Source organism: Paenibacillus sp. J22P277 (genome assembly GCF_059383675.1).
Map to the genome: position 1 here is coordinate 1 of NZ_JBXENS010000005.1, position 57,671 is coordinate 57,671.

The 57,671-nt window shown below is 50.6% G+C and carries 46 protein-coding genes and 6 pseudogenes (1 of these 52 running past the window's edge); 39 read left to right on the forward strand and 13 right to left on the reverse strand.

The genetic code is table 11. The features are described 5' to 3' along the window. The first annotated feature begins 240 nt into the window (after positions 1-240). Together AC50YL_RS17195 and AC50YL_RS17200 are read left to right on the forward strand one after the other, a co-directional pair. Complete coding sequence (locus AC50YL_RS17195) at positions 241-2,043, forward strand: RCC1 domain-containing protein (RefSeq protein ID WP_494833432.1); 1,803 nt, start codon at positions 241-243, stop codon at positions 2,041-2,043. 434 nt (positions 2,044-2,477) lie between these two features. Continuing rightward, complete coding sequence (locus tag AC50YL_RS17200; RefSeq protein ID WP_494834435.1) at positions 2,478-2,639, forward strand: SDR family oxidoreductase; 162 nt, start codon at positions 2,478-2,480, stop codon at positions 2,637-2,639. Positions 2,640-2,770: 131 nt separating this feature from the next. Here the strand turns inward: AC50YL_RS17200 and AC50YL_RS17205 are convergent, their stop codons facing one another. Together AC50YL_RS17205 and AC50YL_RS17210 are read right to left on the reverse strand one after the other, a co-directional pair. Further along, the gene (locus tag AC50YL_RS17205) at positions 2,771-3,802 is read right to left on the reverse strand and encodes a sensor histidine kinase (RefSeq protein WP_494833433.1); all 1,032 of its coding nucleotides are present in this window, start codon (positions 3,800-3,802) and stop codon (positions 2,771-2,773) included. Continuing rightward, entirely contained in the window at positions 3,799-4,470 is a 672-nt protein-coding gene (locus tag AC50YL_RS17210) for a response regulator transcription factor (RefSeq protein WP_494833434.1), read from the reverse strand. The genes AC50YL_RS17205 and AC50YL_RS17210 overlap by 4 nt, the downstream gene beginning before the upstream one ends. A 189-nt stretch (positions 4,471-4,659) precedes the next feature. Between AC50YL_RS17210 and AC50YL_RS17215 the strand changes: the two genes are divergently transcribed. The 3 genes and pseudogenes from AC50YL_RS17215 to AC50YL_RS17225 form a co-directional block, all read left to right on the forward strand. Continuing rightward, the gene (locus AC50YL_RS17215) at positions 4,660-5,433 is read left to right on the forward strand and encodes an ABC transporter ATP-binding protein (protein ID WP_494833435.1); all 774 of its coding nucleotides are present in this window, start codon (positions 4,660-4,662) and stop codon (positions 5,431-5,433) included. Continuing rightward, positions 5,420-7,348, forward strand: a complete 1,929-nt coding sequence (locus tag AC50YL_RS17220; RefSeq protein WP_494833436.1) for an ABC transporter permease — start codon at positions 5,420-5,422, stop codon at positions 7,346-7,348. Before AC50YL_RS17215 ends, AC50YL_RS17220 begins: the two co-directional genes overlap by 14 nt. Before the next feature lie 315 nt (positions 7,349-7,663). After that, positions 7,664-7,831 (forward strand): annotated as a pseudogene (locus tag AC50YL_RS17225) (MGMT family protein); the annotation flags it as partial. A gap of 238 nt (positions 7,832-8,069) precedes the next feature. Here the strand turns inward: AC50YL_RS17225 and AC50YL_RS17230 are convergent. Both AC50YL_RS17230 and AC50YL_RS17235 read right to left on the reverse strand, forming a co-directional pair. Then, positions 8,070-8,339 carry a hypothetical protein gene (locus AC50YL_RS17230; protein WP_494833437.1) on the reverse strand — a complete coding sequence of 90 codons (270 nt, stop codon included), beginning with the start codon at positions 8,337-8,339 and terminating at the stop codon, positions 8,070-8,072. Next, positions 8,333-11,035 carry an MGH1-like glycoside hydrolase domain-containing protein gene (locus AC50YL_RS17235; RefSeq protein ID WP_494833438.1) on the reverse strand — a complete coding sequence of 901 codons (2,703 nt, stop codon included), beginning with the start codon at positions 11,033-11,035 and terminating at the stop codon, positions 8,333-8,335. The genes AC50YL_RS17230 and AC50YL_RS17235 overlap by 7 nt, the downstream gene beginning before the upstream one ends. 145 nt (positions 11,036-11,180) lie before the next feature. On the opposite strand from AC50YL_RS17235, the gene AC50YL_RS17240 reads away from it, so the two are divergent. The 8 genes from AC50YL_RS17240 to AC50YL_RS17275 all read left to right on the forward strand — a co-directional run bounded on the left by AC50YL_RS17240 (position 11,181) and on the right by AC50YL_RS17275 (position 21,052). After that, positions 11,181-12,074: an AraC family transcriptional regulator gene (locus AC50YL_RS17240; protein WP_494833439.1), complete on the forward strand. Its 894-nt coding sequence runs from the start codon at positions 11,181-11,183 to the stop codon at positions 12,072-12,074. Positions 12,075-12,428: 354 nt separating this feature from the next. Beyond that, positions 12,429-14,735 (forward strand): helix-turn-helix domain-containing protein, encoded by a 2,307-nt coding sequence (locus tag AC50YL_RS17245; RefSeq protein ID WP_494833440.1) that lies wholly within the window; start codon positions 12,429-12,431, stop codon positions 14,733-14,735. Between the two features lie 360 nt (positions 14,736-15,095). Beyond that, complete coding sequence (locus tag AC50YL_RS17250; protein ID WP_494833441.1) at positions 15,096-15,974, forward strand: ABC transporter permease; 879 nt, start codon at positions 15,096-15,098, stop codon at positions 15,972-15,974. A 1-nt stretch (position 15,975) separates the two neighbouring features. Beyond that, positions 15,976-16,851: a carbohydrate ABC transporter permease gene (locus tag AC50YL_RS17255; protein WP_494833442.1), complete on the forward strand. Its 876-nt coding sequence runs from the start codon at positions 15,976-15,978 to the stop codon at positions 16,849-16,851. Between the two features lie 51 nt (positions 16,852-16,902). Beyond that, positions 16,903-18,486 (forward strand): extracellular solute-binding protein, encoded by a 1,584-nt coding sequence (locus AC50YL_RS17260; protein ID WP_494833443.1) that lies wholly within the window; start codon positions 16,903-16,905, stop codon positions 18,484-18,486. Between the two features lie 72 nt (positions 18,487-18,558). Beyond that, on the forward strand, positions 18,559-19,437 hold the full coding sequence (locus AC50YL_RS17265) for an MBL fold metallo-hydrolase (RefSeq protein ID WP_494833444.1): 879 nt from the start codon (positions 18,559-18,561) through the stop codon (positions 19,435-19,437). A gap of 41 nt (positions 19,438-19,478) precedes the next feature. Further along, entirely contained in the window at positions 19,479-20,216 is a 738-nt protein-coding gene (locus tag AC50YL_RS17270) for a tyrosine-protein phosphatase (RefSeq protein ID WP_494833445.1), read from the forward strand. Positions 20,217-20,251: 35 nt separating this feature from the next. Further along, positions 20,252-21,052, forward strand: coding sequence for an endonuclease/exonuclease/phosphatase family protein (locus tag AC50YL_RS17275; RefSeq protein WP_494833446.1), 801 nt, complete (start codon positions 20,252-20,254; stop codon positions 21,050-21,052). A gap of 354 nt (positions 21,053-21,406) precedes the next feature. Here the strand turns inward: AC50YL_RS17275 and AC50YL_RS17280 are convergent. The 3 pseudogenes from AC50YL_RS17280 to AC50YL_RS17290 all read right to left on the reverse strand — a co-directional run. Next, positions 21,407-21,573, reverse strand: a pseudogene (locus tag AC50YL_RS17280) (transposase); the annotation flags it as partial. Positions 21,574-21,588: 15 nt separating this feature from the next. Continuing rightward, positions 21,589-21,669, reverse strand: a pseudogene (locus AC50YL_RS17285) (serine hydrolase domain-containing protein); the annotation flags it as partial. 394 nt (positions 21,670-22,063) lie between these two features. After that, positions 22,064-22,207 (reverse strand): annotated as a pseudogene (locus AC50YL_RS17290) (IS110 family transposase); the annotation flags it as partial. Between the two features lie 209 nt (positions 22,208-22,416). Here AC50YL_RS17290 and AC50YL_RS17295 point away from each other — a divergent pair. After that, positions 22,417-23,406 (forward strand): phosphotransferase enzyme family protein, encoded by a 990-nt coding sequence (locus AC50YL_RS17295; RefSeq protein WP_494833447.1) that lies wholly within the window; start codon positions 22,417-22,419, stop codon positions 23,404-23,406. 96 nt (positions 23,407-23,502) lie between these two features. On the opposite strand, the gene AC50YL_RS17300 is transcribed toward AC50YL_RS17295, so the two are convergent. Together AC50YL_RS17300 and AC50YL_RS17305 are read right to left on the reverse strand one after the other, a co-directional pair. Next, positions 23,503-24,138, reverse strand: coding sequence for a DUF2306 domain-containing protein (locus tag AC50YL_RS17300; RefSeq protein ID WP_494833448.1), 636 nt, complete (start codon positions 24,136-24,138; stop codon positions 23,503-23,505). Positions 24,139-24,325: 187 nt separating this feature from the next. Further along, positions 24,326-25,492 carry a DUF2515 family protein gene (locus AC50YL_RS17305; RefSeq protein WP_494833449.1) on the reverse strand — a complete coding sequence of 389 codons (1,167 nt, stop codon included), beginning with the start codon at positions 25,490-25,492 and terminating at the stop codon, positions 24,326-24,328. A 242-nt stretch (positions 25,493-25,734) separates the two neighbouring features. On the opposite strand from AC50YL_RS17305, the pseudogene AC50YL_RS17310 reads away from it, so the two are divergent. Beyond that, a pseudogene (locus AC50YL_RS17310) lies at positions 25,735-26,119 on the forward strand (AAA family ATPase); the annotation flags it as partial. 176 nt (positions 26,120-26,295) lie between these two features. On the opposite strand, the gene AC50YL_RS17315 reads toward AC50YL_RS17310, so the two are convergent. Beyond that, positions 26,296-28,152 (reverse strand): metallophosphoesterase, encoded by a 1,857-nt coding sequence (locus AC50YL_RS17315; protein WP_494833450.1) that lies wholly within the window; start codon positions 28,150-28,152, stop codon positions 26,296-26,298. A 379-nt stretch (positions 28,153-28,531) separates the two neighbouring features. On the opposite strand from AC50YL_RS17315, the gene AC50YL_RS17320 reads away from it, so the two are divergent. The 4 genes from AC50YL_RS17320 to AC50YL_RS17335 all read left to right on the forward strand — a co-directional run bounded on the left by AC50YL_RS17320 (position 28,532) and on the right by AC50YL_RS17335 (position 32,442). Beyond that, positions 28,532-29,161, forward strand: a complete 630-nt coding sequence (locus AC50YL_RS17320) for a GNAT family N-acetyltransferase (protein WP_494833451.1) — start codon at positions 28,532-28,534, stop codon at positions 29,159-29,161. A 177-nt stretch (positions 29,162-29,338) separates the two neighbouring features. Beyond that, the gene (locus tag AC50YL_RS17325) at positions 29,339-29,707 is read left to right on the forward strand and encodes a hypothetical protein (RefSeq protein WP_494833452.1); all 369 of its coding nucleotides are present in this window, start codon (positions 29,339-29,341) and stop codon (positions 29,705-29,707) included. An 848-nt stretch (positions 29,708-30,555) separates the two neighbouring features. Beyond that, positions 30,556-31,788 carry an RCC1 domain-containing protein gene (locus AC50YL_RS17330; protein WP_494833453.1) on the forward strand — a complete coding sequence of 411 codons (1,233 nt, stop codon included), beginning with the start codon at positions 30,556-30,558 and terminating at the stop codon, positions 31,786-31,788. A 12-nt stretch (positions 31,789-31,800) separates the two neighbouring features. After that, positions 31,801-32,442: a fibronectin type III domain-containing protein gene (locus AC50YL_RS17335; protein ID WP_494833454.1), complete on the forward strand. Its 642-nt coding sequence runs from the start codon at positions 31,801-31,803 to the stop codon at positions 32,440-32,442. A 211-nt stretch (positions 32,443-32,653) separates the two neighbouring features. On the opposite strand, the gene AC50YL_RS17340 is transcribed toward AC50YL_RS17335, so the two are convergent. Further along, positions 32,654-33,424: a carboxymuconolactone decarboxylase family protein gene (locus AC50YL_RS17340; RefSeq protein WP_494833455.1), complete on the reverse strand. Its 771-nt coding sequence runs from the start codon at positions 33,422-33,424 to the stop codon at positions 32,654-32,656. A 17-nt stretch (positions 33,425-33,441) separates the two neighbouring features. Then, a complete protein-coding gene (locus tag AC50YL_RS17345) occupies positions 33,442-33,816 on the reverse strand; it encodes a MerR family transcriptional regulator (RefSeq protein WP_494833456.1) in 375 nt (124 codons plus the stop codon). Positions 33,817-34,076: 260 nt separating this feature from the next. On the opposite strand from AC50YL_RS17345, the gene AC50YL_RS17350 reads away from it, so the two are divergent. The 19 genes and pseudogenes from AC50YL_RS17350 (at position 34,077) to AC50YL_RS17440 (ending at position 56,768) form a co-directional block, all read left to right on the forward strand. Continuing rightward, entirely contained in the window at positions 34,077-35,102 is a 1,026-nt protein-coding gene (locus AC50YL_RS17350; RefSeq protein ID WP_494833457.1) for a glycosyltransferase, read from the forward strand. Positions 35,103-35,339: 237 nt separating this feature from the next. Continuing rightward, positions 35,340-35,534: pseudogene (locus AC50YL_RS17355) on the forward strand (contact-dependent growth inhibition system immunity protein); the annotation flags it as partial. Positions 35,535-35,654: 120 nt separating this feature from the next. After that, positions 35,655-36,155 (forward strand): GNAT family N-acetyltransferase, encoded by a 501-nt coding sequence (locus tag AC50YL_RS17360; protein ID WP_494833458.1) that lies wholly within the window; start codon positions 35,655-35,657, stop codon positions 36,153-36,155. 111 nt (positions 36,156-36,266) lie between these two features. Continuing rightward, positions 36,267-36,800 (forward strand): DUF1572 family protein, encoded by a 534-nt coding sequence (locus AC50YL_RS17365; protein ID WP_494833459.1) that lies wholly within the window; start codon positions 36,267-36,269, stop codon positions 36,798-36,800. Positions 36,801-37,264: 464 nt separating this feature from the next. Then, positions 37,265-38,149, forward strand: a complete 885-nt coding sequence (locus AC50YL_RS17370) for an ABC transporter permease (protein WP_494833460.1) — start codon at positions 37,265-37,267, stop codon at positions 38,147-38,149. Positions 38,150-38,251: 102 nt separating this feature from the next. After that, entirely contained in the window at positions 38,252-39,994 is a 1,743-nt protein-coding gene (locus tag AC50YL_RS17375) for an extracellular solute-binding protein (RefSeq protein ID WP_494833461.1), read from the forward strand. 184 nt (positions 39,995-40,178) lie between these two features. Further along, on the forward strand, positions 40,179-41,087 hold the full coding sequence (locus AC50YL_RS17380; RefSeq protein WP_494833462.1) for a carbohydrate ABC transporter permease: 909 nt from the start codon (positions 40,179-40,181) through the stop codon (positions 41,085-41,087). 116 nt (positions 41,088-41,203) lie between these two features. Beyond that, positions 41,204-42,214, forward strand: a complete 1,011-nt coding sequence (locus AC50YL_RS17385; RefSeq protein ID WP_494833463.1) for a LacI family DNA-binding transcriptional regulator — start codon at positions 41,204-41,206, stop codon at positions 42,212-42,214. 53 nt (positions 42,215-42,267) lie between these two features. Beyond that, complete coding sequence (locus AC50YL_RS17390) at positions 42,268-43,236, forward strand: carbohydrate kinase family protein (protein WP_494833464.1); 969 nt, start codon at positions 42,268-42,270, stop codon at positions 43,234-43,236. A gap of 657 nt (positions 43,237-43,893) precedes the next feature. Then, the gene (locus AC50YL_RS17395; protein ID WP_494834436.1) at positions 43,894-50,406 is read left to right on the forward strand and encodes a DNRLRE domain-containing protein; all 6,513 of its coding nucleotides are present in this window, start codon (positions 43,894-43,896) and stop codon (positions 50,404-50,406) included. 371 nt (positions 50,407-50,777) lie between these two features. Next, entirely contained in the window at positions 50,778-51,767 is a 990-nt protein-coding gene (gene budA / locus AC50YL_RS17400; protein WP_494833465.1) for an acetolactate decarboxylase, read from the forward strand. Between the two features lie 40 nt (positions 51,768-51,807). Continuing rightward, a complete protein-coding gene (ilvC, locus tag AC50YL_RS17405; protein ID WP_494833466.1) occupies positions 51,808-52,800 on the forward strand; it encodes a ketol-acid reductoisomerase in 993 nt (330 codons plus the stop codon). 322 nt (positions 52,801-53,122) lie between these two features. Beyond that, positions 53,123-53,692, forward strand: a complete 570-nt coding sequence (locus AC50YL_RS17410; RefSeq protein WP_494833467.1) for a TetR/AcrR family transcriptional regulator — start codon at positions 53,123-53,125, stop codon at positions 53,690-53,692. Between the two features lie 99 nt (positions 53,693-53,791). Next, entirely contained in the window at positions 53,792-54,112 is a 321-nt protein-coding gene (locus AC50YL_RS17415) for an NIPSNAP family protein (RefSeq protein ID WP_494833468.1), read from the forward strand. A gap of 21 nt (positions 54,113-54,133) precedes the next feature. Further along, positions 54,134-54,457 (forward strand): NIPSNAP family protein, encoded by a 324-nt coding sequence (locus AC50YL_RS17420; RefSeq protein ID WP_494833469.1) that lies wholly within the window; start codon positions 54,134-54,136, stop codon positions 54,455-54,457. Positions 54,458-54,483: 26 nt separating this feature from the next. Next, positions 54,484-55,023, forward strand: a complete 540-nt coding sequence (locus AC50YL_RS17425) for an NAD(P)H-dependent oxidoreductase (RefSeq protein WP_494833470.1) — start codon at positions 54,484-54,486, stop codon at positions 55,021-55,023. Beyond that, on the forward strand, positions 55,023-55,655 hold the full coding sequence (locus AC50YL_RS17430) for a DsbA family oxidoreductase (protein WP_494833471.1): 633 nt from the start codon (positions 55,023-55,025) through the stop codon (positions 55,653-55,655). The genes AC50YL_RS17425 and AC50YL_RS17430 overlap by 1 nt, the downstream gene beginning before the upstream one ends. A 67-nt stretch (positions 55,656-55,722) precedes the next feature. Then, a complete protein-coding gene (locus AC50YL_RS17435) occupies positions 55,723-56,460 on the forward strand; it encodes an SDR family NAD(P)-dependent oxidoreductase (RefSeq protein ID WP_494833472.1) in 738 nt (245 codons plus the stop codon). Positions 56,461-56,513: 53 nt separating this feature from the next. Then, positions 56,514-56,768 (forward strand): tautomerase family protein, encoded by a 255-nt coding sequence (locus AC50YL_RS17440; protein ID WP_494833473.1) that lies wholly within the window; start codon positions 56,514-56,516, stop codon positions 56,766-56,768. Between the two features lie 89 nt (positions 56,769-56,857). Here AC50YL_RS17440 and AC50YL_RS17445 read toward each other — a convergent pair whose 3' ends face one another. Further along, entirely contained in the window at positions 56,858-57,070 is a 213-nt protein-coding gene (locus AC50YL_RS17445; protein ID WP_494833474.1) for an alpha/beta-type small acid-soluble spore protein, read from the reverse strand. Between the two features lie 274 nt (positions 57,071-57,344). On the opposite strand from AC50YL_RS17445, the gene AC50YL_RS17450 reads away from it, so the two are divergent. Continuing rightward, on the forward strand, positions 57,345-57,671 hold the 5' portion of the coding sequence (locus tag AC50YL_RS17450) for an ABC transporter substrate-binding protein (protein ID WP_494833475.1). 939 nt of this gene lie beyond the right edge of the window; only the first 327 of its 1,266 coding nucleotides appear in the window; its start codon is at positions 57,345-57,347; its stop codon lies beyond the right edge, outside the window.

The following is a 57,671-nucleotide window of genomic DNA, read 5'->3' on the forward strand; positions in this document are numbered from 1 at the left end:
GAGAATCGTTAATTTCTCATACGCGTTAAATTTTCCTCTCGACATAGAAAAGCTCCCCTCGGCAAAACAGGTTTTATTATTTTACCTGTCCATCGTATGGGGAGCATATCACAGGAATGATTGCCTGCCTTTTATTATTCTTAATAAGCGGGATGTGTAATTAGTGCCATAAGCGGGTTCATAGATTTCCGCAATATGGTAGATTAAGGTGGATAATCTCAAAGATAGGAGTGAAGATGGATGAAACGCCAGTTGACGCTTTTTATTTGCGGGATGCTGTTGGTGACGCTGCTTGTACCCTTTCAGGCATCCGCCGCTGAAGCCGCTTCCGCGGTGGCTGCAGGGAGTTCGAAAACGGGTGTAACGATGCTTGAAGCAGGAGGTGCTCCTCAAGCTCTTACGGAGGACGGATCCGTTTGGGAGTGGTTGCCAAGATTTCAAAGCCCCGTCAAGTTACAAGGTCTCGGTTCAGTAGTCTCCATAGCTGTCGGTACTAAAGATAATTTGGTGCTCCAGAGCGACGGAACCGTATGGGCGTGGGGCGATAATTACGAACGCCAACTCGGATTATGCGATCCAACGGACGGTTCCGATCGATCGACTCCCGTTCAAGTATGCAATCTTAGCTCCATGATCGCCATTGCTTCAGGGGATATTCATAATTTGGCACTCAAAAGCGACGGGACCGTCTGGGGGTGGGGCGACAATCGATACGGCCAACTCGGCGATGGAAGGTATTCGGGGACAGATGGATGGGACCCCTCGGATCATGCGGGGCCTGTTCAGGCGCAAGATCTCCGTTCCGTAATCGCGATTGCAGCGGGACGGGAACATAGCATGGCACTCAAAAGCGACGGAACCGTCTGGGCATGGGGGAGTAATTTGTACGGCCAACTGGGCATTGGAAGCAGGGCAATCACCGATTCGAATATGCCCGTTCAAGTGCAGGGTCTAAGCTCGGTGATCGCCATCTCTGCGGATGGTTACCATAATTTGGCTGTGGAGAGCGATGGTACAGTATGGCAGTGGGGATTTACTACAGGTGGCGAAATGTACCGTTTTACTCCTGAACAAGTGCAGGGTCTCCGTTCAGTGAGCGCCGTTGCCGCGGGTTACGGCCATAATCTGGCGCTTAAAAGCGACGGAACCGTCTGGGCGTGGGGGGATAATTCTTCTGGCCAACTGGGCGATGGAACAACGACGCGCCGTTTTTATCCCGCTCAAGTGAAGGGTCTCGGTTCGGTGGATGCCATAGCCGCGGGAGGTGAAGACAGTTTGGCACTCACAAGCGACGGAACCGTCTGGAGTTGGGGATGGTACGGGATTAACGCCACAATTCCCTATCAAGTTCAAGGAATTGGCGAATCCGCTCCCGAAACGCCGCAGTGGCCTCAGGGTAACGTGCTGACGGTTACCGATGTGACCGATAACAGCGTAAAGCTGAATTGGCAGCCGGCCGCGGATGATACGGGTGTAGACAAGTACTTGGTCTACCGAGACGATACGCTGCTGGCTACCCTGAACGGGGACGTGACCAGCTATGAGGTGAAGGGGCTGTCTCCAAAAACGTACTACCTCTTTAAAGCGGTCGCCGTCGATGCCGATCGCAATCAAAGCGTGAACCAAGCGGTAATCGTCGCTACGATAGCTACACCGGTTCTCGGCTCTTTTCAGCTATCCGATTCTAAAACGTATTCAGATAACCAGCATACGTATAGGGTTTCGTTATATTACGGGTACATTTCATCTCCCGGGCAAGTGTTGAGTGGATCTTGGACCTTCCCTAAAGGCCAACATGGAACAGTCAATGTTTCCATGATTTCTCCGGCAGGAAAAAATTATGACCTGAGCATGGAGACCGCGGGTGACGGTCACCAATTACCGATTACGGCGAAGGAGCTCCCGGATGGTACCGAGTATAGCGCTGCTGAATTACCTGAAGGTTACACCGCATCGTGGAGCGTTAAAGGACATACGGCCCAAGATTACAGTCCGACTAAGAAGGTTTTCGTATATGTAAGCATCCAATATGATAATCACTGAAGATATTGCTAGGTTTACGGATACTTATTGGCCGGCCGCGGGGTACCCTCGCGGTCTTTTTTGTACCTTCGATTTGCTGAAACTGGAGGAGGCGGTTGGAGCGGCTGAGGTGAGAAACGGGAATTCACCCCATTTTAGGTACGTGAGCTTGACGAGTCGACCATCATGGGGAATTGTGAACGAATATCCTAAGAGTTCATTTTTCTAAGGGGAGAAGTTATGGATAACTAGCCCCAAAGCCTTAGTGAATTATATTTTCATAAAAGAAGACGATTGAACTAACGGGTACGATAGTTGAACATCATGGGGCAGTCGCTACGCTAACGAGCAGTTTTTTTAATGATTCACCAATGCCAATTTGTTAATATTGATCTAGGATTCTGTAAGAGGCCCAGCGGTTCGCAAAGCAGCAAGCGGAGGAGAAGGGCATCGACATCAATGCGCAAAAGTCGGACTTGAGCGCGGCTATTCCGCTCGGACGCCTGGTTGATCCGGACGAAATCGCAGCCATGGCGCTGCTGCTTGTCTCTTACCGCGTTACTTCTAATACGGGCACGGAAGAGATCATCGACGGCGGGCAGCAGCCAGGCGTTTAAAAGCGAAGAACGTCCAAAGTGGATGAAACGAATGAGGTTTAAGCGATGCCTCTACGCAAGATATTGTGCGAGGCAACGGTGCTGTATGTATTTTAAACGACGAGAAGCCTGCGTCTGCTGCAGGCTTCTTCTTATTGCATCCGATAATAATTGCGCATCTTGGGGAAATGGATCGTCACCGTTGTCGACAAGCCCTCTTCCGATTGAATGGAGAGCTCATGTCCCAGCTTGATCGCAAGCTGCTTGGCCAGATAAAGTCCCATGCCGGTCGACTTGGCATGGCTTCTTCCGTTTGCTCCCGTGAACCCCTTCTCGAACACGCGATGGATGTCCTCGGTCTTAATGCCGATTCCCGTATCCTTGATCAGCAGCCGTTTTTCCCGATTATCCTCTTCGAAGCTGAAGGTAATGCTTCCGCCCTCCGGCGTATATTTCAAGGCATTTGAAGTGAGCTGGTCCAGGATAAAAAGAAGCCATTTGCTGTCGCTCTGCACAAACTGCTGCCCGTCGTCCATTTGCAGGCGGATAGCCTTGTTGATGAACAGCTTGGCGTACTTTTTCACGCACTCTTTCACCGGCTGAGCGAGCCCAACCTCCGTAATGAAATAATCCTTGGAAAAGGAATCGATCCTGGAGTAATAGAGTGCCTGCTCCACGTAATGATCGATTTCAGCCAGCTCATCCTCCAGCTTGTCAACGAGCTCGTCGACTGATTTACCCTCGCTGTTATTCATGATCAGCCGGCTTGCCGCAATCGGCAGCTTGACTTCATGAATCCAGGACATAATGAAATCCTGATGATCCCGTTGTTCGGCGATTGAGCGCTGCAGCTGCCGGGAGTGGCCCTCATAGAGCGACCTTACAAGTTCAAGGTAAAGCGTCTGCTGATGATTCTGCGGATCGGAGAAGGTTGCAATTGCATGCTCCGAATCGCTGCCAGCCGACGCTTTCAGCTCCAGGAAGAACGCTTTGCGGTAAAAGTAACCGATCACGATGTACAGTGCCATGAAACAGAAGCATCCCGCATTGACATAGACAATATTCGAATTGATCGCCTGTCGATCGCCGACGCTTACGAGCATGATGGAGGATACGAAAACCATGATGAGTACATAGAAGCCCAGAAAAAACCGTTTGTCCTGGATATAGGCGAGGAAGCTCATGAGATGATATACCCCTCTCCTTTCCTGGTGGAGATAAAGGCATCCTTGCCGAGCTCCGCCAGTTTTTTGCGAACCCGGGTGATATTGACCGTAAGCGTGTTATCGTCCACGAAGCTTTCATCTTCCCAAAGACTTCGCATGATTTTTTTACGATGGACGACCGTTCCTTTTTGCTGCATCAACAGCTTTAGGATGGTGAATTCGGTCTTGGTCAGCTCCACCCTCTGTCCACCGGCAACGATCGTTCCGTCACCCAAGTGCAGGACAACGCCGTCATGCTCCAGAACGTTCAGCGCATGTTCGGCGTAGGAGTAGGTTCTGCGCAGCAAGGCATTGATTTTGGCGATCAGCACTTCGGTGTAGAACGGCTTCTGGATAAAATCGTCGCCGCCCATATTCATCGCCATGACCATGTCGATCGGCGTGTGTCGGGAGGAAATAAACAGGATCGGTACTTTAGAGATTTCTCGGATTTGACTGCACCAGTAGAAGCCGTCGAACGCCGGCAGATTGATATCCATCAGAACAAGCTGGGGATTTTCCCGGACGAACAGCTGCAGAATATGTTCGAAATCATCTACCAAAACAACCTCAAAGCCCCATTTGATCAGCGTCTCCGCTACCAGATCGGCAATGACGCGGTCATCCTCCACGATCATGATTTTCACGCTTGCACCTCCCTATCCAAAGCCTGCTTTATAATGAAACATACCATTTTCCCGAAATTGAAAGCAATACAAGCGCTGAACGTGACAGTATTGTAAGGCTGCAAGGAGAGGTTGTAAGTCCGCATCCGGTTTGGATCTTGTAGAATGAATCCATAAGCACGACAAATGAACGCAATGGAGGCGCCGCCGATGAGCAGAACCATCGTGGAAGCGAAGCAAGTCACCAAACTATATGGAGCCAAAGGAAATGTGTTTACGGCCTTGGACGGCATTGATCTTACGGTACGGGAAGGCGAATTCGTCGGGATCATGGGACCTTCGGGCTCTGGAAAGTCGACCTTGCTCAACCTGCTCGCCACCATCGATCAGCCGACTTCAGGGGAGATTGTCATTGACGGAGCCAGCATCCTGAAGATGAACGAGGAGCAGCTGTCTGTGTTTAGAAGAGATAAGCTGGGGTTCATCTTTCAGGATTTTAACCTGCTCGATACGCTTACGGTGAAAGAGAATATTGTGCTTCCGCTCGCGCTGTCCAAAATGAACGTGAAAGAAATAGAGCGGAGAGTGAATGACATTGCAGACAAGTTCGGCATCAGGCAGCTGCTGGACAAGTACCCTTATCATATATCCGGCGGTCAGAAGCAGCGCACGGCGGCCTCGCGGGCGATCGTGGCAGGCCCGAGCCTGGTGCTGGCGGACGAACCGACGGGCTCGCTGGATTCGAAGTCGGCTACCGATTTGCTGGAAAGTCTCAGAGATTTGAACGAGCAGGCGCGGTCGACCATTCTGATGGTCACGCATGACGCTTTTGCGGCAAGCTACTGCAAGCGGGTGCTGTTCATCAAGGACGGTCGTATGTTCACGGAACTGGTGAAGGGGCCGGCGATGACCCGTAAAGATTTTTTCAATAAAGTGCTCGATGTGCTGTCCGTGCTCGGGGGTGGCGCAAGTGACGTTACTTGAGATCGCGAAGAAAAATGTCACCGGCAATTTCAAAAGCTATTTGATCTATTTTGTCTCGATGATTTTCAGCGTCGTCATTTATTACACGTTCGTTTCGCTGCAATACGCCGAAGAAATCCAGACCACCATGCAGTCGTCGCAGATCATGAGCGCTGTATTTATGGGGGCTTCCATCGTATTAATACTGTTCGTGGCCGTATTTATCTGGTATTCGAATTCCTTCTTCACGAAGAACAGGAAGAAGGAGGTCGGGCTGTATTCGCTGCTTGGGATGCGAAAGAGGACCATCAGCAAAATGCTGTTTTACGAGAACCTCATCATGGGTGCGGTCAGCGTGGCAATCGGCGTGTTGTTTGGAACGCTATTGTCCAAACTGTTCACGATGATTTTCCTGAAGCTGCTGGATTCAGCCGTCAATGTAAGCTTCAGCGTCCCCCCGCAGGCGATTTTGAATACGGTCATCGTATTTGCGGTGTTGATTCTGTTCACTTCCGTACAGGCGTATCGCCTGATTTACCGCTTCAAGCTCATAGAATTATTTCAGGCTGAAAAGGAAGGGGATCAAGCGCCGAAAGCCTCGGTGATCACGGCGCTGCTGGCCGCGCTGCTACTCGCCTTCAGTTATTGGCTGGTGTTCCAGCCGATGGCGACCAATGCGCAAATGGGAAGAAATATGCTGTTGATTGTTGTATCGCTCATCGCCGGAACCTATTTGTTGTTCCGCTCGTTCATCATCTGGCTGCTGCGTGCCTCGCAGCGCAACAAGCCGCGTTACTATCGCGGGATGAACCTGATCGCCACCGCCCAGCTGCTGTTCCGCATTAAGGGAAATACGCGCATGCTGACGGTCATTGCCCTGCTCAGCGCGCTTACGTTGAGCGCGATCGGCGTAGGCAGCAGCATGTACTTCAGCAACGAGAGTAATGCGGAGGATGCCGCTCCATTCAGCTACAGTTATATCTCGGATGGGGGAACGCTGGATAAGCAGGCAGCGCAAATTCTGGCAGCCGATACGGAGCATCCGGTCAGGCAGAGTTTCGCGATCCCGGTTATAACGGTAAAGGCGAATACGGCAGCGCTGGCTTATTATCCATCGACTTTCCCGGCGGATGATACGCCTTTGAAATTGATGGCGGCAAGTAAATATAATGAGATTTCCCAGTCGCTCGGCTGGAAGGAAAAGGTTCAGTTGACGGGCAACCAGGCAGCCGCCATTCGTCCAAGGTATGCGCCGGATACGGAGCCTTCCGATTATATTAGCCGATCCGTCACCATGAACGCCCCTGAAGGCGATAAGGAAGTGAACTTTGTACAATTCCTTGAACGTAATGTGCTGCGCTGGACGTATCCGGATGTGACCATTGTCGTGAGCGACTCGCTATTCGATGAAATTGCAGGGCAGGTTCCTCCGGATGTGTATCGCGTGTATCAGGTCGAGGATCAGCAGACAACGAAGGCTTCTTCTGAACAGTTAAACAAGTTGGCAACGGAAGAGAACCAAATGTCCGCCTATTATGCGGTTTATCGGGACGGACTCGAGGATGCCGCCTTGAATATCTTTGTGCTTGGGTTTCTGGGCCTGGTGTTTCTGGCGGCAACCGGCAGTATCATTTATTTCAAGCAGCTGACCGAAGCCCGGTCCGATCGGGAACGTTACGATATGCTGCGGAAAATCGGCGTCAGCCGCAGAGACATCCGCCTGTCGATAGCGAAACAAACCTTATTCGTATTCGCGCTTCCGCTTGTGGTAGGAATCGCGCATAGCGCGATGATTCTGAAAGCCTTGTCCAGCATCAGTCTCATCACGGGCAACGTGACCGCGCCGATTATGGCCTCCATGGCCGCTTATGTTGGTATTTATCTGATCTATTACGTGCTGACGGTGCATTCTTTCAATAAAATCGCGAACAAGTGAAAAAAAGCTGTTAATGTTCCATCATCAAGAGGTTCCCTGTCTGATGAAAAGAAGAAATGACCCGACGTCCCCAGCGGCGCCGGGTTTTCTGATTCTTGCACAATATACGAACGAACATCAAGGGATTCGGCAAAATTTTACGAACATATTTTCGCATAAATTGCGGACAAAGCAGGGAAGTAAGCTATCTTGAAGAAATCTTGAATTGGATTCGCTCAAAGTCAAAGTGCTGCATGCAGCGTCCGCTTCGAAGCCGCGGCGCTTCGTCATGGGAATGCGGCGCAGAAAGGGTGAAAACACGCGTGGCGCCTTTTGATTGCCGTGCAGGCCGGCAGTCCGCGCGCCGCAAGGCAGGTCGTGCGCATTCTCCATTCCATGAGCGATAAGCATGGACTGCCCTGGCACCGCGTCATTAATGTCAGGGGCGAGATTGCCATCGGAAGCGACGAAAGCCGGTTTCTCCAGCGAGCGCTGCTGATCTGACGGTTAATTGACCAACAGTACCTCTAGGACCGGCAGGAAGTGAAAGAAAAAGAGCAGGCTGATTATCACCTACGTTGTATCGTGCTTTGCGAACGTTCATATACGCGAGCACATCCTGAAGAGCAATGTCTTATTTTCAATTCGGCTAGCCTTTTCCTCAATACTAAGTTTCTCTTTCTCAACTGGTAAAACCTTTACCATTACATTGCGCTTAAGATACGGGGAGTTATTTTCGTCCTCAGCGACCTGCGTTAGGTAATCGAATAATGACTTTAGGGATGCGAATTTCGATCGTATCTGGTGAATTACCCTGTTCAATGGCTAGGAAGTCTCCAAAGCGTTCAACATCTGTCGCTCTAAGATTTTCAAGGAGCTGAAGCGAAATCTGGCCGCGCTCACCACTGCACAAGCCTTCAGAGAGCAGCCAGTCAAAAAATGAAATGTAAATCAGGCAATAGTTCAAAAGCGTATAGATAGCGGGCTCTGTTGCGTAAAAATCATTTAACACGCCCGGATCCGCACGGCGGCCTGCGGCATGCAATCGGAAATGCGCAATTCTACACCACCGCATTTGTTAATCGTCCAGCGCACGGTACACCCTTTTCCCTCGACTTTATAGTGCACGCCTTCTGCCATGTTGACCACGATGTTGAAGGTTTGTTCGGCTTCACTGGCATAGCGAAATTCCGCCTGATACGCCGTATAGCATTCGTTAAAGGATTGCTGCAGCATCCAAACATTAAAACCAGCGGAAACTTTGCCAAGTTGGTAATAAGCAGCAAACCAATTGATGACCGGAGCCGACAAACCGCCGAAATGATGCCATCCTGCGCCTCGACCTGTTTGCACGATAAAGTGCTCATAACAGTTGTAGGTGGCCTCGGTCTCACGCTTCCATAAGTCTAAAGCGGTTTCCGCGATGCGGAAAGCAAGATCGGAGTAACCTAAATCGAGCATGGTTTTCCAGAAAAACCACTGATGCGGCATCCAAACCGCACCGTTCCAATAGCCATCCGCCCGATAATAAGGCGCGCTTTGGTCAACGGCGGACAGGCCGATTGGCGTCCATAAACGCTTATCATCAAACAGCGCGGCAACTAGGCGATCCGCACGCGATTTGGTACAGATGCCGGCTACTAGCGGGTAAAGCCCATCCATCCCCATGTTATAATTGGCCCCGGAGCTGTGCCGTAGAAGGCCTTCCGGCTCACCCTGCTCGCTATGCACGACATAGCCGTAATAACCGGCTTCTTCATCCCACGCATGCTTCTCTAAAGCATCACTCCATCGTTCTATATCCTGCTCGTATTCCCTTATGTCTTCCTGCCGATTCTTCGACATTGCGGCAGCCATTTTCAGGATTTTAGCAATACGAATGGCTTGGCTCGTTGTCACAATAGGAGCAACTGTCGCCTCCAGCGTTTGCGCATGCACATATTTTTGCGGCGGATAATCGTCCCACCCCCCGGAATTATAGAAGTAATCCCATGTCTTAAGTAGTCCGGATCGCAGTATGCCAGTAGTAGACCCGCTAATTTTCCCGGCTAGGAACAAATAATATTGACGTAATCGCGGATAAAAATGATTCAAGAAGGAGAGAGACTGCCCTTGGTTCCATAGCTCAAGAAACACATAATGCTGCACGGGCACCGGGCTGCCATGATGAATAAAGGCAGTCTGACGGTCACCAGGTTCTGTCATGTATGCGTTCAAGCAATCTATTGCTCGCCCTGCGTCCAAATCGGAGAGCCCGAGTGCGATAAACCCTGAATCCCATGTATATAGGGAATCCCACCAGCGCCCTGGCGTACTATGGCGAATATACCTGCGTTTGGTGTAGACAGGGAAGACCGTATTGGTTAACAGCGTAGCTCGCATAAGCTGCTGGCTAAACGCATAGTTGCCACCGGTAGCATAAGAGGGAGGTGGAATTAAGTTCGCACGTTCAGCTTCATAAATGGCTTCGCATTTGTCGTAGTCTAGCGAAAAAGCCGTTAGGGAGGCAAGCACTTCTTCGTACGTCCCGGAACAGACCATGCCATGAAGAATCTTCGATGAAGCTGGTACGACATGAATGGGACGTATGAACACATCAGTAAAATGACCCTTTCCATTACCCTGCAAGACGGCATTTACGTGATTATGCACCGTATAACGGGCATACCGATCCAGTTCGTCGTTTTTGTATTGTCGTATCTCTACATTGGGGTAGTCCCACAAAAGGCCGTAATGATACGGGCAATCTTTATAACGGAGGATCAGGCTGCCAGGAACTGGTCCTTCCAGTAATTCAGGCTCGATGTGCCAGGGTCGGTCGACAAAGACAACATCTTCGCAAGCGTTGTGCTCGAGTAGGGTAAAGCCGTCCAACACCAGGGGGCCGGAGCCGCAAGCAGATAAGGAGAGCGTAAAGTCTCCTGCTGCAAGTGTCCCGATCTGTAGACGGACAACCCTCAGGGAGTTCGAAGTCTCTACTTCGAATCGGTATGTCTGATGTCCAATTTGAAGCTCAAGCTCCCCGCTTTTCTCCGTTTGGTAGCGCAGCAAAAACACGCCGTTTTTCAAAGGCTGCGCGAGGTTTATCTCATAACGCAGCAAGTCCCCTTGGTCGGCACCGAAGTTGCAGCCTATTGCGGACCCCCCCGTAAAATGCTGGCCTCGAATTTCACCTCTAAGAAAACCGTCATAGACCAAGCCGTCCGAAGGACGTGGGTGTGCGAAATTCAATTCACTATAATCTAGCGCATCAACCCACACAGCGCCCTCGGGCAGCTGCGCATCTGCACATACCTGTACGTCGCCATGCCCGAGAAGACGAGGCGGCTGAAGCGAAGCCATCCAGTGCAGTACCAAGTTTTGAGGATGCTCGGATTGGTTCACGAAAGATACTCGAATCAGACGGCACTGATCGGCGATACGGCTGAAGGAAATGTCGGTATAGACGCGATCTTTCCATTCCAGCTCATGGCGATGGGAGAAGAAGCTGTAATCCGTTGTTGCCTCCCATGGATGATAGCCGGATTCCCACAACACGCTGGGAATATCCATTTTTCCCCTATAGAAGCCAGGCATTAAACTAAGATCAAAACGCAAGCCTCGCGCTTGATCGCTGATATGGGAGATACCCATGTATTGTTTGGTAAAAGGTCCCCAAGCAGGCAGTCTAAGATCATGGTCATCGGGGAGTGTCTCGATCTCATGCATTGTCTATCGCTCCTTCGAAATGTAGGATATTCTCTTTATTTTAAATGAGTACATACCAAAATGCCTCTTGATATAAGCTTCAATTATCTTGAAAACGGACATTCATGATATGATGAGAATAACAATTAAGCGCAGGAGGATCCCCGTGCCAGTGAATCTGAAAGCTTACGATAAAGAACATGTGGAGTTTGCAGATCCAAATTTCCGGATTAAAATATGGACCATACATCATCCTAGCCAAGCATCCGATCAATTTGGGCCTTGGCACTATCATGAAGAGGTGGAGTTGATCGCCGTGCTGCAAGGTACCCTGACGATGGAAACAACACATCTCAGCTATAATCTGAAAGCTGGTAATGTGATGATGCTGGGCTCCAATGAACTGCACAGATCCCATAAACATGAGCATGACGATCTGCTGTATATCGTCTGCCATGTTGATATGGCAGCTTTTATGGATCCTTCCTTGCTTCCGTATCTCGCCGCATTTACCGGCCGCTCAGCCAATTTAACACAGTTCAATGAAACGCTGCGCAAATATCCGGCAAGCATACAGGTCATTCACCAACTAATCCATGAGATGCTGCTCGATATGACGATACGACAGCGGGGTTACGAGCTCTCTATAAATGCTAGCTTGAAAAAGCTCATGTACACGTTTATTCAGATTGATGATGCCCACATCATAAAACCGATGGATCCACGGATAGCGGAGAAATTGCGTCCTGCACTTGTCTATATCGAACAACAATTAGATAGTTATTTCCAAATTGCGGATATAAGCAACAAGTTGAACTATAATAGCAGCTATTTTGCCAAGTTATTTAAAAAGGGAATGGGTATGACGTTTACGTCCTACGTCCAGATGCGCCGAATGAAACGAGCAGAGCAGTTCTTGCTAACAGAGGCGTGGTCTGTAACTGAAATTAGCTGCAAAGTAGGGTTTACCAGTCCAGCCCAGTTTTATCAATTATTCAAAAGGCATTTCGGCTGCTCGCCGAGGCAATTTGTTGAGAAACGGACCCTCCCTAGACTTTAAAGCGCATCATCTGACAGCGGGAAGCCGGCAGTTGTTGTAGCAGAGGTACTGCGCAGCTCTTTCAATGAATCTGATTTAAAGAGGACTACTTTGGTAGTTGTCGAATCCGAAGTTGATTTGCAGTACCTTCGTAATTGGCTGACACTACGTTAACATTCGACTGCTATCCTACCAACGGGAAGCGTTACGCTTATCCCGTTCTTTGGCTTGCCTGGAATCGCAACAATTGTCGGATCAACCATGCCAGTTCAATCTGGATTAACAGAAATGACGACTAAGCACGAATTGCGCGCCAATGATCGGTAAATGGAGGCGGCAGCTATCAAATCTTGGTTTTCGAGTCGAAGGTTACGCGTGGGGAAACGAACTGAACGCGGACGGCTTTTTCGCAAAAATCTGGCGATCGTGCTGTTCATCTCCAGCGTGCCGATGGCGCTCATTGCCTTCAGCACGTATTTGATCAGCTCGAAGCAAATCGAGCGGGAAGTCGATTATACGCATCAGCTGCGGCTGATTCAGACAGCGGATCAACTGAAGGAGCAATTCGCGCAGGTGGAAATCATCGTAAATCAATATGCGCAGCAGGACTTGTTCCAAAATCAGCTGAATCAAGAATCGTATCACGATAATTTTCGCCTGGCGCAAAATATGTTCGAGCTGCTTACGCGCCTCAACTCCGCCGACCGGATTATCAAGCGGGTGCAGCTGTACGATAAACGGGACGATACGCTCATTTCCCCCGATGAAGGCGCAAGGGCCATTGTGAATCGGCAGGATCGGGATAAGTATGCTGCTCTGCTGGATTCCGGCGAGGGGTTCTACTGGAAGTTCGGCGTCACTTCGAACCGGGATGCCCCGCTGACGTCGATGACGCTTATCCATAAGTTGCCGGTGATTAGCGCGAATCCGTATGGCGCGTTCATCATCGACCTGGATCCGGAAGAAATGAACAGCCTGCTGCGTGTCTTAAATCCCGAGAATTCGGGTGCGGCGTTTATTTTGAACGATCAGATGGATTGGGTTGCAAACGGTGCGGCAATTGCCAGTCCGCTTGCCTCCGCATTGCGGGAGGACATGGCGAAGGGCAAGACCACCGGGGCATCGTCGTTCAGGTTCGACTGGGACGGTCAGACGTACGCGGTCGGGCAGTACGAGATGCCGAAGGCAGGCTTGAAATTCGTGACGGCGACGCCGCTCAGTCTGCTGAGCCGGCCGACCATCCTTCTGTCCCGGCTGCTGCTCGCGGCCAGCTTCGCTGGACTGGTCATCGCCTTCCTGTTATCCTGGGTCGCGACCAACCAGCTGTATCGCCCGATCAGCAGGCTTGTGGGGTTACTTCGCAGTAAGCGGAGCGGTGCGGCACCGCACGACAGCCGGGACGAGCTTGCATTTATCGAGAAGCAGTGGCGGCATTTGACGTACGAGAGTCGGGAGTTCCAGGAGCGGTTCGAGAACAGCTTGCCGGCGCTTCGCAACGCGTTTCTGATTCAGTTCGTGGCGGGTCACTATTATGCCATGTCGGAACAGGAAATTCGGGAACGGATGGAATCGTACGGCTGGGAGGTCGAGAACAAGAGCTTCTCGTTTACGACCATCGAGCTGTTCGACCTGCCCGGGCAGGAAAGCGGCTTCTCGGGCGGGGACAAGCAGTCGATCACCTTTGCCGCGGCCAATATCGTTGAAGAGCTGTTGCGCAGCCGGGGTCAGGATGTGAGCGTGGTCAACTTCCAAGGCATGTCGCTTGGCGTCTTCCTAACCTTTGAGGGGGACGGGAACAAGGAGCAGCTGAAGGTAAAGCTGCTGCAGCTTTCCGAGGAGATCATCCATTACCTGTACACAATGCTGAAGGTGAACGTGACAATCGGCGCGGGAAAGCTTACCGATCAGCTGAAGTTGATTCCGGATCTGTATGCACAGGCGAGGAAGGCACACCGATTCCGCGACTTGGAGGCAGTCAATCAGATTATCGATCTGGACGGCTGGACGGAAATCGATTATGACGGTTTCACGTATCCGGTAACGGCCGAGAAGGAGATTTTGCAGGCGCTGCGCACGAGTGGCACCGAAGAAACGATGCGTTTGATCGAATCGTTCATCGCGGAGCTTCACCAGAATTCCACTAAGGAATTTTACGTGCTGCAAGGGATGCATCAGCTGCTGGGCAGCATCCATTATACGCTGATTCAATCGGGCTGCAATCTTCATGAGATCTATGGCGTCGGCAATCTGTACGAGGAGCTTGCCGGGCTGCGACATGTCGGCGAAGTGCTGTCATGGTGCCGGTCGAGGCTGATCGAGCCGTATATGCGCTGGGTCGAGGAAACGCAGGGCATCAAGCTGAAGCAGTTGGTGGAGCAGGTCATCACGGTCATTCATCGCGAGTATATGACGGACATCACGCTGGAGTCATGCGCTGACCTTCAGGGCACCTATATGAAGAAGCTGAGCCTCGGCTTCAAGCAGATTACGGGCATGAATTTTATCGATTACTTGACCAAAGTCCGCCTGGACAAGGCGAAGGAGCTCCTGCGGGAGACCGACAGCAAGATCCACGACATCGCCGAGCAAGTAGGCTACCAGCCGTCATATTTTACGCGCATCTTCAAAAAATACGAAGGCAAGACACCCGGCCAGTACCGCGGGGCATTAGGGCAATCGTAATCGGAGCACAATAGTAGACTGCGGGCGACAGCCTGCAGTCTTTTTGTTTTTGCTGAGTCCATGCTGCGGCGGGAGCGCGACGGCAGCTAAATGCCGCTCCGATCCCGGCTTTCCGGCGATGGGACAAATATTCTTTCGGGATTGTAAAGGCGAAAAACGGGGCCAATTCCGTATTACGAGAGGCTTTTCGGCCAGCGGACAAGAGAGAAAATATGTCTCCTTGTTGGAAATCGGGCCGCTGCTTACAATCAACCTTGTGAAAGGAGGAGAGGTGCAATCAACGATTCAAAAACAATCCCGAATGCAGCCGGGGAAGTCGAACAAAGCAGGACGAGACGGAAAAAGGCCTTCGGCCGAATCATGCGCGACAAGCAGCTGATCTTGCTCGCGCTACCGGGCGTGGCCTTCATGATTCTATTCAAGTACGTGCCGCTGTGGGGCTTGATCATCGCTTTTATGGATTACTCGCCATATATGGGACTGATGCATAGCGATTGGGTGGGGCTGGAGCATTTCCGGCGGTTTTTCGAGAATTCGGATTTTATCGTGCTGTTCCGGAATACGCTGGGTATCAACCTGCTCAGCCTGATCTTCTTCTTCCCGCTGCCTATCATCTTATCACTGCTGCTTAATGAAGTGCGTAATGTCGCGTTCAAACGGATCGTGCAGTCAATCGTGTACCTGCCTCATTTTCTATCGTGGGTCATTATCGCCGGCTTGTGCTTCCTGCTGCTCGGCTCGGAGGGCGTGGTCAACAAGCTGATCGCAGCTGCGGGCATGCAGCCGGTCGACTTTCTGACCAATCCCAAGCTGTTCTGGATCATGCTGACGGCTCAATCCATCTGGAAGGAAGCGGGCTGGGGCACGATCATCTTCCTCGCGGCGATCGCCGGAGTCGATTCGAGACTGTACGAGGCGGCGAGAATCGACGGCGCGGGCCGGCTGCGGCAGGCATGGCACATTACGCTGCCCGCGATCCGGGGCGTGATCGTCGTGCTGTTCATCCTGCGGATGGGCCATATGATGGACGTCGGCTTCGAGCAGGTGTACCTGATGGCCAACGGTGCCGTCGCCAATGTGGCGGATGTCTTCGACACCTATGTCTACCGGCTGGGCATCCAGCAGAGCCAGTACAGCTTCACGTCGGCTGTCGGGATGTTTAAGTCCGTGATCGGATTCATTCTGGTACTCATCGCCAACAGCTTGTCCAAACGTTTCGGGGAGGAGGGCGTGTATTAAGATGAAAGAACAATGGGGGGGCAGAGTGTTCAATGTCGGCAATCTGATCGTGCTTGCCGTGATGGCTGCGGTTACGCTGTTCCCGATTTACTACGTCTTCGTCATTTCCTTCGTCACCCCGGAGCAGTATTACCGCGGCGGCCTGATTCTGTTCCCGGAGAAATGGACGCTCGAATCTTACCGGTATCTGCTCTCGACCAGCTCGTTTGTCCGGGCGGCGGGTGTCAGCGCGTTTCTCGCGACGGCAGGAACGGCGTGCAGCCTTATCGTGACGGCATCGTTCGCCTATGCGCTGTCTCGCAAGCGGATGCCGGGCAGGAAAGCGCTCCTGCTGCTGGTCTTGCTGACGACGCTGCTGAATCCGGGCATCATTCCGCAATATTTGCTCGTGCGGGATGTGGGAATGATAAACAGCCTATGGTCGCTCATCGTTCCTTCGCTCACGAGCGGCTGGTACATCTTTCTGATGAAAGGATTCTTTGACAGCGTGCCTGCAAGTCTGGAGGAGGCGGCGAAAATCGACGGCAGCTCCGACATCGGCGTATGGGCAAGAATCATTCTTCCGCTGTCGATGCCGTCTATCGCCGCGGTCGGCTTGTTTTACGCGGTGGGCTACTGGAACACGTTTTTTAACGCGGTGCTGTACATTAACGATGCCAGCAAATATCCGCTGCAGGTGCTGCTGCAGAACATGCTGATCGATTCGTCCACGGCACTGGGAGGCGACGGGTCCGATCTAAGCATGGAGAAGCGGATGCCTCCGGAAATGCTGAAGATGGCCGCTGTCATCGTGGCGACCGTGCCGATTCTGTTCGTATATCCTTTCTTGCAGAAGCATTTTACCAAAGGCGTCATGCTGGGCTCCGTGAAGGAGTAGCCTGCCGGCAACCCTTTTATTATAGATGAGACGATAACGAGGAGGATGTTCATGAAATCGATAGGAATGAAATGGCTGCTTCCGCTTCTGGCGTTTGTGCTTCTGGTGGCAGGCTGCGGCAAGGAAGCCGAAAATGACGCGGCTTCAAACGCCAATGCTTCAGGTACCACGGCTTCGGACAATGCTCCTTCGGAAAACACCGCTTCAGGCGCCGCCGAGGACAAGGTCACGGAAATCACGGTCATGTCGCCTTACTATCAACCTGAGCCTTTCGCCGACGACAACGTGATCAAGAAGGAATACGAGAAGCGTACGAACATGAAAATGGACGTGACCCTTATTTCCAGCAACAATTACGAGGAGAAAGCGAACGTTACGCTGGCTTCCGGCGATATTCCGGACCTGATGGTACTGACGGATCCCTTCACTCCAAACGTACTCACGATGATGGAGCAGGGCGCCTTCTGGGATATTACGCCTTACATCAAGGACTACCCGAATCTGGCGGCGTATCCGGAGGACATCTGGAACAATACGAAGGTCAAGGGCAAGAACTACATGATTCCGCGCGTGCGCGCGCTTGACGGCGACAGCTTCCCGATTATCCGACAAGACTGGCTGGACAAGCTCGGATTGCCGGTTCCGCAGACGCTGGACGATTTATTCAACGTCATGAAGGCTTTCACCGAGAAGGACCCGGACGGCGACGGGCAGAAGGATACGTACGGCTTTACGGGAAGCGTCGATTCGGATGCGATGGGCAACTTTGTTATTTTCCAAAACCTGTTCAATAACTCCAATGGCAAATGGAAGCTTGACGGCGACAAGCTCGAAGATACCGACCTGCTGCCAGGCACCCGCGATATGCTGGTTTACCTGAACAAGGCGTTTACCGAAGGATTGATCCCGAAGGATTTTGCCATTATGAAGACGTCGCAGCACGAGGACCAGCTGAAATCGAACAAGGCGGGTATCTTCAACAACACGCTGAACAATATCAACAACATCGGGGTCGATCTGGTGAAGGTCGCGCCTGACGCGCAATTGATGTCGCCGCTCTATATGACCAGTCCGAACGGCGCGAAGATGTCGATCAAGGGTACGGGTATGGCCGGAGCGCTCGTCATTCCGAAGAAGACCGTTTCCGAAGAGAAATTGAAGGCGATACTCGCCATGCTTGACTACGGCGGTTCTCCGGACGGTTTGATGCTGAAGAAAGGCTTGCTCGGCGTCCACATCAAGGAAGCGGAATGCGGATACGTGGATTTGCCGCAGAAGCAGCTTGACAACTTCGGCGACATCGGACAAATCTTCAACGGGTACGACAAATATGGCCGCGTGCCTGCGGCGGGCGCGTTCGTTACCTGCCAGCAGTATGCGGATATGCAGAAGCTGATCGATGACCGCGCCCAGTACAGCATCGGCAGTCCTGCCGTCGGTTTGCAGAGCCCAACGTACAATGAAGTGGGACCGGAATATATGAAGAAAATTCAAGACTTGAAAATCCAGGTCATCATGGGCAAACAGCCGATCGAGGCATGGGACAAGTATATGAATGAATTGAAGGCGGATTCCAAGTACCAGCAGATTAGTACGGAAATAAACGAAGCGTATCAAGACCGTTTCGCCAAATAAGGCCTTGCCGGGCCGCCTGCTGCTTTGATCGGGCAGGCGGCCCGCGATGCCGTAAGAGGGAGGACCGAGCGGATGAACATGACGTTTCTGGGAACTGGTGCGGCTGAAGGCGTACCGTCTTACTTTTGCCGCTGCGCGCTATGCACCCGAATCCGGGAGGCAGGCGGACGCAATATTCGCAGCCGAACCTCATTTCGCATCGATGCGCAGCACCAGATCGATTTTAGCCCGGATATTTTCTATCAGACGATCAAGCTCGGACTGGATGTGTACGACCTGGAGCATCTGCTGATCACCCATACGCATAAGGATCATTTCGACGTTGGGGAAATCATGTCCAAGCTGAACCGCATCGAACACAACAATCGTCCGCTGCATATTTACCTGAGCGAGCCGGCAGCCGAGTGGAGCGCAAAGATGCTCGCCGTGTACGGTCTCGACGTGACGCCCGGCCGGTCGAATTGGGACGGCAAGTTCATTATTCACCCGCTTCGTTATTTTGAAAGCTATGATGCTGGACGGCTGAAGGTGACGACGGTTCCCGGCAATCATTATGGCATGAGCCGGAGCGAGCTGGCGATCAATTATCTGATCACGCTGCCGGATGGCAGGAAACTGCTGTATGCTTCGGATACCGGCTGGTACAGGGAGGAGACGTGGCGGTTTCTGGAAGGAAAGTCGGTGGATCTGCTCATTATGGAGTGCACATTCGGCAATCGCGAAGGGTATCCGAAGTATGCGGACTCCCATCTGGATATCCCCAACTATGCATTGATGCTGGAGCGCATGAAGGAGATCGGATTTGTGCATGAACATACGCGGATATGGGCGACGCATATTAACACTGCTCATCATCTGCTGCACGACGAGATGCAGGTGGAATTCGACCGCTCCGGTCACCAGGTCGTCGTTGCGTATGACGGGCTGGTCATCGAGACAGACGGCGCTTGAGAGGCGCCGCACTAATTTCGAGATAAAGGCGGCTATCATATATGAATACTCATACGGCAAATCAACAACGCGTTCTTCAGCTGGAAGGCGCCTACAATGTAAGGGATCTCGGCGGTTACGAGACGAAGGACGGCAGGATGACCCGCTGGGGGTTGCTCTACCGGGCGGACAACCTGCACGCGCTGAGCGAGGGAAGCCGGCAGGACCTCGTGAATCGAGGGATCAGTACGGTCATCGACCTCAGGTACAGCAGTGAGCTGGCTCTGCAGCGGGATGTATTCTCCGATTCAAGAGATGCGACCTATCATAACATCAGTCTCGTGCTTGCAAGTCAAGGCGATTATGGGCGCGGCTTGGGAGAGCAATATATCGATCTGCTTGAAGGGGCTAAGGAGCCGATACGACGCGTATTCGCGGTGCTGGCCGACACCACCGAGAACGGTGCGGCGTTGTTTCACTGCAAGGTGGGCAAGGATCGCACAGGCCTCATAGCGGCGCTGCTGCTGGAGTTAGCAGGTGTTCCGCATGCGACCATTGCGGAGGATTATGCGCTGACGGCTGGATGTCTCGTTCCCTTGATGGACGAGCTGCGCCAAGACCGTCCGCCGGCAGTGAGTCCGGAAGCATACGAGGTTCATCTCGGGAGCCCGCCGGACAATATGATCGTGCTGCTGAATCACTTGAAGTCGGCGTACGGGGATGCTGAGAATTACTTGAGGTCGACCGGGCTTGAGCCCGAACAGATTCAGGCGCTGAAGCAGCGGATGATTGCAGACTAAAATAGATGCGAATGAGGAAAGGGGAAGAGATGCAAATGGAAATGACAGTCATGACCTACAACCTGCGGACGAGTACGTCAAGCGACGGCGACAACGACTGGGTTTACCGTAGCGGCCAGGCGACCCGAATGATTCGGGACCATGAGCCGGCGATCGTCGGCACGCAGGAAATGCGCACCAATATGCTGGACGAGCTGCAGCTGGATGAGTACGCCTGGGTCGGCGAGGGACGCCGGGGAGGCAGCGAGGACGAGCACTGCGCGATCTTCTATAAGAAGGAAGACGTGGGGCTGCTTGAGCACGGCACCTTCTGGTTGTCGGAGCGGCCCGAAGTGGCGGCCAGCAAGAGCTGGGACACTTCGCTGCCCCGCGTATGCACGTGGGCACATATGAAGTATCTCGCGGACGGAACCGAATTCGTCGTGTTCAATACGCATCTGGATCACAAAGGCGCGCTAGCGAAGGAAATGGGGATCAAGCTGATTTGGAGCCGGATCCAGGAAATGCGCGAACGGAAGCAATTACCCGTCATCCTTATGGGCGATTTCAATTCGACGCCTGGAGAGATCGTGGTCCGCATCATGCGCGGGGAGGCACCTATCGCAGACGGCTTCGTGGATATGCGGGATGCATACGCGGTGATAGACGGACCCGTAGGCACGTCCGCCAATCCGAATTTTTCCGGCAATACGGAGGGCGAGACGATTGATTATATTTTCGTGACACCGGAGATTACTGTTCTCTCCGCCGAGATCGACCGGCGCCGCATCGACGGCAGGTTCCCTTCGGATCATTATCCGGTGGCGGCACGGCTGCGGTTGAGTGCAGGCAATTAAATAAGTAGACGACCAACAAGCACAGAAGAGAGCGGGACAAGTGTCCGCGTTTCTTCCGCGCTTGTTGTTTTTTGCTGCTGCACTACTGTCTATTAAACCAATTGCTTAATGTCGGTATTTAAGAATATGTAGCGATTCGATTAACGACAAGAATATATACCGATTCAGGCGTTTCGTTTGTTATTTCCTTTATGGAATCTTTGCTCCAATCAGCTGGAAAAATATATATTTTGAACCATATTTCTAGTATCGGTCCATGCAACTATAACATTATCATTGAGTTTAATTGCAACTGAGAAATATGCAGGAAAGGACGATGAGCGGGCTTGTTGCCCCAAACCTCCTCAAACCGAAGCCGAGCACATCCTTGTTCCCGTCGAGATCGTTGCCAATGACCATATAGGCGGCCTTGTTCACGATGACACCGTCTTGCTTTACCTTGAAGTGAATCGCGTCCATGAAAATGACTGCATGACACTCTGCAGCGGCCGGTTCCGCCACTCTTTGATGAGCGGCACAAGGTTGCATCGGTGTTCGTCTTCGATTGACTGGTAGACCGTGGTCCAGAAGTCTTGGATAACCCGCATCGCATCCGGAGTGGACATCCCAACTTGGGTGAGATTCGGGTCGGCGATTTTGTGAAAAAAGCAAAGATGACTCCTGTACCTTTTGTAGTCAAAGCAAGAAAACTATAGAATTCAATAACTTAATCATGATTAGGTTTCACCAGGACTTATTAAGCTAATAGATACGATAGTATAATAAACATCTTTGATGAAGCTGCCAGCACGATCGGCGTATCTAACACCACATTCACGCTTCGGGCCACTCGGCCCTCGGTCCGTCCTAGGCAATTCTAGAAATATCAACCCGATCTTCATTACGCTAAACCAGCTAATATCTTGTCTGCATTTTTCATTAGAAGCTTGAAAAAATACTGCTATACTAGAATTTGAGCAAGATAAATAACCCTCCGAAATGACGTTGGAAGGTTTTTCTTGTGTTGGTTGCTTAGGCCAAATCCAAATCGATGAGGGTTTCTTTGCGCTTAAGCAACGCGAATACCCAGTGCAGTAGCTTGTTCACGCAGGCAATCATGACGACTTTGTAGGGCTTGCCTTCAGCGATCTTCTTCTCGTAAAACGCCTTCATTTTTTTGCTGCCGGAACGCCGCAAGCTGCAAAGGACGGCTAAGAATAAGGTGTGCCGAAGCCGGGTTAGTAAGATTGGAATGGAATTGAGATTTCTCGCAAGTGAGGCATTCACTGTCACCAAGAATTCATTTTTTTAATTGAGGTAACAACCGGAGTTTGGGAATAGTTTATTCGATTGTTCAATCACGACACAATTACCAAGGAGAACTCATGGACCCCAAAATAAAACAAATGTTCCTGGACGAACATGCTGTAGAAGGCGCAGCGAGGTTTGGCGTCAGCTCTGAAGATCTGGCTTTCATTGGAGGCTTTCAAAACTTTATTTATTCCTACAGCCGCGATGAACTGAAATATATTCTCCGTTTCACTCCGAGCATTCTTCGCACGCCGGAAGGACTTGCTGCTGAAATAGAATGGATTCGTTATCTTTCGGAGAATGGGCTGTCGGTTTCAGATCCTATATTTTCGGTTGATGGAAAAGACTTCGAACGAATACAAGGAAGTAAGATGGATTTCTATGTGACCTCCTTCAAACACGCACGCGGTCATAAAATCGGATACCCAGAATGCCTAGGAAACGCTATACTTTATGAACAATGCGGACGAATGACCGGACGTCTTCATGAACTCTCGAAGCGTTACAAACCAATGGCCAAAAGACACACATGGGAGTGTAATGAATATCTCTTGCGGGCCAATAACTATATACCGTCAGAGCATCAGTTCATTCTTCTTGCCCTTGATGAACTTAAAGCACAATTGGCTAGTCTGCCTGTTACTGCTGATAATTTCGGCTTGATTCACGGGGATATCAATGTAGGAAATTTCACCGTTGATGAATCAGGGGGAATAACGCTCTTCGACTTCGACGAATGCCAGTACAGTTGGTATGCCGAAGACATTGCTATCCAACTCTATTACTTACTGTATGTATTCGGGGAGGATTCGAAGTCCGAACGGAAGGTGCAGTACGAACTTTTCATTAAACATTTCGAGCTAGGTTATACAGAGACTGGGCGTAAAATGCCTGACGGCTGGAAGGATCAGCTTGGACTTTTCCTTAGACTACGAGAAATTATCGTATTCGTCGGTATGCACCGAAGCTGGGATTTAAGTCAACCAGACGATTGGACACGCGATTTTTTGCAGGATAGTCGAATGCGGATTACAAAAGGAATTTCGTTGATCACCGACATTTGAACATCTAAAGTGATAAAACGGTATTTCGGAATTTCATGCAGCTTTATCAATATGATTCAAGCGAAACTTATGGTGATGCCCCTGACCCTCATGCCGCTATTGACGGTCTTTTTTGAGAATGATCCATTCGACAATAATGAAGTTCAACACAAGACCAACCCAAACATTCACGTTTAACACCTCTTCAACCATTCGCTCTCTTCCTCCGGGGAGGGTCAAACCGTTTAAAATATAATAAGAGAGAAGGCACAACGGTACAAGTACCCGCGCGCTTACGGCCACCAAAGTCACCCCAAAGCTGCGTATCATCCAAATTCGATGTTCCTTAAAGCGTCTTTTTACAGCGGAGCGATAACCATTCCAACATGTGATCAACCAGACAATCGTTAATGTAAGAAAAGCCAGAGATTTTGTGAAATTTTCGATATAGAATACAACCACCAGAGCCAATAATCCGCTTATAAATACACTCGTTACATAAACGCTGCCCAATAAACGATGTGTTTTGGGGTTCTGAATACGAATACGCGCAATAAATTGCAAAAAGCCGGTTACTAGAGCTATGAAAGCAAAAATGATATGCGTCACCAAGATTGGATATTGGATGCTATTCGGAGTTGTATCCACGCGAGCTTTGGCGGGATCAAAGGTTAAATAAGGTAACATAAAAGGGATCATCACCCCAAGTGAGACAATGAATAAGATCCACCAGCTTCTTTTTTGCTTCGTCATTCGAACCTACACCTCAATCTTCCCGCTTTTCTAAATGAATTATAATTCAAGCGGGTAAATTGGCTCTTAACGATTTCTAAAAAAACCATAAACTCATATCCCGTACTTTGTCAGCTACCGTTCAAAGTCAAAATCGAATAGAACGCACAATCTCATTGTCCGAGCGGTCTCTGATCTAGTCCTGTCTTTATTCCAAAAAGTGAATCGCTTTTTTGGCAAGCGCGGCAATTTCGAGTCGTTCCAATGTTTTACAATATTCGTTCTTAATCTCTCCGTCCATCCTTTCTATGTCATCTTCTAAATAATCCACGACACGTATATCTTCAAACCAATCTCCCGGTTCGGCTTCCGGCTGGTTTGCATTTTTCCAAGCAACCTCCAATTTGGGACTGTAAAATCTTTTTGCATCGTCGTGAATTTGGCACGATTTTAACCTTAAAGGGTAGGTAATTCCCGGCACGCCTTCATTGACGCTGTTGAATAGATGCGGCCAGTAATCCTTCCTGGATCCCGTGTGCGGATTGCGTGTTGCCCATTCCAAGGCCTCCCTATTAAAATCCTGATTCTTAAACAAAACGGCATAGAGCTTTTTTCCGAATAAAATTCGCTCATGGAGAGACTGGAATCGGTATAGCGTCTGCCCCTTTAACTGCTTACCTTCAGCAGGAAAAAGAATTTGATTGAGTGACAGCAAATCCTGAAGGTGAAATTTATTTTTATTAAAGACTTCATGTTGATAATAGGGGTTTTGAATGACCCTTTTTTCCAAGTAACTTTGTTCGTTAATGACTAATCCTATACAATGAATATGCGTATCCCGGGCTCTCCAAAAATTGTTCCAGATCGCTTCCATGAAAATAGAAACCTTCAGTTGAGGCAGTAAATAAAACAGGGGCTTTTTTTTCTTTAAACTCTCTTCATATAGCAGAAGTTGCGGGTATACATCTTGGAAAATCAGCCAGTTGCCGCGTTCTAAAAAGCGGAAAAACAAGTCCCGCTCCTTTTCCGAGAGCAGTTTAGTAAGCAATTCTCCCTGTAGATCGGTCATATTCCAGCCGCCATTTCGCGATACCATATGACCTAAGAATGCCCAATGGATTTCAGGGTGACGGAGATAGAAGGCCAGGTATGCTTTGGTTCTAGTCACGTTATTCAGGTTAAGGTCCTGGGTAATCCGACTGATTTCGTCTAAAAGCTTTTTCTCTGAAAGAGTTAACTCATTCGAGATGTCTGGGGAGTGTTTTATGCGTTTCTTCAATTCCTCGCGGATCGTTTCAAGCGGTGTTTTTTGACGGTTTCTTGTAAATAAGATAGGTGCTTCCCTCCCATTTGAATTCTCTAATGTAGAGACCACTATGTATAGCCTAATGAGGTGTAACGGGAGGAAGGAGCGCCGGAATGCTGGACACGATAGATTTCTACCGATGCTTATAGGATTAATTTATTACGGACTTTAGAGATTGATGATGAATTAATGGGAGGGCTTGCCGAGGAGTCTAAGCAAATAGCAGCATAATGAAGTACGGATGCCGAACCGACCGAAGCGGTGCTCTTCACGAACCGTGCGGTCGGTGTGATTCGATCGGCTGCCGTCGATTATATGAATACATTCAGTTGATAAAAAGTCCTCATCGTCCCAAAGATGGTTTCTTTTTTAGAGCTGAAAGTTATTATAATCTTGCTACAAATATTGACGATCTGGATAGTTCGGGCGACGGGCGTCCAATTAAGGATTCTTACGGTGGAAAGTTTGCGCCAAATGGCGATGCTTACTCGAATACATGAATTGGTTCAACAAAACTCCCAGTTTATTATATCAACTCATTCCCCGATTCTTATGGCATATCCAGATTCGATTATTTACAATCTGAAACCAGATGGTATAGAAATCCGTTCTTTGGAGGAAACAGATCATTTCGTGATTATGAAAGAATTGATAAATCATAAGGAAAAGATGCTTAATCAGTTATTTGAATCCTAGACAAAAATCATTATGTAAGTAAAATACAACTACGTTCAACTAACGGGTACGATAGCACAACGACGAAAGGCTACCGATTTTGATATGCTCCCCTTCAAGTAGCGGTTTATTTATTAAACCTGTCTACTTAAAGGGGAGCATATCATTTTGTCGGTAGCCTTGAATATTTATACGGATTATTTCCCCGGATTTAACAGGACCGGCTCGCTTTTTTCGATGATATTTTTACCCTCAACATACATAATGTATGCGTAATAGCTCTTGTTTTCCAAACCTTTGATGTGCGCTCCCTTTGCATTATAGTTCACATCGCTGTACGGGGCATAGGTTCCCTTATTCCCGCTATCAGAGAGATACACAACATATCCTTTCCCGTTAGCGGAACGGATATCAAAATTCACATTCGCCTGCTTGTTGCCGTTCTCAACGCTTGTGATGGGAATGGTTTTGTTAATCGTAACTTCTAAGCTGGATGGTTCTGTTGTAGCTTCCTTTATATCGATTTTAACTAAAACGGCAGTTTTGTCTGTATCATAGTTGTATTGGGATAGAATTGTACCCCCTTCTACAGAATATTCGCCTCTAGGCATAAGGAAACGCACCCTGCCGTCATAGAAGTTTTGTTTTATATGATTGGTTACGACCACGCTGTTTTGATTTTTTGTTCCGTCATTTGCGTTGGCAAAGGACTCTGTAACAGCAAATTCGGTAGGCTCATAGGTCGTTGGAACGGAGGTGTCTGCAGTTTCGCTCATATTGTACATCCTGAACCTGTCAACACCCATAACCATTGATGATTGGCTTGCCTGCGGGGATACCCAGGACCCGTCGGCCTGCTTTTCGAAATTGTAAAAACCATGCTCTTCATAATTTTGTCCGGCGCTTGCGGAAAATACGGGGAAGGGAGTGGTTTGCAATTTCTTAGCTGTGTGGTTATGACCTACAAGTGCAAGATCACTTGGTTTGTCAGCCGTAGGGATCGTATATTTATAGTCAAGGGTTTGACTGCCTTCATTACCATAGAAGTGGGAGGCCCATAGACGATATTTTATGGTTGGATCGTTAAAGCTGTTGTTGAATGCATCTTTTGAATATTGTAAATGCCCATCTTGGGTCCACTCGCTTGCTAACAGATAGAATGATCCCATACGTATTGAAAACGCAGTCGCACCCACAATGCTTTCATAAATGCCGGTCCATCTCGCGGAATCCTTATAGTCGCTGTAGCCTGTATCATGGTTTCCGCCGACCATAACTGTGGGCGCAGTATAATTTGATTTGGCTTGCATATAGCCGCTGAGCATTTGAGGTCCGGTAAGGTTTCCTGCCCAGGTAGGTTCGTCTATTCCGTTATGAAGATTTGCTTCATGATAAAACTGGATATTGTCACCGGTGTGGAGGACCATGCGGGGATTAATGATATTGATAACAGAAGCAGCCCAGTTTATCTGATCAAAGCTTCCGTTGCCGCCGGTAGCATGAGACTTTCCGCTTGACTTTATTGCATCTACCCTCATAACGTGCTCGTCAGATGTGTGTAAAATATAAAAGTCCTGCTCTAAATTCTGCTCTACCTTTATGGAACGACTGGAGGCAAGCGTATCATTGCTGCTGTTTTTAAGTACTAGGGTGAAAAGCTCAGGAGAAATATCCTCAGGAACGGTAACCGTAAAAATATAGCCATCCTCGCCGCCGTAGTAAACTTTCCCCGTTTTGACAGTAACTGTAGTATTCCATGATCTCAGGTCATTCTGCAATTCAGCGGTCCATCCGGTAGTGGATAAAGCTACTGGAGATCTAACCTCAACATCGAAAGATTGACCTGGCTGAGCAAAGGCAGGGTTACTTGCCCTTGGCGACCAGATATTAGCTGTTTCTGTATTTTCATAAGGATTGGTGATTTCGTAGCTTTTTTCGTACTGTGCGGGTTGCTGTACGTTCGCAGCAGATGCCGGTAAACCGAGTGCGCCTAACATAAACGATCCTGACAAAAAAAGCGCTGCGATTTTTACGCGATTGGTGTGAGTTTTCATAAAAACCCTCCTCATTTTGATTGTGAACATTTTTCTGTTCGTAATTACATTACAATAACATAGCATTGTAAATGGAAAATCATGGAATAGTATAGTTTTTGTAAGAAGCGCGGTCGCCAGCTGCTCCCTGTTTGGCTCAACTAACGGGTACGATAGTGCAATCATGACACGACGGCAGCCGACCTCTGAACGATTGGCTGTCTTCGTTGTGCTAATGGGCAGGTTAATTCCAATATGTGTTAAAGTTACTTAAGTGACTGTTTGCCATAAATTCGAACCAAGTTTATGAAAGCGGCGGTGCTATGGATCAAATGTATAATAACTGTCTCCCGAACAAGTAACTCAATTGTCTTCATGTTTACAGGAAATCGCACTAACATTGGAACACTATGAAGATACAGATTTAATGGCTATTGAAATCCTGCGGAAACACGATTTTATCACCATCGAGAACATTAAAGAAGTATTAATCGGAGTACCCATGAGGCTTTCTTATGAACTAACGGATACGATAGCTCGATCAGACAGGGAGCAATCCGAAGCTAATACAGCATTCTTTGTGGAAGGTAGGCTTGATATCATGTTAGTAAGAGAAGCGAAAATTACTGATTCGGCAAAGATTTCAAAATTATCATCACAACTCGGCTATATTGTTTCGGAAGCTGAAGTATTGAATCGGCTTGAAAGGCTACTGACAGACGAGGATAACGCGGTTTATGTCATGGAGGAGAATTTCGAGATAACCGGCTGGGTTCATGTTCATGGTAGACATTTAATCGAATCCCATGCTTTTGCTGAAATCGGCGGTTTGGTGGTTGATGAGAATCACCGTCGAAAAGGCATCGGAGAACGATTAATGAGGAAATGTGAAGAATGGGCAAAAACAAAAGACTACCAAGAGGTACGTTTAAGGTCTGGAGAACATAGGAAGGAAGCTCATGATTTTTACAGAAGAATCGGTTACAAAAATGTAAAGTGGCAAGAGGTATTCTCATTAATGCTCAACTAACGGGAGACGATAGCTGAATAAAGACACCGCTACAACCGCCTTAAATAGCTCCATATCAATTCCCGTAAAGAGGCACGTATTGATCTGGGCGAGTTACCATATGATTTACTATAAAATAAATTGTTGTTCAACTAAAGGGTCGATAGTTGAACTCAGCCACATAAGGGAGGCGATCACATGAAAAGACTGATTATAATATGTTCTTTTCTCGGACTTCTTTTAGGTTGTTCAGAAAGTGAAGTGAAGCCCGATAACCCAGTGCATACCACTCTCTTGATGAAAACCTCCATTGATCGTCAAGATTACACGCGCTTTACTCAGTTGTTTTCTGAGGGAAGGGCTAATAGTGTGCCGAAATCTGATTTTGAGGGGTTGAAAACCCTATCCTCCACTAGCACACTCTTCAATAATTACGAATTGGTAAGGTTTGATAACGGAAATATGCTTCTGGTCAGACTGACTCCACCGAATGAAAATGGACAAGTTGAAATCGAGGATGTGAAAATAGTTCCAGAGGAAATGAAGAGTTTATTTGCAGATAAATAGATTAAAAAGAATTGTTGGGTTAACGGGAAACGATAGTATAGCGGCAGCACGTTATTTGAACGAGGGAGATTTTGCACTATTATCCAAGGAATGGTTTGAGAATAAGAACAGAGGTAGGCGTCCATTCCGATTATATGCCTCATTTGAAGTCGGGGCTGAAACGGTGATGAAACAAGATAATCTAAGATACGGTAATCGTTAAAGTAACGGGTAGATAGCACAATCTCTAAGGGCAGCCGCGAGAAGTGCATCGAATGAATCCCTAAGGAGTGTAATAACTAACCGTGAGTATGATTCCCAGCCTTGTTCTTACTTTGCCTATTGTTTTATTGATCGTATTTTTGGCGAATTGGTTTGCACTATGGTTTAAACCATTCAATATTATTTTGTTAGGTATTCATCTAAGTATCACTGGTTTATTTATGTTAGTACTGTGGTTGGTATTAAATCTTAATGTTGACGAACATCATTATGGCGCGTTGGCATACTTCGCTGTAGTATTCGCTATTTTAGGCCTTTTATTAAGTTGTTCTTTTGCACTGAGAAGACATTAATAAAACACCAAGTCAGGCATACATTGTCGTAGTTTCTGCCAACAAGAAGATTAAACTAGCGGGTACGATAGTTCAACACATCTTGGAGCAGTTTGCCAGTGGCAGCTGCTCCATTTTTATTAAGAAGGCAGCCGATTAGCTGCCCTCTTTTTCTTATTATCGCTTTCCCTCAGCATAACGGCTATAACCTATCTAATGCTTTTGTCTTTCTATTATATAGTGCAGTGAGTACATTTACAGACCTTGGAAGTATGGTGGATTTAAGGTCGTAAATCATGATGGGAGTGAAGATGAATGAGACGACCGTTTATGTGTTTGGTTTGTGGATTTCTGCTGCTGACGCTGCTTCTGCCCTTACAGGCATTCGCCATGGAGTCCGATTCCGCGGCGGCGGCAGAAAGTTCGAAATCGGATGTGACGATGATTGAAGGAGGAGGGACTATTACGGAGCATACTCTCGCTCTAGAACAAGACGGAACGGTTTGGACATGGGGAGACAATGAATATGGCCAACTGGGCTATGAAAGTATGACAGACGGCTATACCCCTGTTCGAGTGCCGGGCCTCGATTCGGTTGTCGCCATCTCGGCGGGTGATTCGCATAGTTTGGCACTCAAAAGCGACGGAACCGTCTGGGCGTGGGGGGGGAACAATGGCAGGGGTCAACTGGGCAATGGAAAAGATCAGCCGGGCAGCATCTATGACTCTCCCATTCAGGTAACCAATCTTAGCTCCGTGGTCGCCATTGCTTTAGGGTATGATCATAATTTAGCGGTAAAAAGCGATGGGACGGTATGGGCGTGGGGATGGAATGTCCACGGTCAACTGGGCGATGGAAGCAGAACAGATCGTACTACTCCTGTTCAAGTACAGGGTCTCGATTCGGTGGTAGCCGTCGCGGCGGGTTTTCTCCATAGCCTGGCGCTTAAAAGCGACGGAACCGTCTGGGCGTGGGGAAGCAATGAAAATGGCCAAAACGGGGTACCCGGCGGTTCGATCATCTACGATGGACCCTACCAAACCCCCTACCGTTCTTCTCCTGTTCAAGTACAGGGTCTCGACTCGGTGGTCGACGTTGCTGCGGGTCAGCTCCATAGCCTAGCGCTTAAAAGCGACGGAACCCTCTTGGCGTGGGGATATAATCATTCCGGCCAACTGGGCGATGGAAGCACAACAACCCGTAATACTCCCGTTCAGGTAACCGATCTCGGTTCGGTGTCCGCTATCGCTGCGAGCTCTTCCCATAATTTGGCGCTCAAAAACGACGGAACCGTTTGGGCGCGGGGAGCCGGCATACTGGGTCATGACAGCACGACTGGCAGTTCTTCCCCCGTTCAAGTAAACGATCTCGGTTCGGTGTCCGTCATCGGGGCAGGTTCTGGCAGTAACATGGCGGTCAAAAGCGACGGAACCGTTTGGGCGTGGGGAAGGAATGGCGATGGTCAGCTCGGCGACGGAACAACGACAAACCGATATACCCCCGTACAACTTCAAGGTTGGCATTCCTTTCCTGAAACGCCGCAGTAGCCGCAAGGCGACGTGCTGACAGTTACCGATCTGACCTATAATAGCGCAAGGCTGAATTGGATGCCGGCCAAGGATGACGAGGGCATTGCCAAGTACCTGTTATATCAGGGAACGACCACGCTGGCTGCCCTGAACGGGGACGAGACCAGTTATGAACTGAAGGGGCTGTCTCCAGAGCGGAATTACCAATTTTCACTGGTCGCCGTCGATGCTGATGGCAACCAAAGCTTGAAAAAAGAAGTGAAGGTCACTACCCCCGCATATTCGGTTCCCGGTACTTTTCAGCTTTCCGATTCCAAAACCTATTCAGACGGCCGATACAATTATGAATTGTTGTTGTATTACGGGTACGTTTCGTCGCCTGGCCAAGAGTTGAGCGGATCATGGGCCGCCCCTAACGGCTATCAAGGGGTCGTTAATGTCTCCACGGTTTCTCCGAAAGGGGAAAATTATGACCTTTGTCTGGCGACTATGGATGATGATAACCGATCTTGCGGCCCTAAGACAGAGCACCCGGATGGTGCCGAGTACAGTGCTATCGAAGTGCCCGCAGGTCACGCTGCAGAGTGGAGAGTTAAAGGACATACGAATAATGATTATAGTCCGACTAGGAAGGTTTTCTTATATGTAAGCATCAAATCTGAACAGTTATGAAGATTTACGGCCGCGGGATCGCCCCGCGGCTTTTTTTCTGCCACAGCCACATAGCAGAACCGCACGTACGAGGGGTAAATATCCTCTCCAGACAAGACCATAACAGCAAGGGACTATAGGGAGGACGGACTTTCATTATTCATTCGAGAGTAACCCGGAAAACCATGCTCGGTTTATTTCCTTCACGTGGCAGTCCAATCAAATTCAACTGTTAATGCGGTAAGAAGATCTCTTTCGCGACTTTTATAGCGTTCAACACTTTAGGGAATCCCGTGTAAGGGGAGCATTGTAGTAACGCCTCAATCGCTTCTTGTCTCGTTAGACCTACACGAATTGCGGCATTGAGATGAACATGCAACTGCGGCTCGCACCCACCTTGAGCAGTTAAGGCTCCTAACGTGACGAGTTGACGTTGTCTAGGATTCAATCCTGGGCGACTGTAGATTTCGCCAAACGAAAATTCGATGATTTGTTCAGCTAACAGAGGAGAAATAGCCGCAAGTGAATCTACAACCTCTTCGCCATGTTTGCCATCGATTTCCTGAAGTTTTGCCAAGCCTCGTTCTCGCCGTTCTCCTATATTTTGTAGAAGCTCGTCCTCGATGTTTACTTCGATATTTTGTTCAGCAAAAAGTTGTTTTGCAACGCCAACGGCATTTAAAGCACGAGGAAAGCCGCAAAAGGGAATGCAATGGGTAGCAATTTCTATAATTTCGTTCGGCGTGATCCCAACTTTTAAACCGAAGTTCATGTGCCATTTGAGTTGATTTGGAGTATCGCCTAATGAAATTAACGCAGAGATCACGATCATTTCTCTTTGGTGATAGTTTAGTACGGGATTACTGAAAAGTTGCCCGAAAAATTCAATAATGTATCTACTGATGTGTGGGGATACGTCACTTAAACCAGTAATGACTCCCTGAATACCTGCTTCATCAGTTTCTTGAAACAGTTTTATTCCGTTTTCATATGATGGGTTCATTGCTCAGCTACCTCCAGTTATCGGTTTTCTAATTCCCATTGACGGTAAATCTCTATTTTTTCGTTGATGACTTCATCATGTTCTTGAAGTCTCTCGATCTGTTCCGCTAACTTTTTCTTGTGGGCTTCCAACAGAATTCTCCTTTCTTTGGTTGTAGCGGAACCTTGTCTTCTCAAGTCAGCGATCTGTTGCATTTGCCGAATGGTCATTCCTGTCATTCGAAGCCTTACCAAAAACCGAATCCATGCTAGATCGTTTGCAGAATATTGGCGGCGACCGTTCGAACCCCTAGTTATCGCATGAATCAGACCATTTTTCTCATAGTAACGCAAGGTGTGTATGGTGATGTCAGTAAGGTTAGAAACAGCTTGAATGCTTAAATATTTTTCCATAGAGTAAGTTTACATCTTAGAGCGTGCTCTAAGTCAATAGAGGCACGATAAAACGATGCAGCTTCTCCCCGTTTGGCTCAACTAACGGGCAGTTTAGTTCCATAACATAACAGCGTTCTAAGACTTTGTTTACTCATCCATCTAATATATCGGAGCCTAATTGCTTAAGCTTACGAATGCGCCGTGCCCTGCTCGGGAGCCCGCTCATATTCTACAAAGAATGCCTATGGAAGACACTCACCTAAGGAGCTGGGGGACATTTGAGAATTGCTCTAATCTCGACGAATACGATTCCTGTCCCGCCGAAGGATTACGGGGGCACGCAGCGCGAGGTTCATTATCTGACGGAAGAATTAGTCAAACGAGGACATGAGGTGTTTCTGTTTGCCAAGAAAGGGTCGAGCTCGAACGCGACCCGAACGTTCGAATACGAATCAAACGATCCAATAGAACAGCTCGACTTCATCATTAACAACCTCCCACCCGACGTGGACATCATACATGACCATTATGGCATCGTCGCTAAGGCGAATCCGCCGATTCCGACCATCGGCCAGTCGCATTCCAAAGGAATCAATAGACGTGTACAGATTCCGGTCTACGTTAGTAAATTCATCCTGCGCAAATACGGGAAACGAAGAGGTTACGCCGTCCACAATGGTATCCGTATGGACGATTACACATTCAGGACCGCCAAGAAGAACTACATGCTTTTCCTAGGGAGACTGATCAAGAAAAAGGGCGTTCACCTGGCCATCAAGGTCGCCAAGAAAACGGGCAAGCGACTCATCATAGCAGGGACACTGAATGACAAGAAATATTATAACGCCAAAATCAAGCCGCATCTGGGCAAAAGAATCCGATATGTCGGCATCGTCGGCGGTGACCGCAAACGCGAGCTGCTTGCCAACGCCAGCTTCGTCTTGTTCACCTCGACATGGGATGAACCTTTCGGTCTTGTCCTCGTCGAATCGATGGCAAGTGGCACGCCCGTGCTCGGTTTCAAGAAAGGCGGCGTCGCCGAGGTGCTTAAGGGCATGCCGCAACTGCTGTGCCGCACGACCACCGACATGGCGGAGAAGGTCAAGAACCGCAAGCGGCTACCCACGTCCCGAAGGCTTCGGCGTTATGCCAGGACCCGCTATTCCGACATCATCTTGACGGACTCGGTTCTGAAGCTGTACCGAAAGGTTCTCGAAAACAACTTGTACAAAATCAGGGAAAATACATTGTGGAACCGGCGCAAGGCCAAGCTTCAACCCGCGCCGTTTGGGGATGACGTATAAGTTGATCATCGTGATCGCCTGTACGATGAGATCCGACTTCATCGACAACGTTTTTGAGCACTATGACCGGCAAAATCGGAAATATCGAGGAAGTATGGCTTCATAGAACAGATAAAAAAATAGTTATATAACCAAGCTAACGAGTTCGAGAGATAGCACAACAAACTTGAGGCAGCTAATTCGATCGATCGGCTGCCTCTGTTTAGCTAACGGGCAGTTTAATATGACTCAAACCTTGTTGTTCGGAGTCATGATTTGCGAATAAAACCATTAATGGACTTCTCTGTTGAAGATTTAAGAATTATGATTGGACAAGGTTTCAGTTGGAAATATCTTGTTCCAATTGCTCTTAGGTACTGGGCAGACAACCCATTTGTCGGAGGGGATTTTTATAAAGTAGACCTGTTGGTATGTATAATAAACATTGAATAGACTTTTTGGGATTTAAACCCCGAAATGCATGTTGAGTTGGATTATTAATAACCGATGTTAAATACACAATTGAAAAATTGCCATTGGTGTCCACTTATAATAACAAAACGAGGAGTTGCCATGGACATTAAACTTGTACCAGTCAGTGTCGAGGATAAAGCAGTGCTTGCCAATTTGTATCAATTGTATGAGCATGAATTCAGCCAGTACACGCAGCGTGACGTAGGCCGGGATGGAATCTACACTGTCGCAATCGATTTTTATTGGGAGGGTGATGGCAGATGGCATCCGTACTTGATTACAGTTTCTGATGTAATCGCTGGATTTGTACTTGTATTATTAGAAAATATGGACGTGGAATCCGACCCCACGCATGTAATTTATGATTTTATGATTCTTCAAAAATACCGTCGGACAGGTGTGGGGCGCGCGGCTGTCAAAGCGGTTATTGACCGGTATCGGGCTGACTGGGTTGTGGCGCAAATGGAGAACAATACACCGGCCACTTCCTTTTGGAGAAAAGTTGTAGGCGATCTTACTGGTGGCAACTACAAGGAAACGTATATATCGGAGCGAAAACAGTATTTGCAGAAGTTCAGTACGAAAGAGAAGTTTGGCTGATGAATGACGAGTCATCAGGAGTGCTAACGGGACACGATAGCTCAAGTATAATATGACGGCAGCCGGCCTCGGAACGATCGGCTGCAAATTACATGGCAGAGGGGAATTTTCGTGTTAGACCTGACAAAGAACGTACTTGAAGACATGGACAAGCAGCTTGATCGAATCCTAAAGAGCTTGAATCAACTTGATGATGATACGGTTTGGGAAAAAATGAAGCCTTCCATGAACAGCATTGGAAACCTGTGCTTACATTTGGCAGGAAACGAATATCAGAACCTCATAAGTGCGATTGGAAACAAACCTTTCATTCGGGAACGCTCTCAAGAATTTAATTCTGAAGGTGGCCTGTCGAGGGATGAATTGAGAAGTCTTCTTTTGAGGACTCGGTCCGAATCAGCAAAGATATTATCAGTTTTGACTGAGGAGGATTTAAGAAGGGAAGTCATAATTCGTTATGACTTGGAGGATTGGAACAGAATGCTTCGGGTTAACGCTTCAGAAGATGAAACCTATGAAGTGAGAGTAATCAGCCGACTTCTTGTACAAGTTGCCGCTCATTACGGATACCATGCAGGGCAAATTGTACTACTCGCCAAATTATTAAAAGATTCGAATGAACGCATAACAGGACAGTATCATTGACGGTGATCATTCATTTCGGCTGTGTTCCCTTTTCGTTAAGCTAAAGGGAAACGTTAGTTCAACAATCCAGCGACAGTCCAGGACTTTTTCTCGTCCCTGGATGTCGCTGTTTTAATTTCCGGGCTCAGCCATATGCTGAAGGAGAGGATCGTCTAGCGCGATATCGCGAATTTTCCGAACGCATGACGCGCAGAGCGGGGCAATATTAAATATTATTGAAGCTGCATAAAACGTCTAGCTTTCTGCTGGAAGAGTTGCTATAATCTTGCCATGTAAGTGTTTACTTTTCCAGTTTGATTAGGAAAAGTAAATTTTATTTAAAATCTGGAATCGTTACCAGGGATGACGTAACGGCAATTGCACGGCCATTTCTACGAAGAGAAGGTGATTTCCGACACATGGCGCAATCGACAGCTCCGCATCCGAAAGCAAGAAAAAGCGGCACTGCCCTGCGGAAAAGCATTATGCAACATCGTTACTTGTACCTCATGCTATTGCCTTGCCTCGCATTCTTCATCGTTTTTTCGTATATTCCGATGGGCGGCCTGCTGCTAGCCTTTAAGGAATATAAGTTCAATGAAGGGATTCTCGGAAGCCCTTGGGTCGGCTTCGATTATTTCAAAACCTTCTTCAATTCGTACCAGAGCAGGGATTTGATCGAGAATACCCTTATTATCAGCAGCATGAAGCTGTTCCTCTACTTGCCGTTTCCGATCGTGCTGGCGTTAATGTTCAACGAGGTCCGCAACAAATGGTTCAAAAACATCTCGCAGAGCGTTCTCTACTTGCCGCATTTCCTTTCCTGGGTCATCGTTGTCGGCTTGGTTCAACGGGTGCTTGCGCCGGATACGGGCCTGCTCAACCAAGTCATAACCAATATGGGCGGCGACGGAAGCACCTTCTTCATGATGGATCCGAAGTACTTCTACCAAATCATGTTCGGCAGTCATCTATGGAAGTCGATCGGCTGGGATTCGATCATCTATATGGCAGCGATATCAGGCGTGAACCCCGATATGTACGAAGCGGCCAAGATCGATGGCGCCGGCAAGTTCAGGGAGATATGGAGCATCACGCTGCCTTCCATCATGCCGACCGTCGTCATCTTGTTTATCCTCTCGCTCGGCAACATTTTGTCCGCCGGCTTCGACCAACTGTACTTGCTGCGCACGCCGGGCAACATGCAGCTCTCCGATATTCTGGATACCTACATCATTCGCGTCGGCTTGCAGGGCGGTCAATACGGCTATGCAACCGCCGTCGGCATGCTGCAAGGATTAATCGGCCTGATCTTGGTCGTCATCGCCAACCGGGTTTCGCGCAAAGTATCCGACACGTCATTATGGTAACGCTACCATAATGACGACATTCAAGCCCGCAACGGAATTGCATTTATCCAACGGTGAAAACGTCGACGGACGTATTCATAAAACACGTAAAGGGGAAAACGCATGAGCAGAAAATGGATGAAGTTGTTAGCGATTCCTGTACTGGTAACGATGTTGATCGCAGGGTGCTCCAACAATAACGGCAATAGCGGATCGGACAAGGATGCCGAGAGCGGCAATGCCGCCGCTGCGAATGCCGCTGCTACGAATGCACCTGAAGGTAAACCGGCGACATGGATCGCGGACCGCAAGATCAAAGGGCTCGTGTTCATGGGAACCGACGATTACACCGAAGAGATGAACCCCGACATCAAAGCGAAAATCAAAGAAATGACCGGCATCGACTTCGAAATCGAAATCATGAAAGCCGAACATTCCATCGACGGCTTGATTGCGGGTCTTGCGGCCAACGATTTGCCGGATTTCGTAGCTTTCTACCTTAACAACAGCGGCCGTCCCGAGATGCCGGTCGTGCTGAAAGCGGCCCGCGAAGGCATGTTTACCGATTTGGCGCCGTTCTTCAAAGATTCGAAAGTGTACAGCAAATATTTACAGGACGATTACCTGCCGATCGATACCAAGTTCGGCGTCATGTTCCGTCCGGAGTTCCAAGGCGCCGCGTATTTTGCGCATATGAACATCCAGCGCACAGGCGGCCAGGTTACTTGGAAAGGCGTCGGCGGTCCTTACATCCGCAAAGATATCGTGGACGCGCTCGGCATCGATCCGCGCACGATCACATCGACGGATCAGCTATACGAGCTTGCCAAGAAGATCAAAGCCGGTAATTTCAAAGACAACAACGGCAGTCCGGTCATGCCGATCGGTCCGTCCTATTGGGGCGGCAAGGAAGTAGGCGCGTTGTTCAACGATCTGGAGTGGGGCGCGGACGACCAACGGATCAAACAAACGAAGGACGGCAAAGTCCTGCATGAAGCCCAAACGGATTACGCGATGAAGAAAGTGGAATACGTGCAAAAGCTGCTGAATGAAAAACTGATTCATCCGGAGTTCTTCACCATGGACGAAAGCCGCTCGACGGAAGGCGCCTTGAACGGCTCGTGGGCGATTATTGCCGATACGCACAGCTACCAGGATTACAACCAAGACATGCATTATGTTCCGCTCGGTCCGATCAACCAAGTCGATGGTCCGTATCAAATGCAAATTTCCTACAAATCCGGCTACTCCGCATGGGCGATTCCGACAACGACGAAGAAACCGGAAGAGATCGTCAAATTCGCCGACTTCCTCGCAAGCCGCGAAGGCAAGCTGCTTTGGAAATACGGCTTGGAAGGCCGCGACTACACGCTCGACGACAAAGGCAATCCGATCGTCAAGCAAGAGGTCGTCGATTTGAAGTCAAAAGATCCGAATGAAGCGAAAAAACTCGGTTTTGGGGGCGTCGGCAACAACTGGGGCGATATTCTCGGCAGCACGGACAACGACAATAAAGCGGATTTCGGCGAGGACAACTACGGCGATAACGCAAACTCGGGCTTATTCCCGGCCGTGGAGAAAATCGCGACGTTCTGGGATTTCGATAAGAAAGTCAAGGAAGGCGTCGTATCCGATGCGTACACGCCGACATCGTTTATCGGGGAGTTCGACCGGGGCACGGATTTGAAAGCGGCATTCGATAACTATAACGACAGCTTAATTCAGGCGTACTATGCGAAGAGTTCCGACGCCGCGAAGAAGATTTTGGATAATGCCTTGAAGCAGATGGAAGCTGCCGGCTTGGATAATTACTTGAAGCTGCTCGAGGAGAAAAATGCCGATCCGAAAACGAAAGTGAAGCTGTAGCCCAACGCGTCGAAGCAGCATGCTCGGCAGTCGCGATTAACAGCCGCGATTCAAGACCGTGATTAGCGGTCCGATGCCGGATGGTCAGGCGGTATTATCTGCAGCCCGGATAAGCCGCCTTGCCGTTTGGCGAATCCGCGATCGGAATGCCGATCATCGAAGGGGCAGGAGGAGGGAGAAAGCCATGAATGAGTTTTATAAGCAAAGCACGGGTGAGCGCATCATCCGAATTGTCAATTATACGCTGATCGTCCTGTTGTGCTTATCGATTATTCTTCCTTTCCTCAACATCTTTGCGCTCGCGTTCAATCCCGGCAAAGACGCGGAAAGAGGCGGCATTTACTTTTGGCCTCGCATCTGGTCGATGGAGAACTTCAATAAAGTGTTCGAGGCGTCGAACATCGCGTCCGCGTTCGGCATTTCCCTATTCCGTACCGTTGTCGGCACGATCTCCAGCGTATTCATGACGGCGATGGCCGCTTACGCGCTGAAGAGCAAGACGATCCCGGGCGGGAAGTTTTTTATGATGCTTATCTTCTTCACCATGCTGTTCGGCGGAGGGATTATCCCGTACTATATGCTGCTGAAGTCGATTCATCTGACGAACAACATCTGGGTGTATGTCATCCCGAGCTTGTACAGCGCATGGAACATCATCATCATTCGCACCTTCTTCCAGCAAATTCATCCGAGTTTGGAAGAATCCGCACGCATCGACGGCTATAACGACTTCGCGATCTTCATGCGCGTCATTATGCCGCTAAGCCGCCCCGTCATCGCGGTCATCGGGTTGTTCAATGCCGTCGGCCACTGGAACGATTGGTTCACCGGCGCGTTCTTCGTCCGCAAAGCCAGCCTTCGCCCGCTGTCGACGCTGCTGCAGGAAATGCTGACGAGCGCGGAAGCGATGCGCGACACGCTGAATCAAGCCGCGGGCACGACCAGATACGAGCTGCTCGATAAAATCCAAATAACCGGCAATTCGCTCAAAATGGCCACGATCATCGTCGTCGTCGCGCCGATCATCATCATCTATCCTTTCGTGCAGCGGTATTTTGCCAAAGGCATTATGATCGGTTCTATGAAAGAATAATCCGCAATCGGAAGATCGGCAGACGAGGATCGGGAACGGATACATGCCAACGCGACAACAACCACCGCAGGTTCTGCCTGTTATCGGTTGGAAACCTAATGAAGAGGGTGAGTCGGATGCAGCCAAAAATAAAAGACGTGGCACGCCTGGCGGGCGTTTCGGTTACGACCGTTTCCCGCGTGTTGAACGGCGAGAAATATGTCAAGGACGATCTCAAGCATAAAGTGAATCTCGCGATCGATGAATTGGGATATTCTCCAAGCCATATTGCTCGCAGTTTGGTGCGCAATAAAACCAACCTCATCGGCGTGATTATTCCCGATATCACCTCCAGCTTCTATTCGACCATTCTGAGCAGCATCGAAGAAGCGGCGAGCGAAAAAAACTATACGCTGTTGGTCTGCAACATCAGCGAAGATATCGATAAAGAGTACAAATATCTGTCCGTGTTTCAAGAGATGCGCGTGGAAGGCATCATCATCATGCACGAGAAAATCAACGAGGAGATTCGCGGCCTCATCCATAAGATGAAGATTCCCGTTATTTTTTCCAGCGTCAAGCCGATGGATCAGCAATTCGTATCCGTCATCGTCGACGATTATCGAGCCGCGTACGATGCGACGGCGTATTTGATCGAGCTCGGGCATGAAGCGATCGGGTTCATCGGCGGGGACATGCGGGACGTTACGTCCGGCCAAAACCGCTACGGCGGCTACCGCAGCGCGCTTACGGACAAAGGAATCCGAATCGTTGACGAGCATATCCGATTCGGCGATTATAAAGTGCAGAGCGGCTATGAGCAGATGAAAGAACTGTTGCGGACCGGTCGGCCGCCGACGGCGGTGTTTGCGGTCAGCGACGACATGGCCGTCGGCGCAATGAACTGCATCCGCGACAACGACCTTTCCGTGCCTGCGGATATCTCGGTCGTGGGCTTTGACGGGAGTCAGCTAACCGAGATCACGCGTCCAACGCTGACGTCCATGGAACAGCCCATCCACGAGATGGGCAAAGTCACGATGCGAACGCTGCTGCACCAAGTCGAATCCGGCGAAGTGCCGACCGGAGATATCATCCTCGATCATCGCTTGGTCGCGCGCGAGAGCTGCAGGGCGCGAATTACTTAATGATAACGACCGCAGGTCACGCCTTTTCACTACGCGACGGAAATGAGGCAGCCATGAAAAAATACGATGCCATTGTAATCGGAGACGCGAACATCGATTTGGTCATTGCCGGCTGCGACGAATTGCCGGCGCCGGGACAAGAAGTCCTCGTTCAAAGCATGAAGATACACGTAGGCGGCGGGGCGGCTTTATTCAGCTTGGCGCTGGCAAAGCTGGGGCTTAAGCTCGCGTTTAACGGCATTCTCGGCACGGATGGGTTCGGACAGTATGTGCGGGATCAATTCATCGAATATGAAATCGATACCAGAATGATTCGCGGCAGCAGCATCAGCACCGGCATTTCCATCGCCATTAATCCGGAACACGATCGTTCCTTTATCACCTATCCGGGGTCGAACGCGGAGCTTAGCATGAGCCTGTTGGACATGGAGAGCGTGGCATTGGCGCGTCACGTGCATTTGACCGGTTACCGGGGCAGAGAGAATCATGCGGAATTCCTGGAAACGGTTCGGGCTATCAAGGCCCAAGGCGCGACCGCCTCGCTCGATGTAGGCTGGGACGATACCGGCGAATGGTTCCGGGGGATCTATGAATTGATGGGCGAAGTGGACGTGTTCTTCATGAACGAGGTGGAGGCCCAGCATTATACGGCCTGTTCGGATTTAGAGGCTGTCATTGCCGAATTATCCGCGTACAGCAAGCATTTCATCGTCAAGCTCGGCTCGGCCGGCGCGGTTGCGACCGTCAACGGGCAAACGAAATTCCGTTCCGGTTTCAACGTGCTCGTCGTCGACACGACAGGCGCGGGCGATTCCTTTAACGCGGGCTACATCTATGGATTTCTGACCGGAAAAGAGACGGAAGAGTGTTTACTCTACGGCAATGCATGCGGAGCCTTGTCGGTGACGGAGTCCGGCGGCACCGCGGGAACGCCGGATCGCATGGCGCTCAAGCGATTCATCGCCGAGCTGGCCGGAAACACGACGGACAACTGGGAGCGCGCGATAGCGGCAATGAAATAGCCCTACATACCACTTGCTAGATCAGCATGCATAATCCGGGAGCGCAGCCAGCTGCTGCCGACGGAAATCCCTACACGTAGTTACCGGAGAGAACCTTGATCGGCTTTGTGCCGCTCAAGGTTTTTTCTTGTTCGGTGCGCCATCCGGTGCCGAGCGATTAGCGTCCTCTGCTTGCACAATCCCTCGGATACGGTGGCGTTTTTCTCCCAATTGATCATTTATTCATAAGTCATTGAATCGTTGAAAATAATCATGCGCTACACTCGTGATACGCGGTATCCCGTGGACAGGCGTTTCTTGCTGACCGTTACGCAAAATAATCAACATCTTGGCAACGTTACCTCATTGTCGTTTCACTGCCATTCTTTCATAGTTAAATCGTAGAAAAAAATAAGGAGGGAACTGTCCGGACGAGGAAGTCGGTGCGGAGTGTAGGCCATCATCCAGGATTGCTCGAACATCAGCCCGCATGCGTAACGGTTGGATACATACACAGATACATACATACAGCGTGACGTAAAGCCAAAAAATCGCAATGAACGGACACCGAGAGGTTATTCACCAAGGGAGTACGCGTTTATCACTTACGAATGTGGAGGAATATGAACGATGAATGCTTGTAAAAACGATTCATGTCAGCGGTTGCTTGCCGGGGTGATGACGCTTCTCCTCTTATGGTCGGCGTTAGCGGCCTTATTCCCGGCTCGTATCCTCGCAGCATCGGAGGAAGAGCCGTTCCTTACTTCGCTTTCCGTCAGCTCGGGTTCGCTTTCCCCGGCCTTTCAATCTACGCATACTTCCTATACCGCGAATGTCGCAGATACGGTTAACGCGCTATCGTTGACTCCGATAGCTTCCAATGCGGATGCGAGCATCTCGGTATCGATCAACGGCGATGCGGACATCCCGGTGGCAAACGGGTCGGCAAGCTCATCCCTGCCGCTGGAGATCGGCCGTAATCTGATCTCGGTCAACGTAAAATCCGAAGACGGTCAGTCGAGCACCCGTTATTCCATTCAAGTCACGAAGACGGCCGTAGTCCTTCAGCAGAGCACTGATTATGGCGGACAGAAAGACGCTCACGTCAGCGAGGGGCGTCATGGAAGCAAAAATACCGGTGCTCATGAGGCTGTGGAAATTGGTTATTACGACCCATTAATGGCGGACCGCAAGTGGGGACTCTTCCAATTCGATCTATCGTCGATCCCGAGAGAGGCTTACGTGAAGGACGCGCGAATGGATCTGAATCTGGTGGATATGCGCGTTCGCAACAACGGACCGAAATCCGACAAGACGATGAACCTTTACGAAATTACGAGCGCATGGGAAGAGGGAACGGGAACGGGCTACGATGGAACGGTTGGAGCGCCGGGCGTCGTCTGGGGGACGAAACCGAACTTCGACGAGACCGTTCTGCTCGACTCCAAGGTTGTCGGCACTGCGCCTGGCGAGTGGTACGGTTGGACCTTAACCGAGTTGGCTCAAAAATGGGTCAGCGGCAGCGAAGCGAATAATGGCGTCATTCTGAAGGAACCCGATAGTTCGAGCGATGCCGAAACGAAGCCTTCGACGAAGGATTTTGCTTCGGCGCAGCATGCCAATTCCAGCATTCGACCCAAACTGACGGTGAATTACGAGATGCCGCTTACGGGTATCCGCATGGTAAGCGAGCCGATCCAACTGGTCGCCGGACAAGCGCCGGTCGATCTTGCGGACATCGCTTTCCCGAGACCGCTTAACGCCCGCCTGGACGGAGCGCTTGCATGGACTTCGAGCGACGCGTCGGTAGCGGTCGTCGATGCCGCCGGGACGGTGACGCCCGTAAGTCCGGGAACGACGGAGATTCAGGTGACCGCGACAGGCAACGGTACGTCCTACTCGGATACGGTCCAAGTTACCGTGACGGAGCTGAACATGAAGGGCGTCCTTTCCGGGCTTGAAGTGAAGGGCGCGGCGATCGTGCCCGGATTTAAATCCGAGCTGCACGATTATACGCTCGAGGTGCCGCTGAACACGAAAGAGGTCTATTTGACCCCGACGGCCTTCGAGCAGGATGCCGTCATTACGGTATCGGCTGATGGTGCGGAGCCGCAGACGGTTGCAAGCGGCAGCTTGAGCAAAGCTGTCCCGCTGCAGCAGGACACCACGCGGATCGCAGTGAAGGTCGAATCGCAAAATGCCGAGGAGCCTGGGAAGTCCGGCTTGTATACCGTCTTGATCAAGCATAGGGAAACCGGCGGAACAGGCGATCGGATTATCCGCGATTTCCTGGATCCGAACGGCCGCGTCCTGGTTGTCGCCCATCGGGGGAATTGGCTGAACGGCATGCCGGAGAACGGACTGAACTCTATCCGCGCGTCCATTGAAGAAGGCGTGGACATGGTCGAGCTGGATATTCGCACGACGAGCGACGGCGTTCCCGTCCTCATGCATGACGACAGCGTCAACCGGACGACGAACGGAAGCGGCAACGTGGGCAGCCTTACGCTGGCTCAGATTAAGCAGCTTTGTCTCCGCAACAGCAACGGCACGATCAGCAACCCATGCGAGACCATTCCGACGCTGGAAGAAGCGATGGCTGTCGCAAGAGGCCATATTATGGTCAACCTGGATATCAAGAATGCGAATTGGGACACGATGTGGGATATCCTGGTCCGCACCGATACGACGGATCACGCCTTGTACAAAACCGGCTCGGACAAATCCTCGACGGCAGCCTGGATGGCGAAATTCCATCAATCCGCCGTGCAGCCGCTGTTCATGCAGCTGACATCCGATCCGGGTACGGCCCGCGACTTCATGAATCCGGCCACGACGCCGTTTACGGTCAATGCCTTCGAGATCAGCTTCAACGACGACAACGCTCCCATCGTGAATCCTGATTTAATCAGCGAGCTTCGCGCGGCAGGCGCAAGAGTGTGGGTCAACACGATTTTCTCCGTTCCGGGGTTGGTAGGCCGACACGGCGATTATGCGTTCCTGTCGGATCCGAACGCAGGGTATCCATGGCTGCTGAACCGCGGAATCAACATGATCCAAACGGATACGACGGCGCTCTTGCTTCATTATTTGGAGGCAAGAGAAGGCAATCCGCATTCCGGCGTCACGCAGACGACCGTCTTGCGGAATGGAGCAGGCGGTTATGCAGGGACATCGGATACGCAAATCGTGGAGCTGCCGGCCAATGACGCCAATATCCGCAACTTCGGCCATAACCTGCAGCTGAAAGTCGGACCGCAGCAGCCCGTGCTGCCGATGATGAACGGAAACGTCAGCGGCAAAGTGGCTTCGGTGTCCGCAACCGGCACCAGTCCAGATACCGAGGGTAAAGACAATCTGATCGATTATGGGCTTTCGACGAAATGGCTGGCGTTTCAAAATCAAGCCACCGTATCGTTCGCCATGAAAGAACCCGTTGCCGTGAACGGTTATGCGCTCTCATCCGCGAACGATACGCCGGCTAGAGATCCGCAAAACTGGACCTTCGAGGGGTCGAACGACGGTCGGAATTGGGATGTGTTGGACACGAAGACGGATCAGTCGTTCGCCGAGCGTTTCATGACCAAGACCTACCGGAATATCGGAAACGAAACGGCCTATACGATGTACAGATTCAATTTCACGGCAAACCACGGGGATTCGTATCTCCAGATGTCGGAAATCCAATTGTCCGACGGAAGCGCTGTGAAGCCGGACCTGCCTCCGACCCAGGATCATCGGAACGGATTGATGCGATTCGATCTGTCGTCCGTTCCGAAAGGCGCTAAAATCGTTTCGGCCAAGCTAGGTCTTTATTTGCTCGAAGCAGGTACTTCGGACGAAACGCTTACCAATGGCATCTCGGTACATCGGGTAACCGAGAACTGGAACGAGGGTGAAGGTACGGGGGATAATGGAAGCGCGGTTCCCGAAGGACAGAACTGGACGACTTGGGAGACGCGCCCTGCTTATGAAGCCGTACCGTCCGTTACGGCTTCGATCGACAAACAACCTTATCGCTGGAACGAGATCGACATGACCGGGCTTGCGAAGGGGTGGATGGAGCAGCCGGAATCCAACTTCGGCTTCCTGTTGGAAGGCAAGGATACCGCATACGCATTCGCTTCGTCCGATAACGTACTGGAATGGCGCCCAAAGCTTGAAGTCACCTATACGATTCCGGCAACGGGCGTCACGATTGCGCCGTCCGAGCTGATGCTGGAAGCCGGCGCGCAATCCATGCTTAAGGCGACCGTATTGCCGGACTACGCGCTGAACCGCGACGTAACCTGGACCTCGAGTAACGAAGCCGTGGCGCGCGTCGATCGTACAGGCACGGTGCATGCGATCAGCAAAGGCAGCGCCGAAATTACGGCAACGACCGTGGACGGCGGACATACGGCGTCCATGACGGTAACCGTCACCCGCGCACAGTCGACAGGGGCGTTGCAAGGGCTGCAGTTAAGCGCGGGCGAATTCACGACGCCGTTCCAACCGGAGACGACGACGTATGCCGCTGCCGTGCCGGAGGCTTACAATCATCTGGCGATCACGCCTATCGCGGAAGATGAGGATGCCGTTATCGCGTGGTCGGTCAACGGAGAGCCGCCGACGCAGATCGCAAGCGGACAACAAAGTCCTTCGTTCCCGCTCGAAATCGGCGATAACCGGATTATCGTGACCGTTTCGATCGGCGGCACGATCATGAAAACGTATGACGTCACGGTGCCGAAGGCTGCCGTCGCGCTGCAGCAAGGCGTCGACGGCTACGCAGGCACGGCGGATACCCAGCTTTCCCAAGGAACGGGATCGACGGGCAACAAATACTATCAATACAATCTTGGCGGTCAGCATGGCATCGAAGTCGGCTATTACAATCAGAGCGCCAGCGACCAGAAGTACGGTCTGATTCGATTCGACAACCTGCCGATACCGGAAGGGGCGATCGTAAGCGAAGCTAGCTTGAACCTGTATCATTACGCGCAACGCAGCACGAACCGCCCGTTCGACATTTTCGCGCACAGAGCCAATGCGTCTTGGACGGAAGGCTCCGGCGGCAGCGGCGATTCGAACGACGGCTCCCCGGGTCAGCCCGGCGAGGTGACGTGGGAGAATTATATTACGAACGGAACGGATCCGTTCGCGTCCGCTCCTAGCGCCACGGTGAACGTAAACGACGATCCGGCCTGGTACGCGTTTAATCTCCCGGCAGACGTTCAGCAATGGATCGATGCGCCGGCAAGCAACTATGGCGTCGTGCTGAAGAGAACTACTTACCCGGATGCGAGCAATCCCGAGATGACCGGGACGAAGCGGTTCCGCACCAAAGATTACACGGATGTCTCGCAGCGGCCTTATTTGCGAATCGTGTATACGATGCCGATTCAGGCGATCGCGCTGGACCGGTCCGAGCTCGATCTCCTGCTCGGCGGCAGCGGAAGCAAGCTTGTCGCGACGGTCAAGCCGCTTAACGCGGTGGACCGCTCGGTGCGCTGGACGTCCAGCGACGAGAACGTCGCCGTGGTCGATGCCGATGGCAACGTTACGGCCGCAGGCGAAGGAACGGCCACGATTACGGCGGCCAACGCGATCGGAGGAGAGGCGCATGCTTCCGTTCGCGTTCGCAAGTCGGGCGTATCCGCCGAATTGAATGACCTGCAGCTGACGACAGGTCAATTATCGCCGGCTTTTGCGAAGGATCGTTACGATTACAAGCTGCTCGTGCCGGCAGGCAGCGACACTGTTCAAGTTACGCCTGCCGCGGCCGACGAACGCGCCTCGATCTCGGTGCGATCCGGGGACGGTGATCCGGTCGAGGTGAAGAGCGGAACCGCGAGCATGCCGATCGCCGCCGTCGAGGGAACGTCCATTATCATCGCGGTGACGTCGGAGGATGGCCAAGCGAAGCGCGAATACCGGCTTGTCGTCGAACGAAGCGCGGCATTAAGCGATATCGGCCTGTCCGCGGGAAGCTTGTCGCCGGCCTTTGCGCCGGACCGGCTTCAGTATACGGTCGAGGTGCCGAATAACGTCGCGGAGCTGAAGTTCCGTCCTGCTGCGCGGGACGCAAGCCTGGCGATCGTCATTGGCCTGCCGGACGGCGGGGAGCGAACGCTGGCAAGCGGGGAGGAAAGCGAAGCGATCGCGCTTCAAACCGGCGTCAATCTGATCACGCTGGAAGCGAAGTCAGCGGGAACGGCGGATCGAACGATCTACACGATCGCCGTTCATCGGCAAGCAGCCGATACTTCGGGTCCCGCGGTTATACTGCCGCCGGCAGCACCGGCAGGCGAAACCATGAAGCTGGGCGACGAATTGACGGTCGATATCCCGCAAGAGAGTCAGGGACTTGGACTGAAGCTTCGGAAGCTGGAATCGGAAACCAACACGGCGCCGTATAAGTTACTGAGCCCCGTGTACGCGATCGAGATGGATGCCGGCCGGAAGCTGAGCAAGGCCATCACCCTTTCCATCCACTTCGATTCGTCGTCGCTAGGCGGGGGAAGAGCTTCCGTATTCCGGTTGGATGAAACCGGTAACCAATGGATTGAGCTTGGCGGCTATGCGAAAGACGGAACCATCACGGTCGCAACGTTGGAGATCGGCAAGTTTGCCGTTTATTTGGCGGACGGCGAGCAAAAGCCGGAACTGCCGATGCCGACTTGGTATGACGTAAACAATCATTGGGCTGCCGCAGAAATTACGGAGGCTGCCAAAATGGGCATTTTGACCGGGTATCCGGACGGAAGCATGAAACCGAATGCCCTGCTCACAAGAGCGCAATTCTCCGCCATGCTCGTTCGCGCGCTCGACTTAACCGAAGTTCGCGACCTGAGCGGGTTCACGGATCGCAAGGATATCCCGGCATGGGCCGAAGAGGGTCTGGGCGCGGCCGTCGCTGCGGGCATTGTAACGGGATACGAAGACGGTACGCTGCTTCCCAACAAACCCATTAACCGTGCCGAGATGATCACGATGCTGGTCCGTGCTTTCCGACTGGACAAGAACGAACAAAGTCCTATCGTTTTCAAAGACGAAAACAAACTGCCCGATTGGTCGAAAGCTTCCATCCACATGGCGGCAAGCTTAGGGATTATCGAAGGCTATCAAGGCAAGTTCCAGCCGGCCAATGGAGCGACGAGAGCGGAAGCCGTAACGGTTATTCTTCGCACCATGCCGATGGCGAAATAAGAAAAATGGACCGGCAAGCAAGCAGCAGAAGGATGAAGGGCAAGTCGCTTCGTTAAGAAAAGACACGGGAAGAGGACAGCTTTATTGCTGTCCTCTTTGTCTTTTTCATTTATCGGAGTTTAGGGGAGCACGCGTCGGGATGAGCAAAGCCGAAGTCGTGCATCCGTTAGAAAAAGCCCTACCCGCTAGGCTGGTTCCGGTAATGTACCGGGGCTAGCTTTTTTTCATATTCCCAAGCGCATTTTTCCATATAATAAATAAATTTATGATAATGTTGTAGTTTTGTAATTTGTAATCGAAAAATAATATAACTACACTAGTAAAAGTTACTGAATCAATAGAAATAAATATTCTTTTCTAGGAGGAGCATCATGAACAACAAGAAGACGATCGTATCATCCGTTGCTTTGCTTGCGGTTCTTCTGGCAGCGGCACTCACGGCGTTTGCTTCCGGCAGCGAACCGGCAACGAAAGCCGCCGCCGACGTTGGCGTGGCAGAAGCCGAGAAGGCCAAGGCAGCGGCAGAAGCCAAGTTGGCAGAGGCTAAGGCGGCTAGCGCTGCTGCAGAAGTCAAAGTGGCCGCGGCCAAGTCGGCTAAAGCTGCAGCAGAGGTCGATGTGGCAAAAGCCATAGAGGCAAAAGAGAAGGTAAGTCAAAATACGTTGTACCAATACTCGACGATTAATGCCCTGATGCAAGGTCAATTCGAAGGGGATAAAACGCTTCGCGAAGTGGCTGAGCATGGAGATACGGGGCTTGGAACTTTTAATGGCGTAAATGGCGAGCTGACTCAGGTGAACGGTAAATTCTATCGTTTCGATAACGAGGGGCATTTTTACCAGGTAGACGACAAGGAGAAAACGCCCTTTGTATCGACGGTGAATTTCCAAAACGATAAAACGATTGAAGTGGGACAAATTGATCATTTCGAGGGCCTGACTAAAATCCTGTCTGCCGAAATAACAAAGAAAAACAATTTCTATGCCTTCAAGGTTCACGGGACGCTGAACGACCTGAAAGTCCGTTCCGAACCCAAGCAGAATAAGCCATTCCCGACGCTTCCCAAAGTGCTGGAAAAACAATCCGTGTGGGAGTATCAAAACGTAACCGGAACCTTGGTTGTCTTCTACACGCCTAACTATGCGGCTATGCTGAACGTTCCCGGTTTCCACGCGCACTTCGTAAGCGACGATAAAAAAATCGGCGGTCATGTTCTGAATCTGAAAATGACCTCCGGCACAGCGCAAATCGATGCGATCGATAAGCTGGAAGTAGAGCTGCCGCAATCGCAAGAGTTTCATGATACCGATCTAACGCAAGTTAATCCAGCCGATGTTCACCAGGTTGAAACCGATCACTAGATAAAAGATCAAGGTTACATATAGGAGGCTTCATCTACAAATGGCAGTTACATTGTATTATGAAAAAGATGCAGACCAAAGCGTTCTGCAAGGCAAAACGATCGCAGTCATCGGTTACGGTTCCCAAGGTCACGCGCAAGCGCAAAACCTGCGCGACAGCGGACTGAAAGTCATCATCGGCCTTCGCGCCGGCAAATCCGCCGAGAAAGCCAAAAACGACGGTTTCGAAGTTTTGTCCGTAGGCGAAGCCGTTAAGCTGGCCGACGTCGTACAAATCCTGATGCCGGACGAAACGCAAGCCCGCGTTTACAAAGAAGAAATCGAGCCGAACCTGAAACAAGGCGCAGCGCTGATGTTCTCCCACGGCTTCAACGTTCACTTCGGCCAAATCAAAGCGCGCAAAGACAACGACGTACTGCTCGTTGCTCCTAAATCGCCGGGTCACATGGTTCGCCGCACGTACGTCGAAGGCTTCGGCGTACCCGGTCTGATCGCGATCGAGCAAGACGCGACGGGCAATGCGCAAGCAATCGGCCTGGCTTATGCGAAAGGCATCGGCTGCACGCGCGCCGGGGTTATCGAAACTTCGTTCCGCGAAGAAACCGAAACCGATCTGTTCGGCGAGCAAGCCGTTCTTTGCGGCGGCGCGACCGCGCTGGTTAAAGCAGGTTTCGAAACGTTGGTCGAAGCCGGCTATGCGCCGGAAATGGCCTACTTCGAGTGTCTGCACGAGCTGAAGCTCATCGTCGACCTGATGTACGAAGGCGGCTTGTCCACGATGCGCGATTCGATCTCCAACACGGCGGAATACGGCGACTACGTAACGGGTCCCCGTATCGTGACGGACGAAACGAAAAAAGCGATGAAAGCCGTTCTGACGGACATTCAACAAGGTAAATTCGCGCGCGACTTCATCTTGGAGAACCGATCCAACAACGCGTTCATGTCGGCTACGCGCCGCAACGAAGCGCAGCACCCGATCGAAGCGGTCGGCGGCCAGCTTCGCGAACTGATGCACTGGATCAAGAAGTAATTCTTATTCTATAGGATGAACCGATCAATCCATACAAATACAAAAACAAAAGTTGCCGGCGCGGCCGACAACTTTTGTTTATCGATCAAATGGGAAACAACAGTCCGCCGTTAACCGGCAGCAGCGCGGTAATCTCGCCGTCCATAGCCGAGCGGGATAATCTTTTACCATAAGGCAGATGGATTTGAAAGTGGATCAATGAAGCATCCTAAGGAGCGAGATCGCGAAATACGTTCGGGCATTGGAGCCGAATATTTTCGTTTCAAATTTTTGGAGGCAAAAGTGTCTTGACTTTATACCTACTGAAAGGTAGAATGCAAACATGAACAACAACAAAAACACGGCAGAGTTGATTCTCGATGCGGCCCAGGCGTTTGTGCAGGAAGTCGGATTCAATGGCTTCAGCTATGCGCACATTGCAGAGAAGGTCGGAATACGCACGGCGAGCATTCACTACCATTTTCCGAATAAGGAGGATCTAGGAGAAGCGTTAATTACCAGGTATCACCGAGATTTCGTCGGCAACATTGCTCATATCGACGCCGAGACGCAGAACAATTTGGAGAAGATACGCAAATACGTCATCATTTTCAGAGTTCCGGTCGATACGTATTGTACCTGCCTGAGCGTGATGCTTTCTTCGGATCTGGCCACCTTATCGGAGACGGTACGCGAGAAGCTGTCAGAGTTCTTCACCGCCAACTTGGCGTGGGTAGAACGGGTGCTCGAGCAAGGTCGCAGCGAGGGTCATCTTCAATTCAAAGGAACGGCGGAAGTGCAGGCGCTCCAAATACTGGCGTCTTTGCAAGGGGCGCAGCTGCTTGCAAGAACCTTCCGGGATGCCAACCGATTCGACTTGATTGCCGAAGGCATCATATCCGCCTTATCGTAATAGAAAGAGGCGGATTTTTTCTTCGCATTATCTACCTTTTAATAGGTAGTCTGCTGTGGATTCCATGAAAAATACACGATCGCGGGAGGCTGGTTGCCGATGCTTTACGAATTGCGGACTTACCAAATGAAACCGGGCCGACTACAGGCGATGTTGAGCCGATTCAGAACGGATACGATCGGTCTGATGGCAAAACATAATATGAAAGTCACCCAATTTTGGGTGGATGCGGATGAGTCGAAGGACCGTTTGTATTATGTGCTCGAGCATCCGGACATGGCTTCCAGGGAACGTAATTACAAGGCATTCATGGAAGACCCGGAATGGCTGGACTTGAGGAAACGTACGGAACCGGATGGCGTGCTGTACGAGTATGTCGAGAGTGCGTACATGAATCAAGCTGCTTTTTTCCAAGGTTAATTCTGAAATGGAGGTGAACAGATGTTATACGAGATGAGGATTTATGATGTCGCTCCGGGCAAGATGGAAGCCATTATCGAGCGCTTCGACAGGCATGTCGTTGCCCTATTCGAGAAGCATGGGATGACGATCAAGCATTTTTGGGTGGATGCGGATACCGCGAACAATCGCCTATATTATGTCGTCGAGCATCCCGATATGGAAGCGCGCAATGCGAACTACGAACGTTTCCGCGCAGATCCCGATTGGATCGAAGTTAAGCGGCTTTCGGAGCTGGATGGCCCTCTGTTAGAGAAACAGGAAAGCATCTTCATGCATAACGCAGCCTTTTTTAAAAACAACTAACCTATAAACGAATGGAGCAAATTCAAATGAAAACACTCGTAATTGTAGCGCACCCGAACCTGGAAGCATCCAACTGGAACAAAGCATGGGTAGAAGAACTGAAGAAGAATGGCGATATCACCATCCACGAGCTGTACAAAGAATATCCAGGCCATACTATCGACGTTCCGCGGGAGCAGCAGCTCGTCGAAACGCATGACCGTATTATTTTCCAATATCCGCTTTACTGGTACAACATGCCGCCCCTGCTCAAAAAATGGTTCGATGACGTGCTGCTGTACAACTGGGCTTACGGTCCCGAAGCGACCGCTACGACCGGCAAAGAAATCGGCGTGGCCATCTCGACTTACGGCACGGAAGAATCCTATCAGCCTACAGGATTCAACCGCTTGACGCTGGAACAGATTTTGGCGCCGGTTCAAGCAAGCGTGCGTTTCATCAGCGCCGTATATCTGCCGCACTTCTCGGTTAACGATACGTCCGACGTCACCCCCGAGCGTCTGGCGCAAAGCAGCAAAGCGTACGTCCAGCACATCAAGACGGTTAAACCGGCTGCGGAGGCGTAATGAACGACGTGAAAATCGACGTTTATATGGACACGGTATGTCCCTGGTGCCGGATGGGGGACGCGAGCTTGAGAACCGCGCTGAAGGAATTGCCCGACGGCATGAACGTAACGGTTCGCTATCATGCGTATCAATTGAATCCCGGCATCCGCAAGGAAGGCGAGGACTACCGAAAGGTCATGATCGGCCGCTTGGGCGGAGAAGCGCAATTTGAAGCAAGAATGAAGCAATATAACGAAACCGGGGCGCATTTCGGCCTGAATTACAATATGGACCTGGTGAAGTTTACGCCTAATACGGTGTTGTCGCACCAGCTAATCGCGATTACGCCGGAACGCTTGCAATCGCAATTGATCGAGCGCTTATACGCGGCTTATTTTGAACAGGGCGTTAATCTTGGCGATGTAGACAAGCTTGCGGAGATCGCGCAAGCCGGCGGGGTCACGAACGATCCCGCGGAACTCAAAGCTCGGCTTCTCCGAGGGGAAGGACTCGAGAAGGCGGAAGAAGGACAGCGCGACGCGCAGAAGCTTGGTATCAGAGGGGTGCCCTTTTACGTCATCAACGATAAATACGCCTTATCCGGCCTGCAGTCGCCTGCCGATCTGATCAACGCATTCAAGCGGGACTAAGCAGCCGCTGCAACTTTCGTCCAAGACGATGAGGAACAAATTAATATAAACGAGGAGCGGGAATAAAATGAGCAATCAAGGAAAAGTATATGTTATCACTGGCGGCAGCAGCGGAATGGGTAAAGCAATGGCCGTGGAATTCGTGAAACGCGGCGGAAATGTCGTAATCAACGGACGTCGCGAAGAAGCGCTGGCGAATGCCGCGAAGGATATCGATCCGACGGGCGAGCACGTGCATATCGTAGCCGGCGACGTCATGGAGTCTAAAGTCGCGCAGCGTCTCGTCGACGAGGCATTGGCGAAATTCGGCCGCATCGACACGCTGATCAACAATGCAGGTATTTTCATAGCGAAGCCATTCACGGAATACACCGAGGAAGACTTCGCCAGATACATCGGCACGAACGTCGCCGGCTTCTTCCATCTCACGCAGCGCACGCTTGCGCAAATGTTGAAACAAGGCGGAGGCCACGTCGTCAATATCACGACAAGTTTGACGGATTCGCCGACGGCGCAAGTGCCTTCCGCGCTTGCGAACTTGACGAAGGGCGGTCTGAACTCCACGACGAAGGCGCTCGCGATCGAGTACGCGACACGCGGTATCCGCGTGAACGCCGTGTCGCCGGGCGTTATTAAGACGCCGATGCATGCGCCTGAAACGCACGAGTTTTTGGCCAAGCTGCATCCGATGGGACGTATGGGCGAGGAGCACGAAATCGTCGAAGCAGTGCTTTACTTGGATTCTGCACAGTTCGTCACGGGCGAAATTCTTCATGTGGACGGCGGCCAAAGCGCCGGCTGCTAATTTAGACGGAGCAACGCGGAAGCAAAACGGGAAACGAATGGAGGAGATTAGGCATGCCGATCGTAAACATTCAAGTCACGCGAGAGGGCACGACACCCGAACGTGATTCGGTGACCGCCGAAGAGAAAGCGGCCCTTATCAAGGGCGTAAGTGAATTGCTGCTCAACGTGCTGAATAAACCGTTGGAATCGACCTTCGTCGTGATCGAAGAAGTCGACACCGACAACTGGGGCTGGGGCGGACTTCCCGCACTGGAATATCGCCGGAAGTTGGCCGCGCAGAAGGCAGTCTCCGAAGGCCGAGGTTGATCTTGCAAAGAAAAAGAGAGACGGGCCGAATGCCTGCGGAATAACAAACAGGACAGCTATTCAGAGAATAGCTGTCCTGTTTTTGCGTATTATCGGAAGTTTTGCGCGCCTCCAAGGCTTTGTTCGGCAATTTGGACTAATCTGCGGGTGATCGATCCGCCTATTTTGCCGGCATTAAAGGTCGATAAGTTGCCGTTGTATCCATCGGGAGAAAGCTGAATCCCGAGTTCTTGCGCAACTTCGAATTTGAGTTGATCCAGCGCGTGAGCTGCTTGCGGTACGACTAGCGAGTTATTTGCCATTTGCTATGCCTCCTAGATTGGGATTGGCTTTAATTTCTCCCATAAAATCAAATCTATACATTTTTTGATCATGTGCGGAGTCAGGAGGCCATTCAACTGAAAATCCGCTAGCCTTTTTGCGCTGCTCGCGCATCCGAGCGCAATCGGATGTCACCAAATTGCCATTATTTCTTGGATTCACGGATGCTTGCTTCGGTTTATTGTAAGGAATCAATTGATTATAAGCGCTTACATCTGCTTGGCCGACTACAATTGCCGACTGGAGGGAACGAAGATGACCACACGCGCGACGTTTTCGGCGATGCTGACGGCGATGCTCATCGCCGCGATCATGCTGACGGGATGCTCCCCGCAAGCGGCTGCCGAGAAGAAGACGACGCTTACGATCTGGTACTGGAACCGCGGGCTCGACGACAAGCTCATTGAAGCCGCTCGAAGCCAATTTCCGAATGTGCGGATCGTGGCGCAGAAAGTCGGCGGCGACTTCAAATCCAAGCTCAAGACGACCTTGGCCGCCGGTTCCGGCGGACCCGACATCGTGGCCTTCAACGACTGGGTCACGGAGATGTTCCCGAATGCCGACCGGTTCTACGACCTCTAT

Bases quoted from the DNA above. Each gene is read 5' to 3' on its own strand.
- AC50YL_RS17360 (WP_494833458.1), top strand. From the start codon at position 35,655: ATGGACATTAAACTTGTACCAGTCAGTGTCGAGGATAAAGCAGTGCTT.
- AC50YL_RS17410 (WP_494833467.1), top strand. From the start codon at position 53,123: ATGAACAACAACAAAAACACGGCAGAGTTGATTCTCGATGCGGCCCAG.
- AC50YL_RS17330 (WP_494833453.1), top strand. From the start codon at position 30,556: ATGAGACGACCGTTTATGTGTTTGGTTTGTGGATTTCTGCTGCTGACG.
- AC50YL_RS17415 (WP_494833468.1), top strand. From the start codon at position 53,792: ATGCTTTACGAATTGCGGACTTACCAAATGAAACCGGGCCGACTACAG.
- AC50YL_RS17295 (WP_494833447.1), top strand. From the start codon at position 22,417: ATGGACCCCAAAATAAAACAAATGTTCCTGGACGAACATGCTGTAGAA.
- AC50YL_RS17300 (WP_494833448.1), bottom strand. From the start codon at position 24,138: ATGACGAAGCAAAAAAGAAGCTGGTGGATCTTATTCATTGTCTCACTT.
- AC50YL_RS17430 (WP_494833471.1), top strand. From the start codon at position 55,023: ATGAACGACGTGAAAATCGACGTTTATATGGACACGGTATGTCCCTGG.
- AC50YL_RS17270 (WP_494833445.1), top strand. From the start codon at position 19,479: ATGAATACTCATACGGCAAATCAACAACGCGTTCTTCAGCTGGAAGGC.
- AC50YL_RS17205 (WP_494833433.1), bottom strand. From the start codon at position 3,802: ATGAGCTTCCTCGCCTATATCCAGGACAAACGGTTTTTTCTGGGCTTC.
- AC50YL_RS17215 (WP_494833435.1), top strand. From the start codon at position 4,660: ATGAGCAGAACCATCGTGGAAGCGAAGCAAGTCACCAAACTATATGGA.
- AC50YL_RS17195 (WP_494833432.1), top strand. From the start codon at position 241: ATGAAACGCCAGTTGACGCTTTTTATTTGCGGGATGCTGTTGGTGACG.
- AC50YL_RS17425 (WP_494833470.1), top strand. From the start codon at position 54,484: ATGAAAACACTCGTAATTGTAGCGCACCCGAACCTGGAAGCATCCAAC.
- AC50YL_RS17265 (WP_494833444.1), top strand. From the start codon at position 18,559: ATGAACATGACGTTTCTGGGAACTGGTGCGGCTGAAGGCGTACCGTCT.
- AC50YL_RS17255 (WP_494833442.1), top strand. From the start codon at position 15,976: ATGAAAGAACAATGGGGGGGCAGAGTGTTCAATGTCGGCAATCTGATC.
- AC50YL_RS17445 (WP_494833474.1), bottom strand. From the start codon at position 57,070: ATGGCAAATAACTCGCTAGTCGTACCGCAAGCAGCTCACGCGCTGGAT.
- AC50YL_RS17260 (WP_494833443.1), top strand. From the start codon at position 16,903: ATGAAATCGATAGGAATGAAATGGCTGCTTCCGCTTCTGGCGTTTGTG.
- AC50YL_RS17250 (WP_494833441.1), top strand. From the start codon at position 15,096: ATGCGCGACAAGCAGCTGATCTTGCTCGCGCTACCGGGCGTGGCCTTC.
- AC50YL_RS17370 (WP_494833460.1), top strand. From the start codon at position 37,265: ATGCAACATCGTTACTTGTACCTCATGCTATTGCCTTGCCTCGCATTC.
- AC50YL_RS17375 (WP_494833461.1), top strand. From the start codon at position 38,252: ATGAGCAGAAAATGGATGAAGTTGTTAGCGATTCCTGTACTGGTAACG.
- AC50YL_RS17325 (WP_494833452.1), top strand. From the start codon at position 29,339: ATGAAAAGACTGATTATAATATGTTCTTTTCTCGGACTTCTTTTAGGT.
- ilvC (WP_494833466.1), top strand. From the start codon at position 51,808: ATGGCAGTTACATTGTATTATGAAAAAGATGCAGACCAAAGCGTTCTG.
- budA (WP_494833465.1), top strand. From the start codon at position 50,778: ATGAACAACAAGAAGACGATCGTATCATCCGTTGCTTTGCTTGCGGTT.
- AC50YL_RS17315 (WP_494833450.1), bottom strand. From the start codon at position 28,152: ATGAAAACTCACACCAATCGCGTAAAAATCGCAGCGCTTTTTTTGTCA.
- AC50YL_RS17395 (WP_494834436.1), top strand. From the start codon at position 43,894: ATGACGCTTCTCCTCTTATGGTCGGCGTTAGCGGCCTTATTCCCGGCT.
- AC50YL_RS17440 (WP_494833473.1), top strand. From the start codon at position 56,514: ATGCCGATCGTAAACATTCAAGTCACGCGAGAGGGCACGACACCCGAA.
- AC50YL_RS17380 (WP_494833462.1), top strand. From the start codon at position 40,179: ATGAATGAGTTTTATAAGCAAAGCACGGGTGAGCGCATCATCCGAATT.
- AC50YL_RS17235 (WP_494833438.1), bottom strand. From the start codon at position 11,035: ATGCATGAGATCGAGACACTCCCCGATGACCATGATCTTAGACTGCCT.
- AC50YL_RS17390 (WP_494833464.1), top strand. From the start codon at position 42,268: ATGAAAAAATACGATGCCATTGTAATCGGAGACGCGAACATCGATTTG.
- AC50YL_RS17385 (WP_494833463.1), top strand. From the start codon at position 41,204: ATGCAGCCAAAAATAAAAGACGTGGCACGCCTGGCGGGCGTTTCGGTT.
- AC50YL_RS17340 (WP_494833455.1), bottom strand. From the start codon at position 33,424: ATGAACCCATCATATGAAAACGGAATAAAACTGTTTCAAGAAACTGAT.
- AC50YL_RS17435 (WP_494833472.1), top strand. From the start codon at position 55,723: ATGAGCAATCAAGGAAAAGTATATGTTATCACTGGCGGCAGCAGCGGA.
- AC50YL_RS17275 (WP_494833446.1), top strand. From the start codon at position 20,252: ATGGAAATGACAGTCATGACCTACAACCTGCGGACGAGTACGTCAAGC.
- AC50YL_RS17420 (WP_494833469.1), top strand. From the start codon at position 54,134: ATGTTATACGAGATGAGGATTTATGATGTCGCTCCGGGCAAGATGGAA.
- AC50YL_RS17345 (WP_494833456.1), bottom strand. From the start codon at position 33,816: ATGGAAAAATATTTAAGCATTCAAGCTGTTTCTAACCTTACTGACATC.